This is a genomic window from Streptomyces sp. NPDC048671 (genome assembly GCF_055587045.1).
Genome location: NZ_JBVJHB010000012.1, coordinates 1 through 56,843, shown reverse-complemented (window position 1 = coordinate 56,843; position 56,843 = coordinate 1). Strand labels below are relative to the sequence as shown.

Annotated in this window: 49 protein-coding genes, 1 pseudogene and 1 riboswitch (1 of these 51 running past the window's edge); of the genes and pseudogenes, 19 read left to right on the top strand and 31 right to left on the bottom strand. The window is 71.7% G+C overall.

Features of this window, described 5'->3' with window-relative positions:
* The 3 genes in view from ACZ6S6_RS24510 to ACZ6S6_RS24500 are tightly spaced (at most 56 nt apart) and all read right to left on the bottom strand, a layout consistent with a single transcriptional unit that may run on beyond the window.
* On the bottom strand, positions 1–257 hold the 5' end (the start) of the coding sequence (locus ACZ6S6_RS24510) for an SDR family oxidoreductase (RefSeq protein WP_469706940.1). 5,890 nt of this gene lie to the left of the window's left edge; 257 of the gene's 6,147 nt are visible here — the first part of the coding sequence; its start codon is at positions 255–257; its stop codon lies beyond the left edge, outside the window.
* 56 nt (positions 258–313) lie between these two features.
* Positions 314–1,897, bottom strand: coding sequence for a PfaD family polyunsaturated fatty acid/polyketide biosynthesis protein (locus ACZ6S6_RS24505; protein WP_469706939.1), 1,584 nt, complete (start codon positions 1,895–1,897; stop codon positions 314–316).
* A gap of 33 nt (positions 1,898–1,930) precedes the next feature.
* Positions 1,931–3,079 carry an SDR family oxidoreductase gene (locus ACZ6S6_RS24500; RefSeq protein ID WP_469706938.1) on the bottom strand — a complete coding sequence of 383 codons (1,149 nt, stop codon included), beginning with the start codon at positions 3,077–3,079 and terminating at the stop codon, positions 1,931–1,933.
* 834 nt (positions 3,080–3,913) lie between these two features.
* Here ACZ6S6_RS24500 and ACZ6S6_RS24495 point away from each other — a divergent pair.
* Complete coding sequence (locus ACZ6S6_RS24495) at positions 3,914–5,269, top strand: condensation domain-containing protein (protein ID WP_469706937.1); 1,356 nt, start codon at positions 3,914–3,916, stop codon at positions 5,267–5,269.
* Between the two features lie 18 nt (positions 5,270–5,287).
* On the opposite strand, the gene ACZ6S6_RS24490 is transcribed toward ACZ6S6_RS24495, so the two are convergent.
* Entirely contained in the window at positions 5,288–6,655 is a 1,368-nt protein-coding gene (locus tag ACZ6S6_RS24490; protein WP_469706936.1) for a flavin-containing monooxygenase, read from the bottom strand.
* Between the two features lie 341 nt (positions 6,656–6,996).
* Here ACZ6S6_RS24490 and ACZ6S6_RS24485 point away from each other — a divergent pair, with 341 nt between their 5' ends.
* The 3 genes from ACZ6S6_RS24485 (at position 6,997) to ACZ6S6_RS24475 (ending at position 9,190) form a co-directional block, all read left to right on the top strand.
* Complete coding sequence (locus ACZ6S6_RS24485; protein WP_362960323.1) at positions 6,997–7,611, top strand: ABC transporter ATP-binding protein; 615 nt, start codon at positions 6,997–6,999, stop codon at positions 7,609–7,611.
* A complete protein-coding gene (locus ACZ6S6_RS24480; RefSeq protein ID WP_469706935.1) occupies positions 7,608–8,483 on the top strand; it encodes an ABC transporter permease in 876 nt (291 codons plus the stop codon). The genes ACZ6S6_RS24485 and ACZ6S6_RS24480 overlap by 4 nt, the downstream gene beginning before the upstream one ends.
* 185 nt (positions 8,484–8,668) lie before the next feature.
* Positions 8,669–9,190, top strand: coding sequence for a hypothetical protein (locus ACZ6S6_RS24475; RefSeq protein WP_362960328.1), 522 nt, complete (start codon positions 8,669–8,671; stop codon positions 9,188–9,190).
* Positions 9,191–9,576: 386 nt separating this feature from the next.
* Here the strand turns inward: ACZ6S6_RS24475 and tsaD are convergent, their stop codons facing one another.
* Positions 9,577–10,665, bottom strand: coding sequence for a tRNA (adenosine(37)-N6)-threonylcarbamoyltransferase complex transferase subunit TsaD (gene tsaD / locus ACZ6S6_RS24470; RefSeq protein WP_469706934.1), 1,089 nt, complete (start codon positions 10,663–10,665; stop codon positions 9,577–9,579).
* Positions 10,666–10,819: 154 nt separating this feature from the next.
* Between tsaD and cbiE the strand changes: the two genes are divergently transcribed.
* Together cbiE and cobM are read left to right on the top strand one after the other, a co-directional pair.
* Positions 10,820–12,082: a precorrin-6y C5,15-methyltransferase (decarboxylating) subunit CbiE gene (cbiE, locus tag ACZ6S6_RS24465; RefSeq protein ID WP_469706933.1), complete on the top strand. Its 1,263-nt coding sequence runs from the start codon at positions 10,820–10,822 to the stop codon at positions 12,080–12,082.
* Entirely contained in the window at positions 12,079–12,828 is a 750-nt protein-coding gene (gene cobM / locus ACZ6S6_RS24460) for a precorrin-4 C(11)-methyltransferase (RefSeq protein WP_469706932.1), read from the top strand. Before cbiE ends, cobM begins: the two co-directional genes overlap by 4 nt.
* Before the next feature lie 31 nt (positions 12,829–12,859).
* Here the strand turns inward: cobM and ACZ6S6_RS24455 are convergent, their stop codons facing one another.
* The gene (locus ACZ6S6_RS24455; RefSeq protein WP_469706931.1) at positions 12,860–13,975 is read right to left on the bottom strand and encodes a cobalt-precorrin-5B (C(1))-methyltransferase; all 1,116 of its coding nucleotides are present in this window, start codon (positions 13,973–13,975) and stop codon (positions 12,860–12,862) included.
* Positions 13,976–13,986: 11 nt separating this feature from the next.
* On the opposite strand from ACZ6S6_RS24455, the gene ACZ6S6_RS24450 reads away from it, so the two are divergent.
* Positions 13,987–14,748 (top strand): cobalt-precorrin-6A reductase, encoded by a 762-nt coding sequence (locus ACZ6S6_RS24450; protein ID WP_469706930.1) that lies wholly within the window; start codon positions 13,987–13,989, stop codon positions 14,746–14,748.
* On the opposite strand, the gene ACZ6S6_RS24445 is transcribed toward ACZ6S6_RS24450, so the two are convergent.
* The 3 genes from ACZ6S6_RS24445 to cobG form a co-directional block, all read right to left on the bottom strand.
* A complete protein-coding gene (locus ACZ6S6_RS24445) occupies positions 14,733–16,238 on the bottom strand; it encodes a precorrin-2 C(20)-methyltransferase (protein ID WP_362960349.1) in 1,506 nt (501 codons plus the stop codon). The genes ACZ6S6_RS24450 and ACZ6S6_RS24445 overlap by 16 nt on opposite strands.
* Before the next feature lie 2 nt (positions 16,239–16,240).
* On the bottom strand, positions 16,241–16,867 hold the full coding sequence (locus ACZ6S6_RS24440; protein WP_362960446.1) for a precorrin-8X methylmutase: 627 nt from the start codon (positions 16,865–16,867) through the stop codon (positions 16,241–16,243).
* A 109-nt stretch (positions 16,868–16,976) separates the two neighbouring features.
* Entirely contained in the window at positions 16,977–18,296 is a 1,320-nt protein-coding gene (gene cobG / locus ACZ6S6_RS24435) for a precorrin-3B synthase (protein WP_362960449.1), read from the bottom strand.
* An 83-nt stretch (positions 18,297–18,379) separates the two neighbouring features.
* Positions 18,380–18,476, top strand: a riboswitch (cobalamin riboswitch).
* Positions 18,477–18,567: 91 nt separating this feature from the next.
* Here cobG and cobN point away from each other — a divergent pair.
* The 4 genes from cobN (at position 18,568) to ACZ6S6_RS24415 (ending at position 25,679) form a co-directional block, all read left to right on the top strand.
* Entirely contained in the window at positions 18,568–22,164 is a 3,597-nt protein-coding gene (cobN, locus tag ACZ6S6_RS24430; RefSeq protein ID WP_362960352.1) for a cobaltochelatase subunit CobN, read from the top strand.
* A gap of 168 nt (positions 22,165–22,332) precedes the next feature.
* A complete protein-coding gene (locus ACZ6S6_RS24425) occupies positions 22,333–23,391 on the top strand; it encodes a vWA domain-containing protein (protein WP_469706929.1) in 1,059 nt (352 codons plus the stop codon).
* Positions 23,392–23,544: 153 nt separating this feature from the next.
* Positions 23,545–24,933, top strand: a complete 1,389-nt coding sequence (locus ACZ6S6_RS24420) for a rhodanese-like domain-containing protein (protein ID WP_469706928.1) — start codon at positions 23,545–23,547, stop codon at positions 24,931–24,933.
* Complete coding sequence (locus ACZ6S6_RS24415; RefSeq protein WP_469706927.1) at positions 24,930–25,679, top strand: sulfite exporter TauE/SafE family protein; 750 nt, start codon at positions 24,930–24,932, stop codon at positions 25,677–25,679. The genes ACZ6S6_RS24420 and ACZ6S6_RS24415 overlap by 4 nt, the downstream gene beginning before the upstream one ends.
* A gap of 86 nt (positions 25,680–25,765) precedes the next feature.
* On the opposite strand, the gene ACZ6S6_RS24410 is transcribed toward ACZ6S6_RS24415, so the two are convergent.
* The 8 genes from ACZ6S6_RS24410 to ACZ6S6_RS24375 all read right to left on the bottom strand — a co-directional run bounded on the left by ACZ6S6_RS24410 (position 25,766) and on the right by ACZ6S6_RS24375 (position 31,615).
* Positions 25,766–26,044: a metal-sensitive transcriptional regulator gene (locus ACZ6S6_RS24410; protein ID WP_362960364.1), complete on the bottom strand. Its 279-nt coding sequence runs from the start codon at positions 26,042–26,044 to the stop codon at positions 25,766–25,768.
* Positions 26,045–26,227: 183 nt separating this feature from the next.
* A complete protein-coding gene (locus ACZ6S6_RS24405) occupies positions 26,228–27,460 on the bottom strand; it encodes a cytochrome P450 family protein (RefSeq protein WP_469706926.1) in 1,233 nt (410 codons plus the stop codon).
* 9 nt (positions 27,461–27,469) lie between these two features.
* Positions 27,470–28,684, bottom strand: coding sequence for a cytochrome P450 (locus ACZ6S6_RS24400; protein WP_469706925.1), 1,215 nt, complete (start codon positions 28,682–28,684; stop codon positions 27,470–27,472).
* Positions 28,681–29,322, bottom strand: coding sequence for a GTP-binding protein (locus ACZ6S6_RS24395; protein WP_469706924.1), 642 nt, complete (start codon positions 29,320–29,322; stop codon positions 28,681–28,683). Before ACZ6S6_RS24395 ends, ACZ6S6_RS24400 begins: the two co-directional genes overlap by 4 nt.
* The gene (locus ACZ6S6_RS24390) at positions 29,300–29,653 is read right to left on the bottom strand and encodes a DUF742 domain-containing protein (protein WP_362960375.1); all 354 of its coding nucleotides are present in this window, start codon (positions 29,651–29,653) and stop codon (positions 29,300–29,302) included. The genes ACZ6S6_RS24395 and ACZ6S6_RS24390 overlap by 23 nt, the downstream gene beginning before the upstream one ends.
* Complete coding sequence (locus ACZ6S6_RS24385) at positions 29,650–30,072, bottom strand: roadblock/LC7 domain-containing protein (RefSeq protein ID WP_362960378.1); 423 nt, start codon at positions 30,070–30,072, stop codon at positions 29,650–29,652. Before ACZ6S6_RS24385 ends, ACZ6S6_RS24390 begins: the two co-directional genes overlap by 4 nt.
* Before the next feature lie 2 nt (positions 30,073–30,074).
* Complete coding sequence (locus ACZ6S6_RS24380) at positions 30,075–31,472, bottom strand: ATP-binding protein (protein WP_469706923.1); 1,398 nt, start codon at positions 31,470–31,472, stop codon at positions 30,075–30,077.
* Complete coding sequence (locus ACZ6S6_RS24375) at positions 31,472–31,615, bottom strand: hypothetical protein (protein WP_362960384.1); 144 nt, start codon at positions 31,613–31,615, stop codon at positions 31,472–31,474. The genes ACZ6S6_RS24380 and ACZ6S6_RS24375 overlap by 1 nt, the downstream gene beginning before the upstream one ends.
* 637 nt (positions 31,616–32,252) lie before the next feature.
* On the opposite strand from ACZ6S6_RS24375, the gene ACZ6S6_RS24370 reads away from it, so the two are divergent.
* The 4 genes from ACZ6S6_RS24370 (at position 32,253) to ACZ6S6_RS24355 (ending at position 36,221) form a co-directional block, all read left to right on the top strand.
* Positions 32,253–33,110, top strand: a complete 858-nt coding sequence (locus ACZ6S6_RS24370; RefSeq protein WP_469706922.1) for a helix-turn-helix domain-containing protein — start codon at positions 32,253–32,255, stop codon at positions 33,108–33,110.
* 12 nt (positions 33,111–33,122) lie between these two features.
* Complete coding sequence (locus tag ACZ6S6_RS24365) at positions 33,123–33,326, top strand: DUF397 domain-containing protein (RefSeq protein WP_469706921.1); 204 nt, start codon at positions 33,123–33,125, stop codon at positions 33,324–33,326.
* A gap of 192 nt (positions 33,327–33,518) precedes the next feature.
* A complete protein-coding gene (locus ACZ6S6_RS24360; RefSeq protein ID WP_469706920.1) occupies positions 33,519–34,823 on the top strand; it encodes a helix-turn-helix domain-containing protein in 1,305 nt (434 codons plus the stop codon).
* Between the two features lie 180 nt (positions 34,824–35,003).
* Positions 35,004–36,221: an FAD-dependent monooxygenase gene (locus ACZ6S6_RS24355; protein ID WP_469706919.1), complete on the top strand. Its 1,218-nt coding sequence runs from the start codon at positions 35,004–35,006 to the stop codon at positions 36,219–36,221.
* A 67-nt stretch (positions 36,222–36,288) separates the two neighbouring features.
* Here ACZ6S6_RS24355 and ACZ6S6_RS24350 read toward each other — a convergent pair whose 3' ends face one another.
* From ACZ6S6_RS24350 to ACZ6S6_RS24305, 10 genes are all read right to left on the bottom strand, one after another.
* Positions 36,289–37,017, bottom strand: coding sequence for an ABC transporter ATP-binding protein (locus tag ACZ6S6_RS24350; RefSeq protein ID WP_362960452.1), 729 nt, complete (start codon positions 37,015–37,017; stop codon positions 36,289–36,291).
* An 11-nt stretch (positions 37,018–37,028) separates the two neighbouring features.
* Complete coding sequence (locus ACZ6S6_RS24345; protein ID WP_469706918.1) at positions 37,029–37,895, bottom strand: ABC transporter ATP-binding protein; 867 nt, start codon at positions 37,893–37,895, stop codon at positions 37,029–37,031.
* Positions 37,892–39,991: a branched-chain amino acid ABC transporter permease gene (locus ACZ6S6_RS24340; RefSeq protein ID WP_469706917.1), complete on the bottom strand. Its 2,100-nt coding sequence runs from the start codon at positions 39,989–39,991 to the stop codon at positions 37,892–37,894. The genes ACZ6S6_RS24345 and ACZ6S6_RS24340 overlap by 4 nt, the downstream gene beginning before the upstream one ends.
* 1 nt (position 39,992) lies before the next feature.
* The gene (locus ACZ6S6_RS24335; protein WP_469706916.1) at positions 39,993–41,195 is read right to left on the bottom strand and encodes an ABC transporter substrate-binding protein; all 1,203 of its coding nucleotides are present in this window, start codon (positions 41,193–41,195) and stop codon (positions 39,993–39,995) included.
* 98 nt (positions 41,196–41,293) lie between these two features.
* Positions 41,294–41,698 (bottom strand): roadblock/LC7 domain-containing protein, encoded by a 405-nt coding sequence (locus ACZ6S6_RS24330; RefSeq protein WP_362960408.1) that lies wholly within the window; start codon positions 41,696–41,698, stop codon positions 41,294–41,296.
* Entirely contained in the window at positions 41,695–44,199 is a 2,505-nt protein-coding gene (locus ACZ6S6_RS24325) for a sensor histidine kinase (protein ID WP_469706915.1), read from the bottom strand. The genes ACZ6S6_RS24330 and ACZ6S6_RS24325 overlap by 4 nt, the downstream gene beginning before the upstream one ends.
* 730 nt (positions 44,200–44,929) lie before the next feature.
* A complete protein-coding gene (locus tag ACZ6S6_RS24320; protein WP_362960414.1) occupies positions 44,930–45,745 on the bottom strand; it encodes an SAM-dependent methyltransferase in 816 nt (271 codons plus the stop codon).
* A 106-nt stretch (positions 45,746–45,851) separates the two neighbouring features.
* The gene (locus ACZ6S6_RS24315; RefSeq protein WP_469706914.1) at positions 45,852–47,909 is read right to left on the bottom strand and encodes an SPFH domain-containing protein; all 2,058 of its coding nucleotides are present in this window, start codon (positions 47,907–47,909) and stop codon (positions 45,852–45,854) included.
* A complete protein-coding gene (locus ACZ6S6_RS24310; protein ID WP_469707027.1) occupies positions 47,906–49,330 on the bottom strand; it encodes a TIR domain-containing protein in 1,425 nt (474 codons plus the stop codon). Before ACZ6S6_RS24310 ends, ACZ6S6_RS24315 begins: the two co-directional genes overlap by 4 nt.
* 11 nt (positions 49,331–49,341) lie before the next feature.
* Entirely contained in the window at positions 49,342–49,899 is a 558-nt protein-coding gene (locus ACZ6S6_RS24305) for a toll/interleukin-1 receptor domain-containing protein (RefSeq protein WP_469706913.1), read from the bottom strand.
* Between the two features lie 362 nt (positions 49,900–50,261).
* Between ACZ6S6_RS24305 and ACZ6S6_RS24300 the strand changes: the two genes are divergently transcribed.
* Complete coding sequence (locus tag ACZ6S6_RS24300) at positions 50,262–51,668, top strand: lipase family protein (protein WP_469706912.1); 1,407 nt, start codon at positions 50,262–50,264, stop codon at positions 51,666–51,668.
* Between the two features lie 165 nt (positions 51,669–51,833).
* Here the strand turns inward: ACZ6S6_RS24300 and ACZ6S6_RS24295 are convergent, their stop codons facing one another.
* Both ACZ6S6_RS24295 and ACZ6S6_RS24290 read right to left on the bottom strand, forming a co-directional pair.
* Positions 51,834–52,205 carry an ArsR/SmtB family transcription factor gene (locus tag ACZ6S6_RS24295; protein WP_469706911.1) on the bottom strand — a complete coding sequence of 124 codons (372 nt, stop codon included), beginning with the start codon at positions 52,203–52,205 and terminating at the stop codon, positions 51,834–51,836.
* Positions 52,202–52,648, bottom strand: a complete 447-nt coding sequence (locus ACZ6S6_RS24290; RefSeq protein ID WP_362960425.1) for an SRPBCC domain-containing protein — start codon at positions 52,646–52,648, stop codon at positions 52,202–52,204. Before ACZ6S6_RS24290 ends, ACZ6S6_RS24295 begins: the two co-directional genes overlap by 4 nt.
* Positions 52,649–52,959: 311 nt before the next feature.
* Here ACZ6S6_RS24290 and ACZ6S6_RS24285 point away from each other — a divergent pair, with 311 nt between their 5' ends.
* Both ACZ6S6_RS24285 and ACZ6S6_RS24280 read left to right on the top strand, forming a co-directional pair.
* Positions 52,960–53,601 (top strand): CatB-related O-acetyltransferase, encoded by a 642-nt coding sequence (locus ACZ6S6_RS24285; RefSeq protein ID WP_469706910.1) that lies wholly within the window; start codon positions 52,960–52,962, stop codon positions 53,599–53,601.
* 238 nt (positions 53,602–53,839) lie between these two features.
* Positions 53,840–55,015 (top strand): macrolide family glycosyltransferase, encoded by a 1,176-nt coding sequence (locus tag ACZ6S6_RS24280; protein ID WP_469706909.1) that lies wholly within the window; start codon positions 53,840–53,842, stop codon positions 55,013–55,015.
* Positions 55,016–55,077: 62 nt separating this feature from the next.
* Here the strand turns inward: ACZ6S6_RS24280 and ACZ6S6_RS24275 are convergent, their stop codons facing one another.
* The gene (locus ACZ6S6_RS24275; RefSeq protein ID WP_469706908.1) at positions 55,078–55,899 is read right to left on the bottom strand and encodes an SDR family NAD(P)-dependent oxidoreductase; all 822 of its coding nucleotides are present in this window, start codon (positions 55,897–55,899) and stop codon (positions 55,078–55,080) included.
* Between the two features lie 113 nt (positions 55,900–56,012).
* Between ACZ6S6_RS24275 and ACZ6S6_RS24270 the strand changes: the two genes are divergently transcribed.
* Positions 56,013–56,612, top strand: a complete 600-nt coding sequence (locus tag ACZ6S6_RS24270; protein WP_362960437.1) for a TetR/AcrR family transcriptional regulator — start codon at positions 56,013–56,015, stop codon at positions 56,610–56,612.
* 128 nt (positions 56,613–56,740) lie between these two features.
* Here ACZ6S6_RS24270 and ACZ6S6_RS24265 read toward each other — a convergent pair.
* Positions 56,741–56,843: pseudogene (locus ACZ6S6_RS24265) on the bottom strand (electron transfer flavoprotein subunit alpha/FixB family protein); the annotation flags it as partial.

Genomic DNA, 56,843 nt, shown 5'->3' with positions numbered 1-56,843 from the left:
GGGGGCACCCCGTAGGCCATCGGGTCGAAGTCCACCTCGGAGAGGAAGGCGCCCCGACGCGCATACGTCTTGTCCGGGGCGGCCGGGTCCGGGTCGTAGTGGTCCTCCACCCGCCAGCGGGAGGCGGGCACCTCGGTGATCAGGTCGCGGCCGCCGGTCACGATCCGCCAGTAGCCGGCCGCGTCCGTCGCGCCGGGCACCTGGGCGCCCACTCCGACCACGGCGATGGGGACCTGGCGGGGGGTGGAGCCGGGCACGGACTCTCCTGGGGGTCGGGCTGTCGCTGCTGACGCCTCGGCGGCGCCGGTGCCGCTCACGCCAGCTCGCACGGCACGTAGGTGAACGCTTCGGACGGCAACGGAACGCCGTATGTGCGCAGTTGATGGGCGCGGGTGAGCACGGCGGCCCCTTCGAGCAGGTTGAGCGCGATCTGCACCACGGACCGGTGCGCCGGCTCGGCCAGGTACGTGCCCGCCGCCCACCGGTTGAACGCGCCCATCGCCGGCCCGCACCAGATCTGGTAGTCGGCCCGCCGCGACCCCTCCCCGGTGATCGCCCACCTGCTGGAACTGCCCAGGTACCAGCGGAAGACCAGGGCCATGCGGTGCTTCGGGTCGGCCTCGGCACGGGTGATCTCCGCGGGATCGCGCTGCTCCCAGAACGCGCGCGTACGCTCCCAGATCTCGTCGAACGGGGCGCGCAGCACGTCGCGCTCGATCGAGGCGCGCAGCACGGACGGGATCTCCTCCAGCGAACCGTGGGCCCGGTACGCCGCGTGGAGCCGGCCGGCCCGCTGGGCGAACATCGTTCCCCGGGAGAGCACTTGCAGCTTCACGCCCAGCTCGAACATGTCGGCCGCCGGAGCCATGGCCACATCGGAGATGTCGGCGTCGCAGAGCATCGCCTTCGCCTCGTCGGACAGGCCCGCCTCGGTGGCCGTCTGGTTCACCGACCCGACGACCACGTAGGACGCGCCGAGGGCGAAGGCCCCGGCCACCGCCTCCGGTGTGCCGAGGCCGCCGGCCGCGCCGAGCCGGACCGGCCGGCCGTAGCCGAACCGCCGGCACAGCGCGTCGCGCAGGGCGGCGATCCTCGGCAGCAGGACCGACAACGGCCGGTTGTCGGTGTGCCCACCGCTGTCCGCCTCCACGGTGATGTCCTCGGCCACCGGCACCAGGGCCGCCAGTTCCGCCTCCTGCCGGGTCAGCTTCCCCTGAGCGACGAGGGGGCCCAGCAGTGCGGGTGGGGCGGGGGAGAGGAACCTCTCGGCCACCTCGGGCCGGGAGACCTTGGCGAGCAGGCCGGTACGCCGGACGACGCTGCCGTCCGCGCCCCGGCGCAGCCCGTGGGCCGAGCACAGCACGACCGCCGGGGTCAGCTCCATGAACGCCGACGCGGAGATCCGGGGGACACCGCAGCGCAGCAGCAGCTCGGCGACGCGCGACTCCAGCGCCGGCTCGGCCGGTGAGTGGATGAGGTTGACGCCCCAGTTCCGGCGGGATTCCAGCTCGTGCGCCAGCGTGTGCACGGCCCGCTCCACATCGGGGTAGGCCAGACCGCCGGCGCCGAAGAAGCCGGTCATCTCCGCCCTGGCCATCGCCGAGACCATCCGGGTGGTCGCGATGCCGTTCGCCATCTCACCGGCGACATAGGGAAAGCGGACGCCGTGCGCCTCGCAGAAGGTGCGACCGCCGAGCCACTCGGGGTACAGCGGCGGCAGCGTACCGAGCACCGGACCGCCGGGTACGGGGCCGGTGGCGAGCCCCAGTTCACGGCCGTCCGGCCCGCTGACGACGTGGACGGGTTCCCGGATTCGCCGGGCACGGGCCGTGATCCCCTCGGGCGAGAAGACCGGCGGGGACGCGGCGGGGGAGCCGGGAACTGCGAGGACGGACACGGAAGGGCTCCAACGGGAGAGGACGTCTGCTGGTCAGGCGTACGAGGCGGACGGGAGGACGGCCGGGGCGATGTCCGGCGATCCGGGGAGGGCCCTGCCCCGCGGGGCCAGACCGGACCAGAGGTAGTCGAGGCCCACCGGGGCGGAGGCCGCCGACGGCCCCAGCCGTGTCCTGACCCGGGTGTCGTCGAACCGCCGCCGATGGGCGAGGTAGACCGTCATGCCCGGGTAGAAATCCAGCAGCGCCTCCAGCGCCGACGGGGCGTCCGGCTTGGTGGCGACCAGGTCGATCGAGAGCGGGACCAGCCGTTCCAGGAGGGTCACGACCGTCGGTACGGGCACGTCGCGGTCATGGACGACGTGATACGTGTCGACCCCGCCCGAGGGCGCCAGGCCGGCCAACCGCACCATGACCTCGGCCGCGTGGTCCACCTGCAACAGGTTCAGCCGGCCGTGCGGATGCCCCACCGTCCGGATGCGGGGCCGGCCGGCCGGGCCGGGGCTCGCGGGGCCGGCGGCACTTCGCGCGTCACGCAGGATCCGCTCGATGACCAGCAGCGGATGCGAGGGCAGTTCGGGGTGCGGCGGCAGGTCCGTGACCAGGATGCTCGGCCGCAGGACCAGGACCGGGCGGCTGTGCTCCCGGGACCACGCGTGTACCAGCAGCTCCGCCTCGTACTTGGACCGTTCGTAGGCGTTCTCGAAGCCGCGGGCATCGTCCAGCTCGTCCTCGTACGCCACTCCGTCCCGCCGCGCCCCGGCCACGAACGCGGTGCTCACGTGATGGACCACGGGCCTCTGACGGCCCGCGGCCGCCAGCTCCAGGACGTGCCGGGTCCCTTCGACGTTGGTCCGGCGCAGCTCGGGAAGGTCCCCTTCCAGATTGATGCTGCCCGCGCTGTGCCAGATCGCGCCGAGGCCGTCGGCCAGTTTCTGGAACGTCCGTCCGGACAGCCCCAGCCGCGGCAGTGTCAGATCGGTCTCCACCACCCGTAACCGGTCGGGGAGCTGGGCGGTGAACTCCTCGGGCGAGCCCGTCAGTTCGAAGAACCGGCTGATGCGGTGCAGGGCGTTCCCCGAACCGGTGTGGGCCAGGACCGTCACCGATCGGTGCGTGTCGAGCAGACGACGTAACAGGCGCAGTCCGAGAAATCCGGTGGCGCCGGTGAGGGCGACGTGCACGAGTGCGGCTCCAAGGGCAGGGTGAGGGGCGGGCCGCGACCGCGCGCGGAGAGGCTGGGGTGCCGCCGTTGCGGCGACCGGGAGCGGGGGAACGGGACGCCACCGGTCGTCCTGCGACGCGGGGTGTCACTGGCGGTCGCACCGCGCACGGTCCGGCTCGTCCGGCCGGTCCGGCTGGTGCTCGCCGGTTCTCCGACGCCCCCTGTCTCGCCGGGGTTCCTCAGGCCCTCCCTGGACCCGGTGACCTCCGGCGCACGGCACACAATGTCAGACGGCGGGCGGGGCGAGAGCCCCGATTCCCTCCGCTCACCCGAACGAAGTACACGGCACCGTGGCCCGTGCGCGCCCGCACGGTTCGGCGGATCCCGCCCCCGGCGGCGTACGGGGCAGCACGACACGGCCGGGGCCGTACGGCGGCGATCTGAGCCCCGTCCTCCTTTCGAGGGAACTTGCCGGCGGGGGCCCTGGGCCGGCCCCCAGGGTTCGCCGTGTCGGCGTCGGCGGCGGGCAGCCGGGGCCGCAGGCCGGTCATGGCATGGAAACCAGCAGCCGAGGGGCCTGAGGGCGGATACGGCCGGCCCCCGACGCCCCGACAGGAATCTGGCCGCCGAGGCCGGAGCGGGGGTGCGGATACCGGACGGATCGGCTCCGGTCGGGGGTCATCCTGATGGTCGGCCGGTCCGGGCAGCCGGTGCGCTGCGGTCGGCCGGGGCGGGTGGGCTGCGGACGGCGCCGGTGGCCTCTCGCCGTCCGTCCGTCCGCTCGCGTTCCCCCGTCCCTCTCGCTCGCCTTCAGCGCGCTCGCCCTCGGCCCGAATCGGAGCCCCGAAGCCCCATGTCTGATCTAGAGCAGTCCACCAGGTCCGGCCCGTCCGCCCCGTCCGTCCGGCTTGATCAGTCTGTTCCTTCTCCCCGCCACCCCACCCACTCGGTCGACCGCGCGTTCCTCAGCCTGGAGCGCCGTCGTCCCGACGTCCGCTGGGACGCCGGTGGCGTCGCGTACCTCAGCGGTCCGCCCCCGACCCTGGCGGACCTTCGCGCGTACGTGGGCTTCCGCCTCGGCGAGCTGCCTCTGCTCACGAGCCGGGTCGAGGGCGGTCGGCGGTCCCGGTGGCAGCCGGACGCGGATTTCGCCGTCGACCGGCAGGTGCACGAGGTGGTCGCCGACGGACCCGCCGGGTGGGACTCCGCCCTGCACACCGCGCTCAACGCCCCGTTCGCGCCCGGCGCCTACTGGGGGGTCTGGCTGGTCCACGGCCACGAACCCGACGCGTACGCCGTGTGCTACCGCTTCCATCACGCCTGCCAGGACGGTTCGGCCGCCGCCATGACCTTCCGGGCCATGCTGGGCGAGGGGGAGCCATCGGCGCGCCCGGTGCCGGGCCGGAGCCGGCGGGCCGGGGTGCCGCGACGGGTGGGTGCGGCTGTCGGGCTGGCCACGAGGTTCGTGGCCGGCTCCCTCGCCGCTCGCGGTCACCGCCCGGACGCCGCCTTCACTCCCTCCGGGGAGCGGCGGCTGTCGCGGGGCCGCGTACCGGCGGACACCCTCCGCCGCATCGGTACCGCGCGCGGCGGCTCGGCCCACGACGTGCATCTGGCCGCACTCGCCGGGGCGTTGTCGGTCTGGTCGGCCCGCTCCGGCGTACCGCTGCCTCGGGTGACGGCTGTATTGCCCGTCGACGCCCGCCGCCCCGACGAGGACCAGACGTGGGGAAACCGCTGCTTCGCCCTGCCGCTGGAGCTGCCGGTGGGGACCGCCTCGGAACGCCCGGACGGCTCCCGGAACGGTGACGCGTCCCTGCGGCGACTGGACCATGTCATGGCCGCGACCCGGAAGTTGCGGGGCGAGGCATGGCGGCAGGCCATTCAGGACCTGGTCCGCTTCATGCCGGGCCGCCCCACCGAGTGGTACCTGCGAAGGATGCTCTCCCCACGCGTCACCAACGTCATGGCCACCTCCATGCCGCTCGCCGACAAGGGGAGCCTGGGGGAGACGCAGGTGACGGGCACCGCCCTGTTGCCCCTGCTCGTGCCCGGACACCTCTGCGGGGTGGGGCTGTCGTTCTTCGGCGACTGGGCCGAGGTGTCCTTCGTCGCCGACCGCGCCCTTCCGCTGGGGGAACTGCTGCCGGAACTGTGGGAGCGGGCCGTGGGCGAGCTGGAGGAGAGCTCGGCGCCGGTCATCGAGTGAGAGTCCCGACGGAGCGGATCACACGGCGTCGGACACCGGAGCGGGGCCGGCCACGCCGGACAGGGGTGGGACCGCACCGCGTGCTCGGCGTCTGCCCGCTCGGATTTCCCGACGGAGGGCCCTTCGGTAGGAGCGGACGTCGATCTCGATCCCGTGGCGGTAGGTGGACACATAGGTTCTGTCATGGAGTTGCCAGTCGCGGGCGATGGCCCGCGACATGTCCGCCGGGGACGGCAGCGCGACCGCTCCTTCGATCAGGTCGGCGATCCATTCCGCCTGCGGTTCGAGCAACGGGAAGGCCTCGCCGGCGGGTTGGGCGAGCCCCATGAAGTAGAGCCCGGGGAGCCGGGGCGGCGTCGTGCGCAGATACAGCTCCGTGCGGCCGTCCGGAGCGGCGAAGACGGAGGGGGCCAGGAAGGGGAAGGAGATGGAGTAACCGGTGGCGTACACCACGGCGTCCACGGGTTCGCGGCTGCCGTCCGTGAAGGCCACCGTGTCCCGGCCGAAGGAGCTGACGCCGGGCTTCGGGGTGACCGCGCCCCGAGCCAGCTGGACGAGGAGTTCGTCCGAGGTGGAGGGGTGAGCGGCGAGGGGGCCGCGGACCGGTTCGGGGAGCCCGTAGTGAGCCGGGGCACCACGGGTCAGCCGCAGGAGGAGCGCCATCGCCGGGCCCTTGAGGAACCGCGGAAGACGGGACAGCGGGCTCCACACCAGGTGATCCGCCGGCCGGCCGAGCAGCATCTTTGGAAATACATGCACCGCCTCGCGTGCGGAGAGGAACGTCCGCGCCGCCGTACGGGAGATCTCCGCCGCGATCTCGCACGCGGAGTTGCCCATACCGATCACCAGTACCCGCCGGCCGGCGTACGGCTCGGGGTAGCGGTAGTCGTGCGAGTGGACAGCGGGCCCCTCGAAGTGCTCGGCCCCAGGCACGGGAGGGTCCGGGAGACGGGGGTCCCAGTGGTGACCGTTGGCCACGACCACCTCGGTGTAGCGCTGCGCCTCCTCATCCGCGGCCGCGTCCCCGCGGCGTCGGCGGACGACCTCCCAGCCGCCGCCGTCCAGGGGCCGCACCGAGGTGACCTCCGTGCCGAGCGCGATGTGGCGGTGCAGACCGAACGACGCGGCGTAGTCCTCCAGGTAGGCGAGGACCTTGCTGTGGTGCGGAAAGACCGGGTAGGTCTCCGGCATGGCCAGCGAGGAGAAGGACATGCTCTCCTTCGAGATGTTCGCGTGCAGCGACGCGTACACCCCCGACATGCCGTTGTCGTTGCCGTACCGCCAGAGCCCGCCGATGCCCGAACCGGCCTCGAAGCAGTCGAAGGGAACGCCGCGCGAGGCAAGGACCTTGCTCGCGGCCAGGCCGGACGGGCCTGCTCCGATCACGCACGTTCTCCGCATGGCTGACTGACCTTCCCTATGGGCGCGACGCCGCCGGTGCGCGCGTGGAACGGGACCGCGGGCAGCGGCCCCGGTCACGCTAGCCAGCCCGCGGCCTCGGGGCCGCTGTTCGGGGACAGGCATGATCGCGCGGGTGACACGTCGTGCACAGGATTGACGCCGGGCAGCGGGCGCGCTCGCGGCGCCGTTTCCGCTGCTCGGCCTGCTCGTTGGGCAGCAGCGGACCGGTTACGCCGCCGAGCGGCCGACCGGAGGACCCCCGCCGACCGGAAGACGCGGACCGGTTCCGCGGCCATCAGGAAGACCTGGTACGACGGAGTAACACGATGGACGTCACAGATGTGCACCACTCCTACCGGCAGCACGCCGTTCTCCGGGGCGTCGACCTTCGGCTGCGGCCCGGCGCCCTCGCCGGGATCGTCGGGGAGAACGGCGCGGGCAAGTCGACTCTGCTGAAGATCCTCTCCGGTGAACTCGGGCCGGACCGCGGCTCGGTGCGGCACGACGGCAGGTTCGGCTACTGCCCGCAGTCCGTGGTGCTGAACGACTCCTTCACCGTCCGCCAGCACCTCGACTTCTTCAAGAAGGCGTACGGGCTCGCGGACCTGCGGCGGGCCGAGGAAGTGATGGAGGTCCTGGCCTTCACCGAGTACCTCGACCAGCGCGCGGGCCTGCTCAGCGGGGGCTCGCGACAGAAGCTGAACCTGACCCTGGCGCTCATGCACGATCCGGACGTACTCCTGCTGGACGAGCCCTACCAGGGCTTCGACTGGGAGACGTATCTGCGCTTCTGGGAGCTGGCGACGAAGCTGCGCGACGCCGGGCACTCGGTGCTGGTCGTCTCGCACCTGGCGTACGACATCGACCGGCTGGACCTGTTGTGGCGCCTGGAGGGCGGGCGCCTCCACCGGCAGGAACGGCGTGCGGGGACGGCGGCATGAGGCGGCACTGGTCCCTGTTCGCCACGGCGTCCCGGTACGCGCTGATCGGACATGCCCGCAACCACTTCGCGATGCTGCTGGTGGTCGTGTACATCCCCGTGTGGATCGGCCTGGCCTATGTGACCATTCCCGACCAGCCGGCACCCTTCCGGCTGCGGGCCACCGGCGAGGTCCTGTCCCCGCCCGGCAACCACCTCACCCAGATCACCGGCGCGCTGAACGCGGTCACCCTGATCGCCGGCTTCATGATGTTCGCCGCCACCTTCACGGGCGGCGCTTTCGACCGCCGCCTGGCCATGGCGGGATACCCGCGGTATCACCTCGTCCTCGCCAAGCTCTCCGCGCTCACGCTGGTCTGTGCCGCCGTCGCCGCGTACGCCACGGCCGCCGTCGGATGCGCCTGGCCGCCGCGGCAGCCCGTCATGCTCGCGGCCGCCCTGTTCTGCGCCGCCCTGACGTATGGCGCGCTCGGCGTGGTCTTCGGATCGGTACTCCGCCGAGAGGTGGAGGGCATGTTCGCCATCCTGATGATCAGCATTCTCGACGTCGCCCTGCAGAACCCCCTCTCCAGCTCGGGGTCGGACAGCGCCGTCGTGCGCTTCCTGCCGACGTACGGAGCTGTGCAGGCCAGCATGTCCGCGGCCTTCTCCGACGCATCAGCCGCCCAGGGCCTCGTGATCCAGTTCCTCTGGCTCATCGGCGCCGCGTCGGCCGGGTTCCTGGTCTTCCGCCGGCGCACCCGGAACGCGCTCACACCGGAACGGAAGCCATGGGGTCCGGCTGCCTCCGGGCGCGGGACGGCGGAGGGCACCGACGGAGCCCTGGCCTCGGCGGAGCCCGGCTCGTCCGCGGAGCGCGTACGGCCCACGTGATCGCCGGACCACCGGCCGCTCCGCGGGAGTTCGCTCGTCGCACGGACGGCCGACGACACTGTGTGCCATCGGCCGTCCCGACGACAGAAGCCGTGACCTGGGGAAGACGGTGATCGTTCTGTAGCCGTCGGGCGCTGACGCGGTGCCCGGACCGACACGCCCTTTCGTGCAAGGAGCACTGCCCCATGAGTCTTTCGCGTACCGTCCAGCGCACTGTCCTTACGGCGGCTCTCCTGTCCGTCTCAGCACTGGCCGTCCCCTCCACCGCACAGGCGGCCCCGCTGCCCCCCGCCTGTCAGACGGCGCTGCTCGGAACCCTCGACAAGTTCCCCGTCGCGAACTTCACGGTCCCCGACAAGGTCCAGAACACCATGCTGGTCGAGATCATGGGCCTGAGCGAGGCCGACCAGAAGGCCCTCACCGAGGTGGCGTGCGCGGCCTGGAACACCTGGGCGACCGAGAACGGGCAGGCGGTCGCCACGGACCTGGACACCCGCTACCGCAACGCCGCCGGCCCCGCGTGCAACAAGTTCGCCAAGTCCTCCATGGCGACGATCAAGCAGTACGCCCCGAGCATTCCCGCCGAGACGCGGGAGCTGGAGAAACTGGCCAAGAAGGTCTGGAAGAACTCCATGACGAAGCTGGCCGCGGAGGCCACCAACGCCGATTGCCGTGCGGCCTACGACGGGGTGAAGGCCGGCTGGTAGCGGAACGCCGGGCGGGTGGCCGCCTGACGAAACCCCAGGAGCCCCGAACTCCTCGGGAAGACGACCACGAATCACCCGCCCCCCTGCTCGGGCAGGCAGCAGACCGGCCCCTGGCCCTTACCTCCCCCCGTAAGGTGCCAGGGGTCTCCCCACGCCCTCCTCGCGCGGCAGATCACCGAGACGCGGGAGTTCCGCGGCGCGGGGTTCAGCGACGGCGACTGCCGGCTCGAACAGTGCGCGCGGGGGCGCCGGCACACAAGGGACCGGAGGTGCGGGAGCGTGGATCCGGGCCGGCCACAGCCAGCACATGACATACGTCTCCCGCCAGTTGACGGAGGCAGGGTGAGCGGCTTCCGCCAACAGGGGCCGCTGGAACAGGAATCCCCTCACGCCGCCCCGACAGCACGGGCGACGGGGTGAAGGGCGGCGTACTCCAGGGGGGCGGACGGGTCGATGGACATGTCCAGCGGGGCGGGTTCGGCTCCCGCCCGGACCAGGAGGTCGCCGACCGCCGCGATCATCGCGCCGTTGTCGGTGCACAGCTTCAGCGGCGGCACCCGCAGGGTGATCCCGGCGGCCCGGCAGCGTTCCTCGGACAGCGCCCGCACCCGGGAGTTGGCAGCCACCCCGCCCACCACGACCAGCGTTCCCACACCGTGCTCACGGCAGGCGGCGACCGCCTTGCGCGTCAGTACGTCGGCCACGGCCTCCTGAAGCGAGGCCGCCCCGTCCTCCAGCGGCAGTTCCTCACCGCGCAGCCGGTGCTGCTCGGCCCAGCGCGCGGCGGAGGTCTTCAGCCCCGAGAAGGAGAAGTCGTGGCGCGAATCCCGCGGCCCGGTCAGCGGCCGGGGAAACGCCACGGCGCGCGGATCGCCCTTCCTCGCGGCGCGGTCGATGGCCGGACCGCCCGGATACGGCAGCCCGAACGCCCTGGCCACCTTGTCGAAGCACTCGCCCGCCGCGTCGTCGATGGTGTCGCCCAGGTGCACGATCGGGTCCCGCGCCAGATCGCGTACGAGCAGCAGCGAGGTGTGGCCGCCCGAGACGATCAGCACCATGCAGGGATCGGGCAGCGGCCCGTGCTCCAGGGTGTCGGCGGCGACGTGACCGGCCAGGTGGTGCACCCCGTACAGCGGCACGTCCAGTGCGAACGCCAGGGTCTTCGCACCGGCCAGGCCCACCTGGAGCGCGCCGGAAAGGCCGGGCCCGGTCGTCACGGCCACTGCCCCGATGTCCGCCATCCGCAGCCCGGCCCGGTCCAGTGCCTCCCGTACGACGGGGGTGAAGGAGTGCACATGCGCCCGCGCGGCGATCTCCGGGACCACTCCGCCGAATCGCGCATGCTCGTCCATGCTCGACGCGACCGCGTGCCCGAGCAGCCGGCCGTCGCGTACGAGACCCGCGCCGGTTTCGTCGCACGAGGACTCAATGCCCAGCACCAGTGGGGATCCCACGCCTGTCCTCCTGCATTTCATTGTTAATTGCATGCTCTGTGCAATAAGGGTAGGTGAAGTCCACCTGGCCGGTGTCCGGCCGGCGCCGGACAGTAGAGTTCGGGTGCGCCAGCCCCCGAACACCGAGGTATCGTCCGTGACTCCCGAACCCGCCGCACACCCCGTTCCACCTGCAGTGAGCGTCGTGGGAATCGGAGCCGACGGATGGTCCGGCCTCCCTGACACCGCACGCTCGGCGCTCATCGCCGCGCAGATCCTGATCGGCGGTGAGCGCCAGCTGGGCCTGCTCCCGCCGGAGTGCGCGGGACGGCGCGTGGCCTGGCCCTCGCCGCTGCGGCCCGCGGTTCCCGGCCTGCTCGCCGAGCACGCGGGGAGCAGGATCGCCGTACTGGCCAGTGGCGACCCGATGTTCTACGGAATCGGCCGGGCCCTCACCGAAGTGCTCGGCGCCGATGAGCTGCGCGTCCTGCCGCACCCGTCGTCCGTGTCCTACGCCTGCGCCCGCGTCGGCTGGCCCCTTGAGGACACCGAGGTCGTCACCCTGGTCGGCCGGCCCGCGGCGCGGCTGGCCGCGGCCCTGTACGACGGCCGCCGGCTGCTGGTACTCAGCGCGGACGCCGGCACCCCCGCCGTGGTCGCCGCGCTGCTGCGTGAACACGGTTTCGGACCGAGCCCGCTCCGCGTCCTGGAACAGCTCGGTGGCGAGGACGAAGCAAGTGCCGAGGGAACCGCGGACACCTGGGCGCACCCGCCCGGCGATCCGCTCAACGTCATCGCGGTCGAATGCCGGAGCGCCCCCGGCACCCCGCGCCTCGGCGCCGTCCCCGGCCTGCCCGACGAGGCGTACGAACACGACGGCCAGCTCACCAAGCGCCACATCCGGGCCGCCACCCTCGGCGTGCTCGCACCCGCCCCGGGCGAGCTGCTGTGGGACATCGGCGGCGGCTCGGGGTCCATCGCGGTCGAGTGGATGCGCGCCCACCCCTCGTGCCGGGCGATCAGCGTGGAGCGCGACGCCGTACGGGCCGAGCGCATCACCCGCAACGCCGCACACCTCGGTGTGCCCGGCCTGCGCGTGGTCACCGGCCGGGCCCCCGGCAGCCTGGCCGGACTGCCCGTGCCCGACGCCGTGTTCATCGGTGGCGGGCTGACCGTGCCCGGACTCCTCGACGCGTGCTGGGAAGCGCTGCCGGCCGGCGGCCGCCTGGTCGCCAACACCGTCACGCTGGAGTCCGAGGCGCTGCTCACCGAGCAGTACCGCCGACGCGGCGGTGATCTGGTCCGTCTCGCCGTCGCGCACGCCGTGCCCGTCGGCGGCTTCACCGGCTGGCGGCAGGCGATGCCGGTCACCCAGTGGTCGGTACGCAAACCCTCGATCAGCCCGATCGCGGGGCTCCCAGTGGAAGCCCGCGCAGAACAAGCAGGAGACAACAGATGACCGTGTACTTCATCGGCGCGGGTCCGGGCGCGGCCGACCTGATCACCGTGCGGGGCGCACGCCTGCTCGCCGCCTGCGGGGTGTGCCTGTACGCGGGCAGCCTGGTGCCCCCCGAACTCCTCGCCGAATGCCTCCCGGAAGCCAGGCTGATCGATACCGCGCAGCTCGACATCGACCAGATCACGGCCGAGCTGACGGACGCGCACCGGGCGGGCCACGACGTGGCGCGGCTGCACTCGGGCGACCCCTCGGTGTTCAGCGCGGTCAACGAACAGATGCGGCGCCTCGACGAGGCCGACGTGCCCTATGAAGTGGTCCCCGGCGTGCCCGCGTTCGCGGCCGCCGCGGCGGCACTCAAGCGGGAGCTGACCGTGCCCACGGTCGGCCAGACCGTCATCCTCACCCGGGTGGCCAACCGCGCCACGGCGATGCCCGAGGGCGAGGACCTGGCGACACTGGGCCGCAGCGGGGCCCTGATCGTCCTGCACCTCGCCGCCAAGTACGTGGACCGGGTCGTCGAGGAGCTGTTGCCGCACTACGGGGCCGACTGCCCGGCCGCCGTCGTCGCTCTCGCCTCCCGTCCCGACGAGCTCATCCTGCGCGGACCGCTCGACGGCATCGCGGAGCAGGTGAAGGCGGCGGGCGTGATCCGTACCGCCGTCATCATGGTCGGCCGCACGCTCGGCGCCGATCAGTTCCGCGACAGCCACCTCTACTCGCCCGGACGCGACCGGCACGTCTGCTGACGGCGCCTCACCCCGGCGGCCGGCCGGCCGGTCAGCGGACGCTGCTGCGCCCGACGACCGTGCCCGCCCGGTCGATGCAGATGACGTCGACGGCGACCGGCGCCCCGCGCAGCACGGTCAGCGCCTCGTCCCGCGCGGCCATGGCCACCAGGTCCCCGAGGGGGACACCGCGTGCCTGGCACGCCTGGAGCGCCGCGAGTCCCGTGTTCGCGCCGGCCACCTCGGCGGCCAGGGCCTCGTCCGCGCCGCCCCGCCGGGCCAGCCCGGCCAGGAACGGCTTGTCGACCTGGGAACGGGCCGAGTGCAGGTCGAGGTGGCCGGCGGCGAGCTTCGACAGCTTGGCGAACCCGCCGCAGACGGTCAGCCGTGCCACCGGATGACGGCGTACGTACTTCAGCACGGCGCCCGCGAAGTCGCCCATGTCCAGCAGGGCGATCTCCGGCAGCCCGTACTCGGCCACGACGGTCTTCTCCGAGGTGGAACCCGTGCAGCCCGCCACGTGGGTGTGGCCGGCCGCACGGGCCACGTCCACGCCGCGCCGGATCGAGTCGATCCACGCCGAGCAGGAGTACGGCACCACGATGCCGGTCGTGCCCAGGATCGACAGGCCGCCCAGGATGCCCAGCCGCGGATTCCACGTCGAGCGGGCGATCTCCTCGCCGTGGTCGACGCAGACGGTGACCTCGACGTCCCCCGAACCGCGATGTGCCTCGGCGACCCTCGCGAGGTGGTCGCGGATCATCTGGCGGGGCACGGGGTTGATGGCGGGCTCGCCCACGTCGAGCGGCAGGCCGGGCAGGGTGACCGTGCCCACGCCGGGCCCGGCCCTGAACACCACTCCCGAGCCCGCCGGCAGCCTTCGGACGGTGACCCGTACGAGAGCGCCGTGGGTGACGTCCGGGTCGTCACCGGCGTCCTTGACCACCCCCGCCATGGCCCGCCCCTCGGCCAGCTCCTCCACCGCCAGCGCGAACGCCGGGGTCTGGCCCCTGGGCAGGGTGATGGTGACCGGGTCGGGGAAGTCCCCGGTCAGCAGGGCGGTGTACGCGGCCGTGGCCGCCGCGGTCGCACAGGCACCGGTCGTCCAGCCGGGCCGCAGGCCGGTGTGTTTGAGTTGGGCGCTGCGCCCGCCCTTCGCCTCACCCACGGATGGATCCCATGCACGTACTCGTACTCGGCGGGACCACGGAGGCCCGCCGCCTCGCCGAACTCCTGGTGGCCGCCCTGCCCGAGGGAGACCGGGTGACCAGCTCGCTCGCGGGGCGGGTGGCCAGTCCGAGGCTGCCGCCCGGCGAGGTGCGCGTCGGCGGATTCGGCGGAGCCGACGGCCTTGCCGCGTGGCTGCGCACGCACCAGGTGGACGCGCTCATCGATGCCACCCATCCTTTCGCCGGGACGATCAGTTTCAACGCGGCGGCAGCCGCCGCGACTGCCCATGTTCCCCTGCTGGCCCTGCGCCGCCCCGGCTGGGTGCCCGGCAGCGGCGACGACTGGCACCCGGTCGGCTCGCTGGCCGAGGCGGCGCGGACGCTGCCCGCGCTGGGGCGGCGCGTGTTCCTCACCACGGGACGCATGGGGCTGGCCGCCTTCGCGGAGCTGGACGGGCTGTGGTTCCTGATGCGCTCGGTGGACGCCCCCGAACCCCCGCGTCCCGCCCGGATGGAGGTGCTGCTCGGACGGGGCCCGTTCAGCCTCGAAGGGGAGCGCGAGCTGATCCGCAGGCACCGTATCGACGTCCTCGTCACGAAGGACAGCGGCGGCGCCGCCACAGCGCCCAAGCTCGCCGCGGCCCGCGAAGCGGGGATCCCGGTGATCGTGGTGCGCCGCCCACCGGTTCCCGAGGGTGTCGCGGTGGCCGGCACCCCCGACCTGGCCCTCGCCTGGCTGCGCGGGGGCACCGGGGCTCAGCCCTCCGGGTAGCGGCGCGGCGTCCAGACGATCTGCCGCCCGTCACCACGGCGCACCCAGCGCGTCTGCGAGGACCCGACGATCAGGATCGTGCGCATGTCGACCTCGGCCGGGTCGAGATCTGCCAGCCGTACCGTGCGTACGCTCTCGGCCGGACCGCCGACGTCCCGGCCGAGGACCACGGGTGTGTCCGGCGACCGGTGCTCCAGGAGCAGGTCACGGGCCTTGCCGACCTGCCAGGTCCGGCTGCGGGAGCCGGGGTTGTACAGCGCGAGCACCAGGTCCGCCGAGGCCGCCGCGCGCAGCCGTTCCGCGATGACCTCCCACGGCTTGAGCCGGTCCGAGAGCGAGAGCGTGGCGTAGTCGTGGCCCAGCGGCGCTCCGGCGCGGGCGGCGGCCGCGTTGGCCGCCGTCACACCCGGCAGCACCCGCACCGGCACGTCCGCGTACTCCTCCTGGGACGCCGCCTCCAGGACGGCCGTCGCCATGGCGAAGACCCCGGGATCACCGCCGGACACCACGGCCACCCGCCGTCCGCGACGGGCCAGGTCCAGGGCGAACTCGGCGCGTTCGGACTCGACCTTGTTGTCCGAGCCGTGCCGGAGCTGTCCGGGGCGGACCGGCACCCGCTCCAGATACGTGGTGTAGCCGACCACGTCGTCGGCGGCGGCCAGCACCCCGCGGGTCTCGGGCGTGAGCCACAGCGGTCCGGCGGGGCCGGTGCCGACCACGGCGACCTCGCCGCTGCCCGGGGCGCGTTCGGGGCGGGGGCTGTCGATCCGGCTGGGCAGGACCGCGACCGCGAAGTACGGCACCGAGCCGGCGTCGATCCCGGCCAGGTCGCCCGTGCGCTCCCCGGCCATCGTGGCGCGTTCGACGTAGTGGGCCTCGGGCAGCCGCCCCGACGCCTCGAAGGCGCGGCGGACGGCCGGGAAGGTGCGCCCCAGCTTCATCACCACCGCGGCGTCGGTGGCGGCGAGCCGGGCGGTGAGCTCCTCCTCCGGCAGGGTGCCGGGCAGGATGGTCAGCACCTCCTCGCCCTCGGCGAGCGGGGTCCCGAGCCGGGCGGCCGCGGCACTGACCGAGGTGACTCCGGGGATCACCTCGGTGGGGTAGCGGTCGGCCAGGCGCTTGTGCATGTGCATGTACGAGCCGTAGAAGAGCGGGTCGCCCTCGGCGAGCACCGCGACCGTGCGCCCCGCGTCGAGGTGCACCGCCAGGCGGGCCGCCGCCTCGGTGTAGAAGTCCTCCATCGCACCCCGGTAGCCGCCCGGGTGGTCCGTGGTCTCCGTCGTGACGGGGTAGACCAGCGCCTCCTCGATGTGGTCGGCGCGGATGTGCGCGGCCGCGATCGACCGGGCGATGGACCGTCCGTGCCGGGCGCTGTGATAGGCGACGACATCCGCATCAGCGATGACGTCCACGGCTCGTACGGTCATCAGGGCCGGATCGCCGGGGCCGAGCCCGACCCCGTACAGCCGGCCGTTCCTCTGCTCGCTCACGCTTACTCCTCCTCGCTGGCGATGGCGTTGAGGGCGGCGGCCGCCATGGCGCTGCCGCCGCGCCGGCCGCGCACGATCAGGTGGTCGAGGCCGGACGGGTGCGCGGCCAGGGCGTCCTTGGACTCGGCGGCACCGACGAAACCGACCGGGACCCCGATGACGGCGGCGGGGCGCGGTGCGCCCTCCTCGATGAGTTCGAGCAGCCGGAACAGGGCGGTGGGCGCGTTGCCGACGGCGACGACCGCACCGTCCAGCCGGTCGCGCCACAGCTCCAGGGCGGCCGCGCTGCGGGTCGTGCCGAGTTCCGCCGCGAGTGCGGGCACCGACGGGTCGGACAGGGTGCACACCACCTCGTTGTCCGCGGGCAGCCGCTTGCGGGTGACACCGCTGGCGACCATGGCCACGTCGCACAGGATGGGCGCGCCCGCCCGCAGTGCCGCGCGGGCACGGGCCACCGCGTCCGGGGTGAAGGCGAGGTCGCGTACGAGGTCGACCATCCCGCAGGCGTGGATCATCCGGACCGCGACCTGGCTCACATCGGCGGGCAGGCCGGACAGGTCCGCCTCCGCGCGGATCGTGGCGAAGGACTGGCGATAGATGGCCGGTCCGTCCTTCTCGTACTGGTGCACAGTGCTGTCGCTCTCTTCATCGGGCGGGAAGGGGCCATGGGGCATGGGGCGGGGAAGGATCCGTCGGGCGTGGAACGTACAGGTGTCGCGGTGCCGGGCGGGGGCGGTGTCAGCCGACGGTGCCCCGGGCCGCCGCCACGGCGGCCGCGAGCGCCGGGGGGCCGGCGGGGACGGTCAGCGGGGAGCCCCGCTCCTCGCCGCGCACCGTGCGGACCTGGTAGCCGTCCGGGGTGGCGACGACGTCGACCCACTCGCCGCGCGGGTGGCCGCAGCGGCGTTCGCACCCCGACCAGTACACGGGCAGTGCGCCCGGGGGGCCCACGGCCGCCGTGGCCTCGGTCCGCACGTCGGCCAGGGACTTGGCGCAGCCGGGACGCCCGATGCAGGCTCCCACGCCGGTCCAGGGGGAGTGGGGCCTGATGATCAGTCCGGCGGCCCCCAGCCGGTCCAGCACGTCCGCGGCCCGCCCCGGCTCCAGTCCGGGTACGACGACGCCGCGCCACGGGGTCAGCCGCAGTTCGCCGTTCCCGTGGTGCCTGGCGGTGCTGGTCAGCGCCTGCCACTGGCCGGCGCCGACGCGCCCCAGGGGCACACCGGCGGACAGTGCGACGGTGCCGTGCGGGCCGGTCACGACGCCGGGATCCGGGGGCGCGGGTTTCCCCGGGCGGACGGGGACGGCGGTGCGTTCGCAGCTGATGCCGGCCTGCCGCAGCCGCCGTACGACCTCGTCGAGGAGCGGCTCGCCGTCCCCGGGCAGATCCGGCACACGCCAGGCACCGGAGCCGGCCGCCGCGTGGAGGAAGGCCTCGGCGGCGATCAGGGCGGCCTGCGGCGCCCGTGCGTCAGGTATCCGTACGGCGCTTTCCATGGAGCCGGCCCGCAGAGTCGCGTCGCCGTCGCTCCGCGCCAGCAGGGTCACATCGGCGCCGAGCGCGTCCACGTCGCCGCGTCCGTCGTCGAGCGCGAACAGGAACCGCCCCGACAGACCGGCCGCCGCGTCACTCGCGCACAGCAGTTCGTCCACCGCGGACAGCCACGGCCGGATGTCCCGCTCTCCCCGGCCGTCGAGCCCGGAGAGCGGGGACGCCACGACGTTGCGGGCGCGCTCGTGGCGCTCGGAGGGCAGCAGCCCCGACTCAGCCATCGCGGAGGCCAGTTCGCCGCCGCAGTCCTGGCCCAGGCCGCGCAGCTGCACATTGCCGCGCGAAGTGAGATGCAACTCACCGTCGCCCAGCCGCTGCGCCAACTCCCGCAGCACGTCGGCCTGCGCCGCGCTCAGCACGCCGCCGGGAATCCGGATGCGGGCCAGCGCCCCGTCGTCCGCCCGGTGCAGCCGCAGCGTCCCGGGGCAGGCGTCGCCACGGGCACGGGGAGAAGCGTCTCCTGTGCGCGCGGGAAGGATGGCGGGTGGGGGCATGGCGGCGAGCATACCGACCATCTCATCAGATCCGTATGAGCCCCAGTTGATAGGTGCCCCTTACTATGCCTAGCGACGGGCTGTCCGGCCCGTCGTCGCCACAGATGGCGACAGGGGAGGAAGCCCGGTGCGATTCCGGCGCGGTCCCGCCACTGTGAACCCGGTCGCACCGACCGGGTGAGTCAGGAACTCCCTTCCCCGTCCACCCGGCCACGGCCGGGCAGGGGAGTCCCATTCCGACACCGCCCGGGGCGTGGATACCCCGAGGAAGGCCAGACGCCGCATGATCCTGCTCCTGTCGACGTCCGACACCGACCTGCTCAGCGCCAGGGCAGCCAACGGCCCGGTCACCTACCGCTACGCGAACCCCTCACGGCTCCCGCTCCAGGACCTTCCGCAGCTCCTGGACGGCACCGACCTGGTCGTCGTGCGCCTCCTCGGCGGCGTCCGCGCCTGGCAGGACGGCCTCGACCACGTCCTCGCCACCGGGCGCCCGGTCGTGGTCCTCACCGGGGAACAGGCCCCCGACGCACAGCTGATGGCCGCCTCCACCGTCCCCATCGGCATCGCCGCCGAGGCCCACGCCTACCTGGCGCACGGCGGTCCCGCCAACCTGGAGCAGCTCGCCCGCTTCCTGTCCGACACCGTGCTGCTCACCGGCCACGGCTTCGAACCGCCCGCCCCCGCGCCCTCCTGGGGCCCGCTGGAGCGCACGCCCCGCGCGACGGACGGCCCCACCATCGCGGTGCTCTACTACCGCGCCCACCACATGAGCGGCAACACCGCGTTCATCGAGACGCTGTGCCGTGCCGTCGAGGACGCGGGCGCCCGCGCCCTGCCGCTGTTCGTCGCCTCACTGCGCACGCCCGAGACCGAGCTCATCGACGCGCTGCGGGGCGCCGACGCGATCGTGACCACGGTTCTCGCGGCGGGCGGCACCCGGCCCGCCGAGGCGTCGGCCGGCGGTGACGACGAGTCCTGGGACGCCGGGGCTCTCACCGGCCTCGACGTACCCATCCTCCAGGCGCTCTGCCTCACTAGTTCGCGGACCGACTGGGAGGGCAACGACGAGGGCGTCTCACCGCTGGACGCCGCGAGCCAGATCGCGGTCCCCGAGTTCGACGGCCGCCTGATCACCGTCCCGTTCTCGTTCAAGGAGATCGACGAGGACGGCCTCCCGGCGTACGTCGCCGACCCCGAGCGCGCCGCCCGCGTCGCCGGGATCGCCGTACGCCACGCACGGCTTCGCCACATCCCGAACGCCGAGAAGCGCCTCGCACTCGTGCTGTCCGCGTACCCGACCAAGCACTCCCGGATCGGTAACGCGGTCGGACTCGACACCCCCGCGAGCGCCGTCGCCCTGCTGCGCCGGCTCCGCACCGAGGGATACGACTTCGGTGACGAGGAGGTGCCGGGCCTCGCCTCGGGCGACGGCGACGAGCTGATTTACGCGCTGATCGAGGCGGGCGGCCACGACCAGGAGTGGCTCACGGAGGAGCAGCTGGCCCGCAATCCGGTCCGTATCCCGGCGGCCGACTACCGCCGCTGGTACGCGACGCTGCCGGCCGAACTCCGCGAGGCCGTCGAGGAGCACTGGGGCCCGGCTCCAGGTGAGATGTTCCTGGACCGCTCGCGCAACCCCGAGGGCGACATCGTCCTGGCCGCCCTGCGCCGGGGCAATCTGCTCATCCTCATCCAGCCGCCGCGCGGCTTCGGCGAGAACCCGATCGCCATCTACCACGACCCCGACCTGCCGCCCTCGCACCACTACCTGGCGGCCTACCGCTGGATCGCCGCCGCTGCCGATGACAACGGCTTCGGCGCCGACGCGATGATCCACCTCGGCAAGCACGGCAACCTGGAATGGCTGCCCGGAAAGAACGCCGGCCTGTCCGCCGCGTGCGGCCCCGACGCGGCTCTCGGCGATCTTCCCCTGGTCTACCCGTTCCTGGTCAACGACCCGGGCGAGGGAACCCAGGCCAAACGCCGTGTCCACGCCACCCTGGTGGACCACCTCGTACCGCCGATGGCCCGCGCGGAGAGCTACGGCGACGTCGCCCGGCTGGAGCAGCTCCTCGACGAGCACGCCCAGATCGCGGCGATGGACCCGGCGAAGCTCCCGGCGATCAGGGCCCAGATCTGGACCCTGATCCAGGCCGCGAAGCTCGACCACGACCTGGGGCTCGAAGACCGCCCCGAGGACGAGGGCTTCGACGAGTTCATCATGCATCTCGACGGCTGGCTCTGTGAGATCAAGGACGCGCAGATCCGCGACGGCCTGCACGTCCTGGGCGGCGCGCCCGGCGGCGCCGACCGCGTCAACCTCGTCCTGGCGATCCTGCGCGCCCGCCAGATCTGGGGTGGAACCACGTCCCTGCCCGGCCTGCGCGAGGCACTCGGCCTCGACGAGTCGGCGGCCACCCGCACCACCGCCGACAAGGTCGAGGAGCAGGCACGGGCCCTGGTCCAGGCGATGGAGGACGCGCACTGGGCGCCGGAGGCCGTTGCCGGGGTCGCCGCCGGGCATCCGCGGTCCGTCGCGGACATCCTCGAATTCGCCGCCGACGAGGTCGTGCCGCGGCTGGCGGCCACGACCGATGAACTCGACCACACCGTGCACGCGTTGAACGGTGGCTTCGTCCCCGCCGGCCCCTCGGGATCCCCGCTCCGGGGCCTGGTCAACGTCCTGCCGACCGGCCGCAACTTCTACTCCGTCGACCCCAAGGCAGTGCCTTCCCGCCTCGCCTGGGAGACCGGACAGGCACTGGCCGACTCCCTCCTGGACCGCTACCGCGCCGACAACGGTGACTGGCCCACCTCGGTCGGCCTGTCCCTGTGGGGCACGAGCGCGATGCGCACCGCCGGCGACGATGTCGCGGAAGCCTTCGCCCTGCTGGGCGTCCGCCCGGTCTGGGACGACGCCTCGCGCCGCGTCACGGGCCTGGAGGCGATCGGTGCGGCCGAACTCGGCCGCCCGCGCATCGACGTCACCCTCCGCATCAGCGGCTTCTTCCGCGACGCGTTCCCGCACACCATCGGGCTCCTGGACGACGCGGTCCGCCTCGCGGCCTCGCTGGAGGAACCCGACGAGCAGAACTACGTACGCGCCCACACCCAGGCGGACCTGGCCGCCCACGGCGACGAACGCCGCGCCACCACCCGTATCTTCGGCTCCCGGCCCGGTACGTACGGCGCCGGCCTGCTCCAGCTCATCGACTCCCGCGACTGGCGCACCGACGCCGACCTCGCGGAGGTCTACACCGTCTGGGGCGGCTACGCGTACGGCCGCGAACTCGACGGGCGCCCGGCCCGCGAGGAGATGGAGACGGCGTACAAGCGCATCGAGGTCGCGGCCAAGAACACCGACACCCGCGAACACGACATCGCCGACTCCGACGACTACTTCCAGTACCACGGCGGCATGGTCGCCACGGTGCGCGCGCTCAAGGGCACTGCCCCGGAGGCGTACATCGGTGACTCCACGCGGCCGGAGACCGTCAGGACCCGCACCCTGGTCGAGGAGACCTCGCGCGTCTTCCGCGCCCGGGTCGTCAACCCCAAGTGGATCGAGGCGATGCGCCGCCACGGCTACAAGGGCGCCTTCGAACTGGCCGCCACCGTCGACTACCTCTTCGGCTACGACGCAACGACGGGTGTGGTCGCGGACTGGATGTACGACAAGCTCACCGAGACGTACGTCCTGGACCCGGCCAACCGCGAGTTCCTCCAGCGGGCCAACCCCTGGGCCCTCCACGGCATCGCGGAACGCCTCTTGGAGGCCGAGTCCCGCGGCATGTGGGAGAAGCCCGATCCGGCGGTCCTCGCCGCCCTGCGGCAGGTCTACCTGGAGACGGAGGGCGACCTGGAGGGCGAGGACTGAACCACCGGCCGCCGGGCCGTCGAACGTCAGGAGGGCCCCACCGCGGCGCGGGTGGGGCCCTTCCCCATTGGGGGACGGGCCGGCTGATTCGGCGTCGAACTCCGTTGTCAGTGGCTCCCCATAGAGTTCAGACATCACTCGGGGAGCCTTCGGAGAAGGAGCAGAATCATGTCCGCCAACAAGATCCAGCACAAGGTGAATCACGTCGCGCTGGTAGTGGACTGTTCGGGTTCCATGCGCCCGCACCAGGAACAGCTCATTCGCGTTGTCGACGAGTTCGTGGCGGGTCTGAAGGCCGAGTCGGACAGCCTCGGTCATGAGACCCGGATCAGCCTCTATTCCTTTGACCACAGGGTGGAGAACCTGGTCTGGGACATGGATGTGAAGCATCTGCCGTCCATGCGGGGGCTGTACAGGGTCAACAATGGTGCGACGGCGCTCATAGAGGCTTCGCTGAAATCCCTGAACGACCTGGGCCATATCTGGGAGGAGTACGGCGAGCACAGCTTCCTTCAGATCGTGGTGACGGACGGCGAGGAGAACGCCTCCGGCGGCGACCGGCGGCACGATGGCGACATGTCGATCCTCGGCCCCTGGCTCGACAGGATCGCGGGGAAGATGGGCGGGCTTCCGGGCCACTGGACGTCCGCGATCCTCGTTCCGAACTCCCTGGCGAAGCGCACCGCCCAGAACTACGGTTTCCCGGCCGGAAACATCGCCATCTGGGACGCGGACTCCCAGGAGGGGGTCGAGGAGGCGATCGGCACCGTGCGCGCCGCCGCCACCAGCTTCCTGCGGGGGCGCGAGCAGGGCGTGCGCGGAACGAAGAATCTGTTCGCCGTCGGCCAGGACATATCGGTTGACGAGGTGCGGGCCAGTCTCGAACCCATTCCGGCCGACAAGTACCGGCTCCTGAAAGTCGATAAGGAGGTCGAGATCCGTCCCTTCGTCGATTCGCATCCGGGTGTGACGTACGAACGCGGTTCGTGTTACTACCAGCTGGGCACCCGGGCTCAGGTTCAGCCGAACAAGGAAGTCATCGTGGTCGAGAAGGACACCGATCGCGCGTATACGGGAGACGCGGCGCGCAGTCTTCTGTTCGGTACGGGTATTCGGGGAACCGTCTCGGTGAAGGCGGGGAACAATCCCAAGCTGGAGGTGTATGTGCAGAGCCGTTCGGTGAACAGGAAACTCAAGCCGCAGACACGTCTGCTCATCATGCTCTGATTCGCCGGACAGGGCCTGGTTCACGTGATGTCCCCGGGGTGGGTCGCTCCGTCGCCGGGGCGGCCCAGGCTCTGAGAAATACCCCGGGGGGTATCACTGTTACAGTGAAGTGAAGATACCCCCCGGGGTACATCACTATGGAGGGAGCCGGCCGTGTTCTTCGTGGACACCCTGGAGACCGAGAGCCTGGGCAACCGCAGCTATCTCGCCGGCGGCACCGCGACGGCGGTGGTCGTCGACCCGCCGCGCGATGTGGAGCGAGTCGTGGCGGCGGCGGCCGGGCGCGGGGTGCGGATCGGGTACGTGGTGGAGACGCACATACACAACGACTACGTCACCGGCGGCCTGGAGCTGTCCCGGCTGACCGGCGCGCGGTACCTGGTGCCCGCGTCGGCCAGGGTCTCCTTCGACCGGGTCCCGGTCGCCGACGGCGACAGCGTCGCCGTCGATACCGGTCTGAGCCTGCGGGCGCTGTCCACTCCGGGTCACACCCCGCACCACACGGCCTACGTGCTCGTCGAGGACGGGCGGGAGGTGGCCGCCTTCACCGGTGGGTCGCTGCTGACTGGCACGGTGGGGCGTCCCGACCTGGTCGAACCGAGGCTGACCGAGCAGCTGGCCCGCTCCCAGCACGCCTCCGTGCACCGGCTGGCCGGCGAACTCCATGACGACGTGCGGGTGCTGCCCACCCACGGCTTCGGGAGCTTCTGCTCCTCCTCCCCGGCCGAGGGCGATGCCACCACCATCGGCGAGGAGCGGGCCGGCAACGACGCCCTGACCCAGGACATCGACACCTTCGTGGCGCGGATGCTCGCCGGGCTGGAGGACGTGCCCGCCTACTACGCGCACATGGGTCCGATCAACGCGGACGGCCCCGCGCCGGTGGACCTCACCCCGCCCGGCGCCGCCGACGGCGAGGAGATCGCGCAGCGCCTGGCCGCCGGGGAATGGGTCGTCGACCTGCGCAGCCGTACCGCGTTCGCGCGGGGGCATGTGGCCGGGACGTTCAACTTCGAGGCCGGGGGCAGCCTCGCCACCTATCTGGCCTGGCTGATCCCATGGGGCAAGCCCGTGACCCTGCTCGCCGCATCCGCCGGACAGCTCGCCGAGGCCCAGCGGGAGCTGGTCCGGGTCGGCATCGAGCGGCCGGCCGCCGCCGCCACGGGGGAGCCGACCTCCTGGCTGCGGGCGGGCGAGGACGTGCGTTCCTTCCCCCGCGCCGGCTTCGCCGCCCTGAAGCAGTCGCTCGGCCGCGGCGACGACGTGGTGGTGCTGGATGTGCGCCGTGACTCCGAGCGCGCCGGCGGGTACGTGCGGGGATCGGTGCACATACCCGTCCACGAACTGCACGGGCGCACCGGCGAGGTTCCGCCCGGAGTGGTGTGGGTGCACTGCGCCGGCGGGATGCGCGCCGCGATCGCCGCGTCCCTGCTCGACGCCGAAGGCCGTGACGTGGTCGCCGTCGACGACGGCTTCGACGCGGCCCGGAGCGCCGGCCTGACCGTCACCTCCTCCGGCGGCAGGGTCGGTTCGGCGGCGTGAGCACGCTGATCCTGGCCCTGCTCGCCGGGGCCGTGGTCGGTCTGGCGCTCGGTGCGCTCGGGGGAGGCGGCAGCGTCCTGGCCGTCCCGGCACTGATCTATCTGCTCGGCTTCACTCCGGCCGCGGCCACCACCGCGAGCCTGTTCATCGTCACGGCCACCTCCGCGACCGCCCTGTACGCCCGAGCTCGCGCCGGACACGTCCGCTGGAAGGCGGGAGCGGCCTTCGCCGCCGCCGGTATCGTTCCCGCCGCGCTCGCCGGACTGGTGGCGGCCCGCATCCCGCAGTCGGTGCTCACCGCGGCCTTCGCGGCGGTCGCCGCCCTCGCGGCCCTGATGATGCTGCGCCCCACCCCGCCGGCCGACGGGCGCGCGCGGGCCGTGCGCTCGCTCAGGGCCGGGGGAGCCGGGGCGGGGCTGGGCGCGGTGACGGGACTGCTCGGAGTGGGCGGCGGGTTCCTCGCGGTTCCCGCACTGGTCACGGTCCTGGCCTTCGAGATGCAGGCCGCCGTGGGGACCAGCCTGCTGGTGATCACGGTCAACTCGCTGGCGTCCCTGGTCACCCGCTCCGGCGGTGCGGCGGGACTGGACTGGGCGGTGACAGCGCCGTTCACGGGCGCCGCGATCCTGGGTGCCTGGGACGGCAAGCGGCTGGCGGAGAAGGTGTCCGGGCGCGGGCTGCGGCGGCTGTTCGCCGCCGTGCTCCTCGCGGTCGCCGGGTTCATGCTCGCCGACGCGCTGACCTGACCACCGTCGTAGGCCAGGTCGTCAGGCCGGATCGTCGGGCCATGTCATCAGGTCGGATCGTCGGGCCATGTCGTCGGGCCGGATCGTCAGGCCAGGGAGAGGAACAGCTTCTCCAGGCGGGCCCGCATCTGGTCCCGGTCCCCGGCCGCCTGCCCGCCATCGGCCATGCAGTGCTGCAGGCCCGTCGCGATGATCGCGAACCCGGCCCGGTCAAGGGCGCGGGAGACCGCGGCCAGCTGCGTGATCACGTCCTCGCAGTCCCGGCCCTCCTCGATCATCTTGATGATCCCGGCGATCTGACCCTGGGCTCGCTTCAGCCGGTTGAGCACCGACTTCAGCTCATCGGCCGCCATCTCCAGCTCCACGCTTCCTCCTCCGCTTATACCCCTAGGGGTATCCTACCGTGTTCGGGGCCCCCGCCCGCTGGACCGGCGGTAGCCGCGGATCCGTCGCGGCCTCCCCGAGCCCGCGCCCCCGTCACGCGAGCACGAACCCGCTCGCGCGGCGGGGGCGTCGGGCCGGGGCGTTCGGCGCCGACGGGAGCGGCGTCAGGCGATCGACGGCCGCAGCCGCACGGGCAGAGACTGGTGTCCGTTGCTGATGAGCGAGGGCAGCGGCTTCAGATCGGCCACCGGCACGGCGAGTTCGAGGTCGGGGAAGCGCTCGAACAGCAGCCGCAGCGCCGAGGCGATCTCCAGCCGGGCGAGGGGCGCGCCGAGGCAGAAGTGCACGCCGTGCCCGAAGGCGAGGTGCTCCGAGGACGGCCGCGTGATATCGAACCGGTCAGCGGATTCGCCGTGCCAGTCGGGGTGACGGTTGGCCGCGGCGTAGGAGGCGAGGATCGCCTCGCCGGCCCGGATCGTCTGTCCGTCGGGCAGGGGCAGGTCCGTGAGCGCGTAGCGCAGCGGGAGGTGCTTGACGGCGGGTTCGTGCCGCAGCGTCTCCTCGACGACATCACTCCAGTCGGCGCGGCCGGCGCGGATGTGGGCGAGCTGCTCGGGGTCGGCGAGCAGGGCCGTGATGCCGTGATCGATCCCGTTGACCGTCGTCTCGTACCCGGCGCTGATCATCAGCAGGAGCGTGTCGCGCAGTTCGTCGTCGGACAGTGAGCTGCCGTCGCCCTCGGTGTCCCGGGCGGCGATGAGGAGGGAGGTCATGTCGTCGCCCGGCCCGGCGCGCTTGGTGTCGATCAGCTCGTCGAGCAGCTTGTACAGGGAGGCCGTGTTCGCGGCGGCCTCGTCGGCGTCGAGCGCGGTGGAGAAGACCCCGTCGACCAGGCTGCGGAAGGCCTCGCGCCGGTCGTCGGGAACGCCCATGAGCCGGCCGATCACGGCGATCGGCAGCGGATAGGCGAGCTCCTCGCGCAGATCGACGCTCTCCCCGGCCGGCCGGGAGCCGATAGTGTCGAGGAGGGCGGTGACGATCGCCTCTATGGAGGGTTCCATGGTCTGGACGCGGCGTGCGCTGAACGCCGGCGCGACCATGCGCCTGAGCCGCCGGTGGTCACCGCCGTAGGCGGTGAACATGTTGTGCACCGCGATCCACAGGGCCAGGGGCCAGGTGGAGACGGTGTCGGCGAAGGCCGGCCAGTGAGCGCGCGCGTCCTTGGAGACCTGCGCGCCCGTCAGGAGTTCCTTGAGGAGGACGGGGTCGGTGACGGACCACGCGGTGACCCCGAGGATGTCGACGCGGGCGGCCGGTCCGCGGGAGCGCAGGGCCTCGTGCTCGGCGTGGTGGTCCGCCGCGGCGGGGTCCAGGACGAGTATCGGGTGTTCGGGCACGGGGGCTCCTCAGCGAGTGGCGGGGAAAACGACAGGGAGGGATTCCAGGGCACGGTGGAAGGGGCCGGGCCGCCAGCGCACTTCGTCGGCGGGGACCGCGAGGTCCATCTCCGGGAAGGCGTCCGCGAGGTAGCTGATGGCGGTCTCGGCGATCAGGTAGGCGTGGGAGCGGGCCGGACAGGTGTGCGGGCCGGTGCTCCAGGACAGATGGGCCCGGTTGCCGACGAAGGCCTCCGGCGGGAGCCCGCTGGTGAGCGCGGGGTCGTTGTTGCAGGCGGCCATGGAGATGACGACCGGCTGGTGAGCCGGGAGCAGGGTGCCGTCGACGTCCGAGTCGTAACGCGGATAGCTGATGCAGTAGTTCGCCATCGGCGGGTCCGTGTACAGGACGGTGTCGAGGGCGTCGCGGATCGTGGACTCGGCGGAGTGCAGCGTGGCGGAGAACTCGTCGTCGGTGAGGATCTTCCACCAGGTGTTGACGATGAGGTTGGTCATCGGTTCGATGCCGGCGCCGTAGAGGGTGACGATCTGGTGGCCCATCTCCTCGTCGTCCAGCCCGGCGGGGTGGGCCATCAGACGGGAGGTCACGTCGTCCGCCGGGTGGCTCCTGCGCAGGCCCACGAGGTCGCCGATGGCCGCGGTGAGGATCTCGTTGCCGCGGGCGGCGTCGGTGGTCTCGAAGATGCGCGACATGCCGTCGGCGATCCGGGCGCCGATCTCGTCGGGGCATCCCAGCAGCGTGCTCAGGACACGGAAGGCGATCGGGAAGGCGTACTGCGTGGCGAGATCGGCACGGCCGGTGGAGCCGAAGCCGCTGACGGCGTCGGCGGCGACCTTCTCCACCAGGGCACGCAGCTCGTGCTGGTCGATCGCGTCGAGGCCGGCGGTGTTGGCGGAACGGTAGCGGGAGTGCTCGGTGCCACCGCTGCGCAGCGCGTTGGGCCGCCACTCCATCATCGGCCGCACCGGGCACGACGTCGGCACCTGCTCCTGCCACACCCGGGGGTCGGCGGGGAAGCGCAGCGGATCGTTGAGGATGCTGCGCGCCTGCAAGTAGCCGATCACCAGAGTGGCGGGGATACCGGGAGACAGGTCGACGGGCACGAAGGCGCCGAACGCGCGGCGCATCCGCTCGTACGCGGCGTGCGGGTCGTCGGCGAACTCCGGTCCGTACAGGGGGAACCGGGCCCGCCCGGACAGTGGCTCGGTGCTGGTGGGATTCATCGCAGGGGCTCCAGGGGCTCCATGGGTGCGGCCGGGGGTGCGGCTGGGCGGTGCTCCACGAGGTGGTCCATCAGCGCGACGAGGGCGCGGAGCGAAGAGCCGCGGTTGCGGGCGTCGCAGGTGATGAGCGGGGTGGCGGCGTCCAGGGCGAGCGCCTGGCGGACTTCGTCCAGGTCGTAGGCGGGGGCGCCGGGGAAGGTGTTGATCGCGACGGCGTACGGGATGCCCTGCGTCTCCAGCAGGCCCAGGGCGCCGTGGCAGGCGTCGAGGTCGCGGGTGTCGGCCAGGACCAGGCACCCGAGCGCCCCTTCGGCCAGGTCCTCCCAGAGCAGCTGGAAGCGATCCTGTCCAGGCAGCCCGAACAGGTAGAGGACCAGATGACCGCGGGCCAGATGGATGCGGCCGAAGTCCATGCCCACGGTCGTCGTGGTCTTCGCCGGCGTCCCGCGCAGGTCGTCGACCTCCGCGCTGTCGATGGTGATGGGCTCCTCCATGCGCAGCGGAGTCACCTCGGACACGCTGCCGATGAAGGTCGTCTTGCCGACGCCGAAACCTCCGGCGACCACGATCTTGGCGGACTCGGTCACCGTGGCCGGTACATAGGTGACGTTCGGGTCAGACCAGGTCTCGCAGGCCATCGCGCACCCTTCGCAGGAGGTCGGATTCGGGTCGGTCGGAGACTGCGGCGACCGGACTGGTCAGATGGCCGCTGTCCATCAGGGTGGAGACGAGGATGCGCACCGTGGAGGGCGGCATCTGAAGTGCGGCGGCGATGTCCGCGACGGCGAGACCGCCGTGCCCGCCGGCGAACAGGCCCATCAGCCCCCGGGCATCGGGGCCGAGCGCGCCCGTCGGGCCGGTCGCGGCGATGACCACGCTTTCCAGGCGTACGTCCTGGCGCGGACGGACCCGTCCGGCGGTGCGGACGTACGGCCTGACCAGATCCGCGTCACGCCGCGGCCCGCTCATGCCGGGAAGCCGCCGTCCGCCTGTGCCGGGATGCGTTCCGCGGTGCTCAGCTGCCGGCCCACCTTCACCGCGAGCTGCGCCATCTCACGGCTGATCAGACCCACGTCCGCGTGCGGGCCGGTGGTGCAGACGGACAGCATCGTGTTGTCCCCGGCGGCCGTCGTCAGACCGATGTTGGCGATGCATTCGATCATCTGCTGGCGGACACCGCCCCCGCCGGTGAAGTCGTCCCACGCCTTTCCCGCGGCACGCATGGCGGCGGTCAGCGCGGCGAACTTCTCGCCCTCCTCCTGGCTCATGGTTCTCGTGCGCGCCTTCAGCAGGCCGTCGCTGCTCATGAGCACGGCGAAGCGGACGCCCTCGATCTCACCGAGCTGCTCGTCCAGCAGCCAGCCCAGGGAGTTGCTGGTGGTCGACATGGTCAACGTCCTTCGGTCTCAGGGGGAGTGCCCGGCGTGTCGCGGACGCTGCGGGAACCGTTCAGCCAGGCGGTCGCCACCTCGGGCCGGCCGGGTTCCACAGGTTCCGCGGCGGCGGCATGGCGCCGGGCGGGCGGCGCGGACCGCCGGCGGACCGTGAGCCCGCTCACCGTGGTGCCGGAGTCCGCCGGCGCGGGTTCGGCAGCAGCGGCCGGCTCGGCAAGCGGGGCCGCTGAGGTGACGGCGGCCGGTGGGGCGGCGGGGGCGTGAGCCGGCCGGCGGCGGGCGGCGGGTGCGGTGGCCGGGACGGCCGGCTGCGGGGCGGGGGGCGTGGTGAGCAGCTTCTGCGGCAGGACGATGAAGGCGCGGGTCCCGCCGTAGACGTTGGGGGCCGTCACCTCGACGCGGTATCCGTAGGCGGCGGCGAGGACACCGGCCACGCGCAGGCCGGTCTGCGGGTAGGCACCCAGTTTCGTGATGTCGTCCCGCTCCGCACCGGACATCACCCGGCGGGCCCACTCCAGCCGTTCGTCCTCCATCCGCAGCCCCGCGTCGTCCACGATCAGGAAGACCGCGTCGTTGCCGTGCTCCAGGGAGACGTGCACCCGGGTGTTCGGCGCCGAATAACGCAGAGCGTTGTCCAGCAGAATCGCCAGTGTGTGGATCACCGCCTCCACCGCCCGGCTCTCCACCGCGAAGGTGTTCATATCCGCGTGCTGCACCCGCTGGTAGCCCTCGACCCGGCCCATCGCGGAGCGCACGATCTCACCGAGCGCGGTCACCGGATGGCGCCGCGAGAGCTTGTCGCCGGCCAGCACCGCGTACCCGCTGGCGGTCAGCAGCATCTGCTGCGCCAGGTGGTCGATCTCGACCAGGGTCTCGTACGCGTCGTCCGAGACGTGCTGACGTACTCCGGAACTGACCTTGGTGCCCAGCTTCGACGCCCGGTGGACGGTGCCGGCGGCGAACGACCTCACCGCCGCCCGTGCGACGTCCACGGCCTCCTTGCGCACATGGGCGACCTGCTCGCCGTTCTCGCGGCGGACCTGTTCCAGCCTCTCCTCGGCCGTTCTCCCGGCCACCGCGAGGGCGAGGGAGAACTGTCCGGCCAGCGCCCCGACGGCCTCGGCGACCGGAACGCCCGCCAGCTGCGGCGGAACCGCCACATCGACACCGCGCGCCTCAGCCGTCCCGGCCCCGCCGGCGGGGACCGGAACGGCGGTGGTCGCCAGGTGCCGCACGAAGTACTCGGTCATCTGCATCTGCCGGGTGAGGTGCTCGGCGTGCTCGTGCAGGTGGCCGGCCCGCTGTTCCGCCCGGCGTGCCGAGCTCCGGAAGCGGACCGCCAGCACCGAGCCGACCACCACCAGCACCGCGAGAACCAGCGTCAGCGCAAGCATCAGACCCCCGTGAACGTGAGGGAGACGGCTGCCCGTTCTGAGCGTGCGAGGCAGCCGGCCTGGACGTCGTCACTGGCGTGCACCCTGGGCTGGATGCCGCCGGCCGGGGCGTGCTGCTCGATACGCGGGAGATGGCGTTTCATGAGGTCCGTACTCCGTAGTGCAGGGATAATCCGGGTCTGTGGGCCGGGCCGCCGGGACGGCCCGCGGGTGGCATGGGTGGGCGCGCGGCTCGACCGTCCGCGCGGTGGGCGCGGGCGGCTGCCGGGGACCGGCGGGACCTGCGCGAGGGCAGCGGTCCCGGCTCTCACACCGGATGAACGGATCTGCTCCGCAGGGCGTGTTCGGCACCCGGAACGGTTGCGCCGAGGCCGCCCGCGGGCATCGGACCGGCCGGCGTACGGCAGGCGGCAGGGCGAGCGTTCGGGACCTCACAGCGACGATCCGCTGCGCGGTTGCTCGGAGTGTGGCCCATCGCGGAAGTCCTCGGTGTGGAGACAATTCGACACCAGGCATCTCGGAACGGGTTCGAAGTGCCCAGTGCTTCTACCGAGTTGGAGTATGGCCCTGGATCTCTCCCGGTGTAACGCTCGCAGCGCAAGTGTCCGCATGGGCGTTGCGCGGGCCGACGCGGCGGCAGCGCGATCCCGGCGCCGCACTGTAACTTCCTTGTGGCTGCTACGCGTCGGCGGGGAAACCGGGGCGGCACGCGTCCAAGGGGGTAGTGCCATGACGGAAGGGCTTACGGTGCCTGCCGGGGCTGCGGAGCCGCCCGGAGGGATGGGGCCGATCACACGACGGCGGCAGCTCGGGGTCCGGCTGTTCGCCCTGCGCGACACGTGTGGTCTGTCGGCCGAGGAGGCCGGTCAGCGCGCCGGGGTGTCGAAGGCGACCGTCAGCCGGTACGAGCGGGCCAAGGGGAACGTCCGGTGGAACCAGGTAGACCAGCTCTGCCGTGCGTACGGTGCCTCGGACGAGGAGCGCCGGGCCCTCGTCGAACTGGCGAAGAACAGCAGGGACACCGAGGTCTGGTGGATCCCGTTCGCCGGGAAGCTTCCCGGCCAGATGCGGACGCTGCTCGCCCTGGAGAACGAGGCGTCGCGCATCAGGCACCACACCGTGGGCGTCGTACCAGGGCTGCTCCAGACGCTGAGCTACGCCCAGGAGATCAAGGCCACCCCGGGAAACACCTTTCCGCCACAGGACTTGCAGGACTACCTGAGGGTGCGCATGCTGCGCCAGCGGATCCTGGACCGTGCGGCGCCGCCCGTCTACCACGTCGTCCTGGACGAGGCGGTGGTCCGGCGCAGGGTCGGGAGCGGTGAGGTCATGGCCGCCCAGCTCGACCATCTGCTCGCCCGGGGGCGGGAGCCGAGCATCAGCATCCAGGTGCTGCCGTTCTCGGCGGGGGCGTACAGCGCCGCCCTCAGTACCTTCATCGTCTTCGGCGGCCCCGACCCCTCTCTGGACGTCGTCTTTCTGGAGAATCAGGTCGGCTCGTCGTTCCTGGAGGAGCCCCCGGCCCTGAAGCAGTACACCGAGGCCATGGCCTTTCTGCGCCAGGAGGCACTGGACACGACCGCCTCGGCCGAACTGATCGCCGAGGCGAGCAGGACGCACCTGCGCAGCCGGAAGTAACGAGGGGTACCCGTGGCCCGACAGTTCCAGCCAGATTTCTTCAAGAGCAGCTACAGCGCCAACGCCAACGGCGAGTGCGTGGAGTGCGCCCGGCGGCAGCACACTCTGCTCGTGCGCGACTCGAAGACGGCCGGTGGAGCCGTCCTCGCCTTCACACACCTGGCATGGGGCCGGTTCACCGCATCCCTGCGCTGCGGCGGGACTTGGCCCCACTGACCCGCTCCGCCGTTCGGCGCCGCCCCGCCGGTGCGCGTGATCCTGCCAGAAACAGCCTGTCCCGACGCCTGGTTACGGTATTCAGTCCGAGGAGGACATGGCCGGGGCGGGGAATGCCGCATCGGCCGATGGTGATGCAGACAGTCCACAGCCGCGACGGCTGTCCGCATCAAGGCGTCGATGGAAGAGGAAATGCCGCAGAAGCCGAAGCCCCTGGATGACACCAAGTCCGCACGCGCCTGGTGGGGCAAGGAACTCCGCAACTGGCGGAACGTCAGAGGGCTCTCCTCGAAGGGGCTGGGGGCGAAAGTGCACCTCAGCGGCACGATGATCGAGCGCATCGAGAAGAGTGAGCGCCTGTGCGACGCCGGGCTGGCCGGCCGGCTCGACGACGCCCTGGAGGCCGGCGGAGCGCTGCGACGGCTACGGCGCCTGGTCGAGAAGGAAGCCGCCGGGCAGTGCGCCGATGCGGACAGTTCCGCTCCGGGAAGCCCGCAGGCCGGGAGTGTCGCGCGGGACGACGGGTTACTCGACGGCTTTCCGCCCCGCCTCGTCGGCCCGGAGCAGGCCGCACCGCCCACGGTCGTCCGCCCCGAGGACATCGCCCAGGTGCTCGCCGCCGCCGCGACCATCGCCGAGTGGGACAACCTCTACGGGGGCGGCGGCATCGTCCGCAGCTCCCTGTACGGCCAGCTGTCCTGGGCCCGGGGCCTCCTCGCCGCCGAGTACCCGCCCGGCCTGGAAACGGATCTCTTCGCCGCGGTCGGGCGCCTGTCCATCGTGATGGGGGCGAGTGCGTTCGACGCGTACGAACACCAGGACGCGACGCGGCTCCTGCGGTTCGGCCGGCTGTGCGCCGAACGGGCCGATGACTGGCACCTGAGGGCGGCCGCCCTCAACTGGCTCGCCCGGCAGTCCATTTGGTGCGGTACCCCGGACGACGGACTCACGCACGCGGAGAACGGGCTGGTGCGCGCGGACCGCCTCACACCCCGCGAACAGGCCATGCTCCACAACGCCCGTGCCAGGGCGTGGGCGAGGATGGGCCGTACCGGGGAGGCGCTGGCCGCCATCGGCCGGTCCGACGAGGTCTTCGGCCTGGCCGAGGAGGACGAGGACGCCGCCTGGATGAGCTATTACGACCATGCGCAGCATCACGGCGACACCGGGCACGCGGCATTTGACCTGGCGCTGCTGTCCGGGCAGTCACCCGCCGCGGCATCGGCCAGACTCGCGAAGGCGATGGACGGGTACACCGACGCCTACGTGCGCTCGCGCGCCCTCTCCGGCACGAAACTCGCCACGCTGATCATGGCGACCGGTGACCCCGAGGAGGCCCTGACGGTGGCTCACCGGGCCCTGGACGCGGTGGGCCGCCTGCGCTCGAACCGGGCCGTCGAGGACGTGATGACCCTGTCCAGGGAGTGCGGGCGGTACGCCGACGACGCGCAAGTCATCGCGCTGCGGGAACGGATCGTGTCCGCCGTCCGCTTATGACGGCCCGCGCCTCCGTGTGCGCCGATCACCGGCCGGAAGCCCGTAGATAGGATTCCGTCCGTGCCCTGACCCAGGTCAACGGCACAACGAGCCTCAGTGCCCGTGGACTTCCGACCGGTCAGGCCGACGCGGCAGCGCCCCGAACGGCGACCGGAACACCAAGTGAGTGGAGAACCAGTCATGCGTGGAGGCAGCATCGCCGTGGTCGGCGGCAGCATAGCGGGGTGTGCCGCGGCCCTGGCCGCGTCGCGCGGCGGAGCCGGCAGGATCACCGTCTTCGAGCGTGCCGACGCCGAACTCCGGGACAGGGGAGTGGGAATCGCCCTTCAGAGCGACCGCTACGACGAGCTCAAGGACGCCGGCTACGTGGCCCCCGAGATGCCCTGGGCGCCGCTGACCCGGCGGGTGTGGAGCGTGCGCGAGGGCGACGCGGAGCAGGGCCGGGCCGTCGGTGAGCAGCCGTTCCCCTTCCGCGCCTACAACTGGGGTTCCCTGTGGAGCGAGTTGCGCCGCCGGGTGCCCGAGGACGTCACCTACCGGTCCGGCGCCGTCGTCACCGCCGTGGAGCCGGACAGCGACGGGGTGACGCTGCGTCTGGCCGACGGCTACGAGGAGCACTTCGACATCGTTATCGGTGCCGACGGGTACCGCTCTGTCGTCCGCGAGGCCATGTTCCCCGGCATCGAGGCGCAGTACGCCGGATACATCGGCTGGCGCGGCACCTCGGCGGACGTCGAGGGCCTCCCCATGGACGGTCTCTCCGCGCACAACATCGTCTTTCCCGGCGGCCACTGCATGATCTACCGCATCCCGGACGGCTTTGGCGGGCACCGGCTCAACTGGGTGCTCTACACCGCGCCCCCGCAGACCGACGCCCTCCAGCCCGACCTGCGGACCCCGACCTCTCTGCCGCCGGGCCGCCTGAACGCCGAGCTGACGGCCCGTCTGCGTGCCCTGGTGGCCGACAACTTCCCGCCGTACTGGGCGGCCAGGGTGCTCCGCACACCCGCCGAGACCACCTTCATCCAGCCGATCTACGACCTTGAGGTGCCGCACTACACCTCCGGGCGGATGGTGCTCGTCGGCGACGCGGCGAGCGTCGCCCGGCCGCACATCGGCGGCGGCAGCGTGAAGGCGCTCCAGGACGCCACCGCCCTTGAGGCCGCCTGGGTGGCCGGGGACAGCTGGAAAGAGGTCCTGGAGCGGTACGACACCGGTCGTGGCGCAGTCGGGGCGGCCATGGTCGCGCTCGCCCGCAGGATGGGCAGTGCGCAGGTCGAGAACACACCGGACTGGTCCGCCATGGAGCAGCCGGGGTTCGACGCGTGGTGGCAGGACCAGAACAGCGGCTCCGACCGGCGCAGCGGCTTCGGCGGCCACAGCCTCAAGACCCGTTAGGCCGGAGCGTGCACGGGGGCGGTGACCGGATGCCGGTCACCGCCCCCGTGCACGTCCGGGTCCGCCCTCAGGGGGCCGACGGCGCGAGTTCGAGCGCGGCGTGCAGGGCGCCGGAACCGGCGCGGGCGTCCGCGCCGTCCAGCCGGAGCGTGGTCCGTCCCGAGGTGAGGACCGTGAGCGTATGGGCGCACTCGGCGGCCTGGGCCGGGCTGGGCGACACCAGAAGTACGGCGATGCCCTCGTCGGCCAGCGTGGTCACCAGCTCGTGGACCTGACGGACCAGGGCGGGGGCGAGGCCCTCGGTCGGCTCGTCGAGCAGCAGCACGCTCGGTGAGCCGAGCAGCGCGCGGGCCAGGGCCAGCATCTGCTGCTCGCCGCCGGACAGATCCGCTCCCCGGTTGCCCCTCCGCTCGCCCAGCCGGGGCAGCAGCTCCAGGACCCGCGCGGGCGTCCACACGCTCGGGCGCGCGGTGTCGCCCCGGCGCGGCGGACGGTAGGACAGCCGCAGGTGCTCGGCGACGGTGAGGCCGGCGAAGACCCGGCGGCCCTGCGGAACGAGGCCGATCCCGGCGCGGGCGATCCGGTGTGCGGGCCGGCCCGTCACGTCCCGGCCGTCGAGTCGGACGGTGCCCGCCCCGGGACGCATCAGTCCGGCGACGGTGTGGACGAGGGTGGTCTTGCCCGCGCCGTTGTGGCCGACGACGGCGTGGACCGTGCCGGCGGGCACCGACAGGTCGACACCGTGCAGGACGGTGCCGCCGTGATAGCCCGCGGTCAGACCGGTGAGTTCGAGCATCGTGGGCCGGGTCATCCTCTCGCGTCGGTGGTGGACGGGCCGGCGGCGTGCGTGGCGGGCTGCGCGGCCACGGCGTCCGCGTCGTCGTCCTGTGCCCGGTCCGCCGTCGTACCGCTGTTGTGGTAGGCGTCGCGGACCTCCGGGTGGGCGAGCGCCTCCCGCGTCGGTCCCGTGACCAGGACCCGTCCGGCCGCCAGCACGGTGACCGATGTGGCGAGTTGGGCGACGACCTCGACATGGTGCTCGACCAGGATGACCGCGACGCTGTCCGGCAGAGCGCCCAGGATGCCGAGCAGCCGGCCGATGTCACCGTCGGTCAGGCCCGCCGCCGGCTCGTCCAGGAGCAGCAGACGCGGGTCGCCCGCCAGCGCGGCGGCGAGGTCGAGCATGCGGCGCTGCCCGTGGGAGAGCGTGGAGGCCGGCCGGTGGGCGAGGTCCGCGAGGCCGACCGTCTCCAGATGACGGCCCGCGGACTCGGTGTGCAGCCGGTAGCGCGACGGGCTGCGCCAGGCTCCGCGCCGCTTCGGGTGGTGCGGCCAGCCGGCCAGCACGATGTTGTCCAGCACCGTCAGTTCGGAGATCACCGCCGGCTGCTGGAAGCTGCGGGCGATGCCGAGACGGCTGCGTCGGGCGGTGGCCGTCCGGGTGATGTCCGTGCCGTTCAGGGCGATGGTGCCGTGGTCGGCCCGGTCCGTACCCGCGATGAGGTTGAGCAGCGTGGTCTTGCCGGCGCCGTTGGGTCCGATGACGGCGTGCCGGGCGCCCGCGGGGAGCCGCAGGCTCACGTCGTCGACGGCGGTGAGGCTGCCGTAGCTGCGGGTGAGATGGGCGAGATCCAGCACCGGGGACGGTGGTGCGGCGGTCTTCGCGGGCGTCATGGGGAGACCTTCCCGGCGGTGGGCGGGGTGGACGGGGCGGATGCGGACGCGGTGCCGGCCGTGGGCCGTCCGTCCGGCGCGCGCCCGCTCCGGCCGGGCCCGCCGAGCAGTCCGGCCAGTCCGCGGGGCAGCAGGTACACGGCGGCGATGAACAGCGTCCCCAGCAGCAGTGGACCGTGGCCGGGCCATGAACCGGCGACCCAGTCCCGGGTGAAGACGATGAGTCCGGCACCCAGCAGAGCGCCGATCACGGACGTCGTGCCGCCGATGACGACCGCCAGCAGCGCGAACGCGGCGATCTCGAAGCCGACGTCGGCGGGGGAGAGGTACTGCTGGACGCTGACCATCAGCGACCCGCCGACGCCGGCCAGTGCACCGGCGCAGACGTGGGCCACCAGCAGATAGCGCCCCACGGGGTGCCCCGAGGCACGCATCCGTGCCTCGGCGCCCCGGGTACCGGTCAGCAACTTCCCGGCCGGGGAGCGCAGCACCAGCAGGGTGACGGCGACGGCGACGACGGCGACGACGAGCGCGTAGTTGTAGAGGTCGCTCTCCTCGGTCATCCCCTCACCGCCCCACAGCGCCTGCGTGGACGGGAAGCCGACGAGACCGTCGGCGCCACCGGTGACGGACTTGACCTGGTTGATGACCGCGCTGGTCAGCTCACCGACGGCGAGCGTGATCATCAGCACGGTGGTGCCGCGCGCCCGGATCACGGCGGGCCCCGTCACCGCCGAGAACACCGCCGCGGCGAGCGCCGACAGAACGATCTGGACCGGTCCCACCGTCCACCCGGCGTCCGCGAGATTCGCGGTGGCGTACGCGCCCACGGCGAACGGCGCGGTCTGCCCGAGTGTGGGCAGTCCGGCGTAGCCGGTGAGGATGGTGACGCTGACCGCGAGGAGCCCCAGAGCCAGGGCGGACCCGGCCAGCGAGATGCTGTACGAGTCGAGCATCCCCGGCAGCGCGATCAGCAGGACGAGCAGGACGAGCAGCGGAGCGGCCTGCCGCCACGCGGCCCCGCGCACGAACCCGCCGAGCCTGCCGGTCCCGCCGTACCCCCTGAGCCCGCCGGGAGCGGCCGGGGACTTCGCGTCGCCCGTACCGCCCGCCGTACCGCCTGCCGGCTCCACCGCGGGCCCGGTCGCCGCGGCGGCCCGGCGCGCCCCCAGCCGTGCGGCGAGGTGGCGGCGGAGCCTGGCCACCGGGTCCGGGTCCTGCGGGCCGTGCACCGTAGCCGGTTCCGCGAAGCGGGAGCGGAACACCAGCACCGCCGCCATCGCGGCGAAGAGCAGGTACGGCGCCAGTTCCGGCAGCACCGAGACGCCCAGGGTCTGGACCTCGCCCACGGCGATCGCCGCGAAGAATGTCGCCCACAGCGAGCGCAGCCCGCCGAGGACGACCACCACGAGGGACAGCATGAGCACGTTCTCGGACGTGCCGGGCCCGGGGCCGATGATCGGCGCCCCGAGCACCCCCGCGGCACCGGCCAGCGCCCCCGCCGCCGCGAGGACGCCGGTGTGCACCGCCCGGGGGCTGTGGCCGGTGGCCGCGAGCATCTGCGGATCGTCGGCGGAGGCCCGTACCGCCGCCCCCACGCGGGTCCGGGTCAGCACCCACGTACCGGACACCGCCAGCAGCACGGCCATCACGATGAAACAGAGCCGGTAGGCGGGATAGCGGTGGCCCAGCAGCCGCACGGAGGTGTCGAGCACCTCGGGGACGCGTACCGGGAGCTCGTCCGCCCCGAAGAACTGGATGAGCAGATCACCGCCGACCAGGGCGATGCCGAAGGTCAGCAGTGCCTGAGCGAGATGCCCACGCCGGGCGAGCGGAACCGTCGCGGCGGACAGCCCCGCCCCGGCGAGGGCCGCCGCCGCGGTTCCGGCGGCCAGCCCGAGGACGAGGCCGCCCCAGGTTCCGTCGCTCAGCTCGGCGCCCGTGTAGGCACCGATCGCGTACAGCGTGCCGTGCGAGAGGTTCAGCACGCCGGCGGTGCCGAACGCGAGGCTCAGGCCGGCGGCGACCACGAACAGCAGCAGCCCGTAGGCCACCCCGTCCACCGCCGGCATGAGGTGGGCATCAAGAAGCTCCATGTCAGCCGCCGAGTGTCGCCAGGTCCTGGACCATGACGTTGGCGAGCTGGTTGCCGTCCGGCCGCACCTGACGCAGGTACCAGGTCTGCACCGGCGAGTGCGCCTTCTCGCCGAACTCCCAGGCGCCGCGCGGACTGTCGATCTGACCCAGGCCGGCGATGGCCTTGTTGATGGTCTTCGACGTCACGTCACCGTCCTTCGCGGCGTCGGCGATCGCCTTGTCCAGTACGCCGGCCGCGTCGTAGGACGACATCGCGTACGTGGTCGGCTGCGTGTCGTACTCGGCCGTCCAGTCGGCGGCGAACTTGCGGTTGGCAGCGTTGTCAAGGTCGGGCGCGTAGTTCAGGACCGAGTAGATGTCCTTCGCCGCGTTGCCCTGGGCCTGCAGCACACTGCCCTCGGTGACGAAGGCCGTGTACAGCGGCAGATCGGCGACGTCGGACTGCGCGTACTGCTTGGCGAAGTCGATCGAGGCCTTGCCGGCGTAGAAGCAGTACACCGCCTTGGCGTCCGTCTTGGCGATGTCGGCGAAGTACGGCATGAAGTTGGTGGTCTGTGGGAACGGCGTCCAGGTCGTCTTGCCGTTCGGGTTGGCGAGCTTGCCCTTGATCCGCTTGAACTCGTCGGTGAAGCCGCGCAGTTCGTCGTACCCGCCCTGGTAGTCCGGGCCGATCGCGTAGACCGGTCCGTCCACCTTCTCCTTGACGTACGGGGCGATGGCCTTGCCCGGCTCGTCGGACATGAAGCTCGTCGTCCACACGTATTCGAGGTCCTTGACGGGCGGCCGGGCGTTCGATCCCAGGAACGGGATCTTGGCCTGGTTGATCAGCGGCATCACCGCGGCGACCGAGCCACCGCTGACGAGGCCAGTCAGCACGTCGACCTTGTCCTTCTTGACCAGCTTGGTGGCGGCGGGCACGGCGGTCGGGGGACCGTCGCCCTCGTCCGCCACGATGAGCTCGACCTTGCGCCCGCCCAGCTTGTTGCCGTGCGTCTTCAGATACAGCTCGAAGCCGGCTCGCAGGTCCGTGCCGACCGGCTTGTAGGTGCCGGACAGGGAGGCCACCAGGCCGACCTTCACGGTGTTGTCGCCGGCGCCGCTGTCGCTGCTGCACCCGCTGGCGGCTGCCAGACCGAGGGCGAGGGCGGCGGCCGTCAGCGGCCGGAATCTGCGGTGACGTGCGAGGGATATGTCGAAGAACATGAGGGCTCTTATCGGGAGGAGGGGGCAGAACGGGCTGACCCGGCCGCCGAGCGGGGCGACGGACGGGCCGGGTGCGGCGGTGGGGGAACCGCGGGCGGTCAGCGGGTGGGCGAGTGGCTCGGGGTGCGGACGTGAGGAGACAGCGAGTCACCGACCTGGTTGATCAGTTCGGACATCATGTAGCTGACCTCGCCGATGTCCGCGTCCCTGGTGGTGGTCACCAGGAGCGAGGCGCCGCTGGAGACGGCCATCGAGAACATATAGCCGCCCTCCATCGCGGTGAGGCTGTGCTCGACCGGGTCGGTGTTCGTCAACTGCGCTGCGGCGGAGAGCAGGTTGACGACGCCGGAGGCGATGGCCGCCAGCCGGTCGGCGTCGTCACGCTCCACACCGGTGTATGCCAGCGCGAGTCCGTCCACGGACACGGCTATCGCCTGGGTGACTTCCGGAATGCGTCCGGCGAAGTCGCTCAGGATCCAGCTCAGGTCGGTGGGTGAGGTCATTTCTTGGTCCGTTCGGTGTCGTCGTCGGTGGCGGAACGCCCGCGGGGGTTCGAGCTCCGGTTGATCCCCTGGGCGTAGGCCGCGAGGACGTCGGAGACCTGCCGGGAGTCCCGGCGGCGGGGCTGCGGCCGCGGCGCGGCGGCGCCGGACCGCTGATCGGTGCCGCCCCGTTTGCCCAGGGTGGGCCACTGCTGGGGCGTGTTGCGCTGCCGCAGGGGCAGACCGGAGGAGCTGACTCCGGCGATGCGCGAGACGGGTTCCTCGTGCACGGGATGCGGGGCCGCGGTGGTGGCGCGCTCGCGCGCTCCGGTGTCGGACCCCGTGCCGTACGTGCCGCCGCGCCCGTCGGTGCCGCCGCGCCCGTCGGTGCCGCCGGACGCGGCACCCCCGTTGCCCGGGTGGGAGGACTTCGCCGCGGCTGCGGGAGCACCGCCCGTCCGGGCGCCGATACCCGCGCCGACGGGGCGGGCCGGACGCCCGCCCACGTTGCCCGCCTGCCGGCGGCCGGGCTGTCCGACCGCGGTGATCGGACGAGGTGCCTCGTAGCGGACACCGTCGCCGCGGCTGTCGCCGCGGTCCTCGCCGGGCGTGCCCTGCGCCGGCAGGGCCTCCTGCGGGATCTCGGACAGCACGTTCGCGGGCAGGGTGACCTCGGCGATGGTGCCGGGCCCGGACGAGTCGCGCAGTTCGACAACGATGCCGTGACGCGCCGAGAGCCGTGCCACCACGTGCAGACCCATGGACCGTACGTCCCCGATGCCCGCCTGCGGCTCGCGCAGCGCGGCGTTGTGGATGGCACGGCGTTCGGCCGTGATCCCCACGCCCTCGTCGACGATCTGCACCACGGCCCGGTCCCACAGCCGCCATACGGCGACCCCGACCTGCATGTCGGGAGGGGAGAACCGGGTCGCGTTGTCGAGGAGTTCCGCCAGGATGTGCGCCACGTCGTGCACGGCACGGGCGGCGATGCCGATTCCCGACTCGATCACGCCGAGGGAGACGCGGTCGAACCGCTCGATCTGCTGGGCCGCCGCCACGATGACGGTGGAGCAGCCGATGTCGGCCGAACGCACTCGGGCGTTTCCGTAACCACCCAGCACCAGAAGGTTGTTGGTGTTGCGCTCCATGCGGATGGCGAGGTGGTCGAGGGCGAAGAGCGTCTGCATGCGCTCGGGGTCGGCCTCGTCGCGCTGCACGGTGTCGAGCTCCGACACCATGACGCTGGTCAACTGCGCGCCCCTGCGGGCGACACGGACCAGGGTCTCGGCGAACTGCTCGTGAACCCTGGCCTGTTGGGCGGCCAGCCGGACGGCTTCGTGATGGACGGCGTTGAACGCCTCGCCGACCTCGCCGATCTCGTCCCCGCCCGTGGTGCGGACCGGGTTGCCCGACCGCTCCGCGACCTGCTCGGGTGTCGAGCCGCTGAGCGCGCCCGGCCGGGACAGTTCGCTCATCACGGCGGGGAGTCCGGTGTGGGCGACCTCGTGCGCGGCGTTGCGCAGATCGCGCAGCCGCCGGATCATGACGCGTCCCAGGCGGACGGCGACGATGACGACGCCCACCAGGGTCAGCAGTACCAGGGTGACCTCGGCGCCGGCGGTCCACAGGAGCCTGGTGCGCTCCTTGGAGACCGTCGCGTAGACGGACGCGTCGATCCTCTTCTCCACCGAGCGCAGCAGCGTCTGGCGGTCACCGGACGCCTTCTGCCACGCCTTCGGGGTGACATCGATTCCCTTGCTGGTGCCCGTGCGCCCGATCTGGTCCTCAAGCCTTCGGGCCTCCAGCGCCTTCGGGCCGGAGAGGGTGCGCTCCAGCCAGGTCCGCCACTCGCCGGGGCCGAGGCCGAACATGGCACCGGTCGACTCCGTGTAGCCCAGCCGGCTGGCATCGAACGTTCGCTGCGAGGCGACCGTGAAACCACCGGCGGCCTGCGCCCTCATTACCGTGACCTGCTGCTGAGCGGTGTGCTCGGCGGCCTCGGAGAGGGCGGCGGCGGCGCGGATCCGGTCCGCGATGTCGGCGTCGACACCGTCGGCCTGCGCGATGCCGTCGCGGTAGCCGTTGAGGTCGGCGATGACGATCCGGTAGCCGAAGGCGAGCGCGGAGATGGTGCTGCTGCCCGAGCGCACCTGGGCGCGCAGGGCCGGAAGTTCGTCCATGAAGCGCTTGATGCGGTCCAGCGAGGCCTGTGCGCTGCCGGGGACTTCGGACAGTTGGCCGATCTTGCTGTTGAAGGTGGCGATGCTCTTGTCGGTCGCGCTGGAACTCGTCTGGAACGCGTCCGAGGATCCCTGTTTGGAGACCGATGCGGTGGCGGCTGCTCGCTCACGCTGTAGCTGGTGCGTCAAGTCACCGGCGGCTGCGGCGACATCGACCATCTCCGTCAGCCGGTCTGCCTGGAGCGCCTGATTGGTCGCGGGCGCGAGGGCCAGAACCGAGAAGGTGACCGCAACGGTGAGCGGTGCGGTGACGAGCAGGACGAGACGACGATTGATTTTCACTGCGCGGCTCCATCGCCGGAACCGGTGCTGAGTATCGGTGACACGCAGATACCTGTTAACGGGGTGTGGGGGTAACGGTAGGGACGCTGGTGCATCGTGTGCACAGTTGCAGATGGGACAAGCGGGGCGGGCGGGGCTCCAGTGACGCGGCCTGATCCTATGCCGTAGCACCTAACTACCGATGCGCGCATCGTTGAAAGTTTGCGCTCATCTAGTGGCGCGGAAGCGATCCTACGCGGTCAAAAATGTCCGGACGGTGAACTTCGCAAGAGTAAGCGGAATCGCTGGTACGCCGCGGCGGAATCCTCCTGAACGGCTGCTCACGCCCCTCCTGGCGAGCCGTCAGGCACCCATGTGGAAGGCCCGCATGCCCCGCTTTACCCCACGTTGACGAATCGTCGGTTCCCGGGCGGCCGTTGCGGAAAGGTTAGATCCGATTCGCGATGGCGACCGTTCCGGATGGGCTCCCGTCCGCCGGGAGACCGCATGGGTGCCGGTGAACGTCAAGTGTCGTGCCGTGAAGGAATGGTGACGATGCGACAGATGACCGCGCGAATCGCGCACAATGGCGCGCCACGCCTGAACTGAGCCTGATCGGCCGGTATATGCCCTGACGGGCAGCCGTCTTCCGCTGCCGGAGTCCGCGGGGACCGGACCGGCCGAAGCGCGTGCCGGGCCGCCGCCGCTCCCCGGTACGGCGGGGAGCGGCGGCCGGTGACGCCGGCGGGCCCTACGGCTTGCGGCCCACCGCCACGTACCCCGCGCTGATGATGTCCTCCTGGCCGGGGACCGGCTCGCCGAGCTCGGGGTGCCACGCCTCGGCGGCCACGATGCCGGGCTCGACGATCTCCAGTCCGTCGAAGAACGCCGCGAACTGGGCGCGGTTGCGCGGCGCCAACGTGAGCGTGTTGGCCTTGTACATCTCGTCGACCTTCTGGGCCTTCTCCGGATGGAAGTCGGCGGTGAGGTGTGAGATCACCACATGACTGCCCGGCGCCAGCACGTCGGTCAGCCTGCTCATCAGCTCGTAGGCGCCGTCCTCGTCGCTCACGAAATGCAGAAGCGCGATCATCGAGAGCGCGACCGGCTCACTGAAGTCCAGTGTCTTGCCCGCGTGTTCGAGGATGGCGTCCACATCGCGTGCGTCGGCCTGCACGTAGTCGATCGCGCCCTCCGGGCTGCCGTTCAGCAGAGCCTCGGCGTGGGCCAGCACGATCGGGTCGTTATCGCAGTAGACGACGCGCGTGGCGGGGACGGACTGCTGGGCCACCTGGTGGAGGTTGGGCTCGGTGGGTATCCCCGTCCCGATGTCGAGGAACTGCCGAACGCCCTGGCCCGACAGCCAGCGGGTGGCGCGGTGCATAAAGGCCCGGTTCACCTTCGCCATGACCGGAATACCGGGTTCGAGTGCGAGCATCTGCCGGCCCATCGCCTCGTCCACCGGGTAGTTGTCCTTGCCGCCGAGGAACCAGTCGTACATCCGCGCGGGATGCGGCTTGCTGGTGTCGATGTGCAGGGAGGTGGCGTCGTTCGCCGGTCGGGACATAGTGAACTCCAGGGTGCGTGAGGCATCGGGCGATCAGCTCGCCCCCAGAATAGGGAACGTGCGCGCCCCGGAGTCCACCTGACCGCCTCCGGTGCTCTGCTTCCCGCTACGCCTGCTCGGTTGTGACGTCCTGCTGTGCGGGAACGACCGTGGCGTCCTGCTGTGCCGGTACGGCTGTGGCGGCTGCCTCGGGCAGCGAAGGCGCCACCGCCTCTTCGATCGAGCTGTCCGCCTGCAGCTTCTTCATCCGGTCCAGCAGCTCACCCAGCCTCGCCATCGGCTGTGTTTCGAGGTAGGCGGAGAGATCGCCGCCACCGATGAACTGCGGAACGGGTGCCTTCGTGATCTGCTCGAGCATTTCGAGCACCACCACGTTGTTCAGCCCGAGCAGCTCGATACGGGCCTTGAGCTCCACGGCCGCGCGCCGGCTCTCGCCCCGTACGCGTACCGCGTCGATCGCGTCCTCCCGCTCCGCGTTCTCCAGCGCCACGTCGAGGAGTTCACCGCGCATCTGCTCATGGGCCGGCCTCTTCATGGCCTCGTTGAGTGACGGGTCCTGGGCCTCGAATTCGCCCAGGGTGGTGATCCGGGCCTCAACACCCCACCCCTGAAGCGCGCTGCGTACGCGCGAGGTGAGGTTGGTGCGGGTCTCGGCGTACGTTTCGAGGAATTCCTTGACCGTGGCCGCGGCGGCGATCTCGTTGAAGTACGAGACGACGATGGCACCCAGCACCCGCTCGACGAAGCGCTGGACCGGAAGCGGGTCCCGGTCCAGTCCGCCGACGCCCGATGTCCGGCCGCCGCCGTTCCTGCTGACCAGCCCGGGAGCGGACTGCTGCGGAATCTGCAGGGTCTGGCTCATGTCCACGAACAGCCGGTGACCCTGGACGGTGACCGCGATCCGATTCAGATGCGCGTCGTAGTTCCGTGATTTCTCCGGGGACTTGTCGTTCCATTCCAGGATGAGGAGACGGGTCGGGATCAGCACGACGCGAACGAAATAGGGATTGAGGGCGCTGACCGTGCCCTCTCCCAGGGTTTCCTCCTGCACGCCCCGGTGCCCGCCGTTCCGCAGGAACACCCACGGCAGCCGGAAACCCTGATGGCCGTCCACGCGCGGACCCAGTTGTTCGGGTGACTCCGGGGCCGCACCGTCGAGGGTGATCACCACGCCGGTATAGCCGACCGGAATGGAGATCTCCTGAAGATGCTCCACGGAGAGCTCACCCCCGCTCGTCTTCTCGACGGTCTCGACGGTGATTACATCGAACAAGGCCGGATTGATGCTGTAATACGCCCCGCCCTGGAGAATGGCCATTTGCCTGCCCTGCTCACCGCCACCGGCGAGAAAGCGGCCGCCGTTCTGGAAGTCCTCGCATTCCACATGGGGTCCGAAGATGCGCTCCGGCGGCCGGATCCGGCCCGCCTTGGCGTTCACCAGTCCGATCGTGCCGGGCGGAACGTAGACACGCTCGACCTGCTCGACCTCGAACAGCTCCGTATTGATGTAGTACGCCTGACCAGGGGCCAGCGTATCGGCCTGCCTGCCCTGTTCACCCCCGTTCAGCAGGAAGGCCCGGCCGTCCTGGAAGTTGTCGCACACGACGGACAGCCCCAGGGACCGGTCCGCCGGCCGGATCCTCCCCTCCTTGGCCGTGACCAGGCCGATCCTGCCCTCCGCCACTCGTGTGCGGGGCAGGAAGCGGACCTCGTTCAGGGCGGGGAACACCCAGCTGGAGCGGCCCGGCAAAAGGGTTTGTGCCCGCACTCCCCGGGTGCTGTACGGCGTGATGTTGCGGAACTCCGGATGGGTGCGCCCGTACCGTCGGCGCACGACACCGACCCGGTCCGACGGAATGCTCCGGTACCCGAGCCAGCCGATGAGAGCGGCCGCCACCAGAATGACGACCGCTCCGGTGACGGTCAACGCCCCTGCCGAAACAACGCTGATGGCCAGGTATGCCGTGGCGAGGGTCATCATCACTGGACTGTCTCTCCATTTCCGCGCGCCGCGTTCTTTGCGCTCACGCTTGCGTTTCGAAATATGTTGCACGAGTACGACGACGCCGACGAGGTTCACCAGCATGAAGGCCTCGTTCCGGTCGGTATAAATGCCGATCAGGATCGCGACCGAAGCAGCGATCAGATACACGATGAACTTCACCGGTTGATCCCCTTACTCAGGGCGTGTGTGTGCGTTGCCAGCACCGTGGTCACCCATTGGTCGTACCAGTCGAGAAAACGCTCGTTCTGCGGGTTGCGCAGGGTGGGATAGAACCCCCGGCGCGGACCGTGCCCCGCCGATCCGGTGAACTCGTGGTATCCCTGCGGAACGCTGCCCTCGACGGAATCCCGCCATCCGCAGGCCACCGACAGCGCGAGGAAGTCCGCGTGCCGTGCACGGCGTACCCGGGACAGTGCCGCCTGTGCGCGAAAGCCCTGCCTTCCGTGCGAATGATCCGACCAGACCGCGTCGATACCGGCCAGCACCTCGACGGGGATCCGGCGGGCGTCCCGCGCACCCGTCCACCCCTCGTCGAGCCGGTCCGCCGCCTCCAGCAGCACGGTGGTGGTCTGGAGATCAGCGTGCGCGAACTCCCCTTCGTTCAAGAAGGTGTTGATCTGGTCGATCGAGACCGTGGGCGGCACCCGCACCGTTCCCACCGGCGGATGTGCGAGCGGGGCCGGGAGTGCCGGGGGCGGCTCACCCGGGAGCGCGGCGCCCGCCGAGCCGTCCAGCGCTCGCAGCAGGCCGAGTTCGTCCGGGCGCAGCAGCCGGCCGTTCCGCGCATCTACGTACCAGGTGTGTGCCAGGTGGTAGTTGCGTTCCCCGTCCAGCAGGACAGGGAACAGGGGGCGCTGGTGCAGCATCGCTTCGAGGATCATGCGGGTGATGTCGTCGGAATCCTGGGCCTGTGGCGACATCAGTACGACGACGGCGCTCGCGTACACCAGTTGCTGCCGGATCTTCCAGAACTGGGCGTCTCCCGGGCGGAGATCGGCGACCGACCAGACGGTCATCCCGGCCGCTCTCACCTGGTCGACGAGCGCCCGGCCGTACGCCGCGTCGGCCGAGGCGTAGCAGACCACGAACGCGTGCTGGTCCGGCTCGGTGAGGGGGCGGGGCGCCGACGGCAGTGCCGCCGCGATGTTCTCCTCGCCGGCCGCTCCACCGGACCCGGCAGGGGCGGGCCGCGCCGCCTCGCTCCGGATGACAGCGGCGAGTTCCCCGACCTTCGCGTCGTACTCCCGCTCACCGAGGCTCCGGAAGTCCCGCCAGACCCGGTTGGCGGCGAAGGGCGGGAGGCGGACATCGCCGATCAGCACCGGGATGAACCGCAGGTCGCGCTCGGCTCCGGCGGTGGCCAGGGCGGCGTACTCCTCAAGTGCCCGTGGTGAGGCGGCTGAAGCCGGGCTGATGACGGCAATGGCGCACGCGGCGTCACGGACCGCCGTGTCGAGCCGGTGCACGATCACGTCACCGGGCAGCACGTCCCACTCGTCGAAGAAGACCCTGAGGCCGTTGCGGGACAGCCTGTCCGCGAGATCGCCCGCCCAAGCGCTGTCCTCCTGTGCGTGGGAGATGAAGACGTCGATCAGGAGGCATCACTCCGCGGCCGCACGGCCCGCACCAATGTGGCGAGGCGCTCGTCGAACTCGGGGGTGCCGGGGTTCCGAAGGTCCAATGGCCGGCGGATACGGGCGAAGGGCGGCAGCTCCACGTCCTCCACCAGCACGGGGATGAACCGCTGTCCGCCGGAGTGGGCACGCTGGAGCAGGGCGGCGTACTCGTCGCGGATCGCGGAGTCGTTCATGGTCGTCCCGCTGAAGAGCAGGACCCCGTTGGCAGAGGCGAGCAGGGCCCCCTCCTTCTCCAGACTCTCCACCAGCCCCGGACCGATCCAGGCGGCCAGAAACACTCGCAGCCCTTCGGTGCGCAGCCGCGACGCCAGCAGCTCCGCCGACTCGCTGTCCGCTTCGGTGTAGGAGACGAAGACGTCGTAGCGCCCGTCCGGCTCCGGCGAGGGAGGGTCGGGAGAGGGGGAGGGGGTGCGTCTGCGGCTCAACCGCTCACGCACTTCGAGGGCGGTCGCAATGACAGCGGCGACCGCGCTGATGATTGCTATCGCCAACTCCCACCATTCAAGAACCATGGGTGCAGATTAGCTGTAATGCCGTCCGCGCCAGGGGTTTTCGCGTGCGCATAGCCCGATTTGGACCAGCGGGGGACGGAGTCGGGTGGCCCGTGGGGCAGGCGGGGGCTGTGAGTGTTTGCGCAAGTGACCCTTCCGGGTGGAGATCCTGCGCGGAGTTGACGATGGCGGGCGAGTGCGGGCCGTTGGGGTGGTGTCGCCTCGTGGGGATCGCCTGTCGGGCTCGTCCGTGGGGCGAGTCCGGGCCCTGATCGGGATCCGGCGAATGGTTACCGCAGCGTAACTTACTGACGGGTTACCTTCGGTAAGTTCCGCTGCTAGCTTGCGCTCACCTGCATTCGGAGCAGAGCGAGGAGTGAGCTGTGAGCCGCAAGAGCACCCGTTCGCGTTCCACCTTCCATGCCGCGCGCCCGGCGGTTTCCCCCAGTCGCCCGCAACGCCCGCGCGCTGTACGCGTGTTGGCCGTCGCCGTGACAGCGGCGGTCTGTGCGGTCACCTGCGCCGTGCCCGCCACTGCCGCCGGCGGGACGGAGCCCGTGGTGTCCCGGGGCGTGACCATCCCGGACTTCTACAATCCGCCCGCCGAACTGCCCGCCGCCAATGGTGCGTTGATCCGTCAGGAGCCGCTCCCTCTGGGGCTGAGCATTCCGGGACTGGACGGCCGCCCGATGCCCGGCACTGCCACCCGGCTGATGTACAGGTCGACCGACTCCAACGGGCAGCCGGCCGCGGTGACCGGTGCCTACATCGAGCCGTCGGCCGCCTGGAAGGGCGGCGGGCCGCGTCCGCTGGTGGCGGTGGCCGCGGGCACGATGGGCCAGGGCGACCAGTGCGCGCCCTCGATGGCGCTTCAATACCCGCTGACCCTCAACGGCCAGACGGTGTCGGTCGGTTACGAGGCCCTGGCCATCTACCGCCTTCTCTCCGCGGGTACCGCGGTCGTCGTCACCGACTACATCGGACTCGGCGCGACCGACCGGCTCCACACCTACGTCAACCGTGTCGACGAGGGGCACGCCCTGCTGGACGCGGCCCGCGCCGCACATGCCGTGCCCGGCGCGTCCATCACCGCCGAGTCGCGCACGGGGCTGTACGGATACAGCCAGGGCGGCGGGGCCAGTGCCGCGGCCGCCGAACTGCAGCCCTCCTACGCACCCGACGTCGAACTGGCCGGCACGTACTCCGGTGCGCCGCCCGCCGATCTGACCGCGGTCATGAAGGGCATAGACGGCAGCGCCCTCGCCGGCGCGCTGGCCTGGTCGATCAACGGCTTCGCCCAGGCCGACCCCGACGTCCGGAGCGTCGTCGAGGCCAACATCAACGCCGCGGGCAAGGCCGCGCTGAATGATGCCTCGACCATGTGTGTCGGCGACGCGATCCTCGGCTACGGCTTCGCCAAGAGCGGTAAGTGGACCAACAGCGGCAAGTCCATCGGTGACGTCATCGCGGCCGAGCCCCGCGCGCAGGCCGCTCTCGACAGGCAGCGCATCGGCAACCTCAAGCCCGCGGGACCGGTGCGCCTGGCGACCGGCGTCCAGGACGACATCGTTCCCCACGCTCAGGCCCGCCGGCTGGCGGTGGACTGGTGCGGCAAGGGCGCGAACGTCACCTATGACGCCATCATCCTGCCGAACCTCGGCGACAAACTCCTCACCAACCACGTGGTCCCGCTCATCACCGACCAGGGCGACGCGATCTCGTGGCTGACCGACCGCCTCGCGGGCCGGGCGGCGACGTCCAACTGCTGGAGCATGCCGCTCCAGCCCTGACCGGGCCTGCGGCGTTGACCGGCTCTGCGCGTTGACCGGGCTTGCGTTCCCGCCGGTCTTGCGTTCCCGCCGGGCTTCCGCTTCCACCGGGCAGCCGTTCCCGCCGGGCAGCCGCTCCCGCCGGGCTCCGGCCCGGTGGGAGCGGTGCTGTTCCGGGGCGGGTCGTCAGTGCGATTCCCGCTCGGCCGCCTCCGCGACGCGCTTGATGTTCGCCAGCCGCCGGTCCCAGTCGGCCGCCAGTCCGGCCATCCACCGGGCCGTCGCGTTCAGTGCGGCGGGCCGCACCGAGTACCGCACCTCGCGTCCGACCCGGCCCCCGGAGACCAGCCCGGCGGCGTCCAGCACGGTGAGGTGTTTGACCACCGCCTGACGTGAGACGGGGAGCTGTCCGGCGAGCGACGTCGCGGTGGCTTCGCCCTGGGCCGCGAGCAGATCGAGCAGTCTGCGCCGCGTCGGGTCGGCCAGCGCGCCGAGGACGCTGTCGACGGCCGCGGTGGCGTCGGCGTCCTCGGCGGCGTCGGGGTGTTCCTCCGTCACGCGGAAGGCTGTTCGGCGCGCTTCTTCAGTGCGCCGAGCTCCATCGGCCAGCCCTCGGTGTGGTCCTTGAGGTTCTGGCCGCGCAGCTCCTCGGACCCGGCCAGCGCCGTGAACCCGCTCTCGACGACGCGCAGCCGCGTCTTTTGGCCCTCCGCGGTCAAGGTGAACTCCACCAGGGTGCTGTTGTCCTCGCGCAGTTCCTCGCCGGGGAACGCGCTGGTCCAGCGGTATGCCAGATACGTGGGCGGCTCCACCTTCTCCACCCGTACCGGGAAATCGCCGTGCTCGGAGTTCTTCGCCACCAGTGACTCGCCTTCCCTGGCCACGGTGCCGGGCAGGCTCGCCTTGTCGGCCACCCAGAACCCGGGTTGCGCCACCAGTGACCAGACCCGGTCAAGGGACGCCTCGATGAGGGTTTCGCGTTCGATCCGGTCCTCGCTCATGGGATGACTCCTTGAGTTCCGTCAGTGAATGCGGTCAGCGGCCCCTGCCAGCGGCCCCTGCCAGTGGACCTTGCCAGTGGTCCCAGCCAGTGGGTGCTGCCAGTGGGTGCTGCCATTTGGTGCAACTCCAGAGTTGCACGTTACTGACTCGGGAGCAACTGGAGGGTTGCGCGTCGCTCGATGCGGCGTGGACGCGGCATAGGCGTGGCGTGGGGGCGGCTCCCCGTCGCGCCGATAATCCGGTGTCGCGACGGGGGCGGCGGCACGATCATGGGACCGGTCCCTGCCCGTCCCCCCGTAAGGAATCGTGCATGTCAGTGCCGGCCGACCCGACCGTGCTCCACCCGATGCCCGGCCAGCCGCGGGTGGTGCAGCTCAGACCCCTGGTGAAGTCCCCGCTGATCGAGGTGGGGGAGTACTCGTACTACGACGACCCGGACGACCCCACCGCGTTCGAGACGCGCAACGTGCTTTACCACTACGGCCCGGAGAAGCTGGTCATCGGCAGGTTCTGCGCGCTGGGCACGGGGGTGCGGTTCATCATGAACGGCGCCAACCACCGTATGGACGGTCCCTCCACCTTCCCGTTCCCGACCATGGGCGGGTCGTGGGCGGACCACTTCGACCTGCTGACCGGCCTCCCGGCCCGAGGGGACACCGTCGTCGGCCACGACGTCTGGTTCGGCCACAGCGCCACGGTCCTGCCCGGGGTGCGGATCGGACACGGCGCGATCATCGGCAGCGGCTCCGTGGTCACCAAGGACGTGCCCGACTACGGGATCGTCGGCGGCAACCCGGCGCGTCTCCTGCGCACCCGCTACAGCGAGGGGGACATCGCCCGGCTGCTCGCGGTGGCCTGGTGGCACTGGCCCGCGGAGCACATCACCGAGCACGTGCGGACCCTCATGTCCGGCAGCGTCGACGAGCTCGAAGCCGCGGCCCCGCCCGTATGACACCGCTGCGGAGCGGCGTACGGCGGCACACCGAAATCCAGGTGCGCGAGGCCCGGACGCGGGCTACGGTCTCCGGCATGAACTTCCTCCAGATCTACGGCTGACGCGGACGGGGCAGCGCCCCGCCCTCGTCCGGCACGTCCGTGTGCGCGCCCACGACCCGGCACCTCCGCCGGAGTGGCCGACGCACCGGTCCGCCGTGTCCTTTCCGCCGTAGACCTGAAATGAGTGATCCTCCATGTCCCGTCGCCGCGCGCACATCGCGATGGTCGGCATTCCCGCCGTCAGCCACGTCCTGCCGAGCCTTGAGGTCATCCGTGAACTGGTGGCCCGCGGCCACCGGGTCACCTACGCCAACGATCCGATGGTGGCCGAGCGGATCGAGGCCACCGGTGCCGAGCTCGTCCCGTACGGCTCCGTGCTGCCGGTCGTCGACAACAACTGGCCCGACGACCCCATCGCCGCGATGAGCCTCTTCCTCGACGAGGGCGTCCAGGCTCTCCCGCAGTTGCGGGCCGTCTACGACGACGACCCCGCGGACCTCTACCTGTACGACATCGGCGCGTACGCCGCGCGGGTGCTGGCCGAGTCGCAGAACCGCCCTCTCATGCAGCTGTCCCCGACCATCGTGGGCTGGGAGAGCTACGGACAGGACGTGGCGGCGCAGCTCTGGACCCTGCCGGGCGCCGACGCGTACCGGGCGAGGTTCGGCCGGTGGCTCGCCGGGTGCGGTGCGTCCACCACCGACATGGACGTCTTCTGCGGCCGCCCCGCGAACACCCTCGCCCTGATCCCCCGGGCGATGCAGCCGCACGGAGAGGACGTCGACACGGACACGGTGACGTTCGTCGGCCCGTGCCTCGGCCGGCGTGACGGCGAGCCGGTCTGGACCCGTCCCGCTGACGCGGAGCGCGTCCTGCTGGTCTCACTGGGGTCGGCGTACACCGACCGCCCCGAGTTCTACCGACAGTGCCTGGCCGCGTACGGCGAGCTGCCCGGCTGGCACGTGGTGCTCCAGATCGGCAGGCACACGGATCCGCGGGAACTCGGCGACATCCCGTCCAACGTCGAAGTGCACTCCTGGGTCCCCCAGTTGGCGATCCTGGAGCAGGCCGACGCCTTCGTGACCCACGCGGGCATGGGCGGCAGCTCCGAGGGGCTGTTCACCGGGGTCCCGATGATCGCCGTCCCGCAGGGCGCGGAGCAGTTCATGAACGCCGACCGCCTCGTGGAGCTCGGCGTCGCCCGCCGCATCGACACCGAGGACGCCACGGCCGAGGCGCTGCGGAGCGCCCTGACCGAACTCGTCGCCGACCCGGAGGTCGCCCGTCGCTCGGCGCTGCTCCGCGCGGAGGCACGGGCCGAGGGCGGCACGGCGAGGGCCGCCGACCTCGTCGAGGAACTGCTGGGCTGACTCTCCGAGGGCCACACCTGAGGGGCGGTGACGCGGGGAGGGAGGCCCGCGTACCGCTCCGGTCAGCCGGGGGCCTTGCGGCTGAGTGCCTCCCATGCCTGGTAGAGCCCGGCCCTGGCCCGGTTCAGTTCCTGGACCTGGTCGTAGGACCGGCCGCCGACGACGAGGCGCCGGGGCGGTTCAGGCAGCGCGGCCAGTTCCATGATGACGGGGGCGGCCGTGCTCGGGGGCGGCCCGGCCTCCTCGCCCCACATCTCGGCGAGTTCGGCGCGCAGGGGACCGTAGTGCGGGAGGGCCTCGGTCGCCGTGGTGCCCTGGGTGAACAGGCCGGTGCCGTAGCCGCCCATCTCCACGACGGTGACCTTGATGCCGAACGGCTCGACCTCCATCGCCAGCGCCTCGCTGACCGAACTGAGCGCGGCCTTGCCCGCACCGTAGAAGCCGACGGACGCCATGCCGCCGCCGGCGCCCATCGAGGTGACCTGAAGGATGCGGCCGGAGCCCTGCGCGCGCAGGTGCGGCAGGACGGCCTGGGCCACCCAGACCGCGCCGAAGAGGTTGACGTCCAGATGCGCCCGGATCTGTTCCTCCGAGGCTTCCTCCACCATCCCGTAGAGCAGTCCTCCGGCGTTGTTGACCACGACGTCGAGCCGGCCGAAGGCGGCGGCCGCGCGGTCCACGCCCTCGAACACGGCCCGGCGGTCGGAGACGTCCAGCGGGAGCGGGACGAGTGCGTCCGGGTACGCGTCGGCCAGGGCCACGAGGGGTTCGGTGTTGCGGGCCGCGGCCACAACGCGGTCCCCGGCGGCCAGGGCCGCCTCGGTGAACGCTCTGCCCAGGCCTCGTGAAGCGCCGGTGATGAACCAGACTCTCGCGGTCGTCATGCGATCCCACCTTCCGAAGCGAGACGGTGCGTCTCGGTTCGCTTTACTCTGCACGGCGACGATGGTCTTGTCAATACGGACCGGTCCGTCTCGTGTGGTGCTAGCCTGAGTCCATGCCCCAGGTCAGAAAGCCGGATCGCTCCCGGCGCAGCGAACGTTCCCGGCAGGCGATCCTCGAGGCGACGCGTGCGCTGGTGTCCGAGGTCGGGTACGGCAAGGTGGCGATCGAGACCATCGCCGCACGGGCCGGCGTCGGCAAGCAGACGATCTATCGCTGGTGGCCCTCCAAGGGTGCGGTGATCTTCGATGCCTTTCTGGCACTCAGCGAGGGCACCGAGGGGCAGGGCGCGGCGCTGCCGGACACCGGCGACATCGAGGCCGATCTCAGGACGGTCATGCGCGCGACCGTCGCCGAGTTCGCCGACCCGGAGTTCGAGAAGCCGGTCCGGGCGCTCAACAGTGAGATCAGCAATGATCCCGATCTTGCCGCGCAGTACCGCGAGAAGCTGGCCCGGCCCGTGGACGAGGCCAAGAAGGAGCGACTGCGCAGCGCGCAACGGGCCGGCCAGCTGGCCGCCGACGCCGACCTCGATCTGCTCCTTGAAGTGCTCTACGCGCCGCTGTTCCAGCGCTGGTTGCACCGTTCGGGCCCGCTGACCGCCGAGTACGCCGATGCGCTCGTCGGCATCACGCTCAGGGCTTTCGGGCCCTGAGCCGGGTTCCTGGCCTGCGGCGCCGTCCGGGGGTGCGCCGGGAAAACGGGTGCGGGGCCGCGCGGTGTGGTCACCGTGCGGCCCCGGGCCGTTGGATCGTGCGGGTCGTGCCTGTGCCGGGTGACGGGTCAGCCCCTGCGGGTGGTGATCTCGTCGGTGAGCTGGGGCACGACGTTGAAGAGGTCACCGACGACGCCGTAGTCGACGAGGTCGAAGATCGGCGCCTCGGCG

Excerpts from the sequence above, each read along its gene's own strand:
- ACZ6S6_RS24280 (WP_469706909.1), top strand. The coding sequence starts at position 53,840 with ATGTCCCGTCGCCGCGCGCACATCGCGATGGTCGGCATTCCCGCCGTC.
- ACZ6S6_RS24395 (WP_469706924.1), bottom strand. The coding sequence starts at position 29,322 with ATGGCCTGCGAGACCTGGTCTGACCCGAACGTCACCTATGTACCGGCC.
- ACZ6S6_RS24290 (WP_362960425.1), bottom strand. The coding sequence starts at position 52,648 with ATGAGCGAGGACCGGATCGAACGCGAAACCCTCATCGAGGCGTCCCTT.
- cobN (WP_362960352.1), top strand. The coding sequence starts at position 18,568 with ATGATCCTGCTCCTGTCGACGTCCGACACCGACCTGCTCAGCGCCAGG.
- ACZ6S6_RS24275 (WP_469706908.1), bottom strand. The coding sequence starts at position 55,899 with ATGACGACCGCGAGAGTCTGGTTCATCACCGGCGCTTCACGAGGCCTG.
- ACZ6S6_RS24320 (WP_362960414.1), bottom strand. The coding sequence starts at position 45,745 with ATGTCCCGACCGGCGAACGACGCCACCTCCCTGCACATCGACACCAGC.
- tsaD (WP_469706934.1), bottom strand. The coding sequence starts at position 10,665 with ATGAAATGCAGGAGGACAGGCGTGGGATCCCCACTGGTGCTGGGCATT.
- ACZ6S6_RS24425 (WP_469706929.1), top strand. The coding sequence starts at position 22,333 with ATGTCCGCCAACAAGATCCAGCACAAGGTGAATCACGTCGCGCTGGTA.
- ACZ6S6_RS24345 (WP_469706918.1), bottom strand. The coding sequence starts at position 37,895 with ATGACGCCCGCGAAGACCGCCGCACCACCGTCCCCGGTGCTGGATCTC.
- ACZ6S6_RS24475 (WP_362960328.1), top strand. The coding sequence starts at position 8,669 with ATGAGTCTTTCGCGTACCGTCCAGCGCACTGTCCTTACGGCGGCTCTC.
- ACZ6S6_RS24350 (WP_362960452.1), bottom strand. The coding sequence starts at position 37,017 with ATGCTCGAACTCACCGGTCTGACCGCGGGCTATCACGGCGGCACCGTC.
- ACZ6S6_RS24335 (WP_469706916.1), bottom strand. The coding sequence starts at position 41,195 with ATGTTCTTCGACATATCCCTCGCACGTCACCGCAGATTCCGGCCGCTG.
- cobM (WP_469706932.1), top strand. The coding sequence starts at position 12,079 with ATGACCGTGTACTTCATCGGCGCGGGTCCGGGCGCGGCCGACCTGATC.
- ACZ6S6_RS24450 (WP_469706930.1), top strand. The coding sequence starts at position 13,987 with ATGCACGTACTCGTACTCGGCGGGACCACGGAGGCCCGCCGCCTCGCC.
- ACZ6S6_RS24305 (WP_469706913.1), bottom strand. The coding sequence starts at position 49,899 with ATGGTTCTTGAATGGTGGGAGTTGGCGATAGCAATCATCAGCGCGGTC.
- ACZ6S6_RS24390 (WP_362960375.1), bottom strand. The coding sequence starts at position 29,653 with ATGAGCGGGCCGCGGCGTGACGCGGATCTGGTCAGGCCGTACGTCCGC.
- ACZ6S6_RS24400 (WP_469706925.1), bottom strand. The coding sequence starts at position 28,684 with ATGAATCCCACCAGCACCGAGCCACTGTCCGGGCGGGCCCGGTTCCCC.
- cobG (WP_362960449.1), bottom strand. The coding sequence starts at position 18,296 with ATGCTCGCCGCCATGCCCCCACCCGCCATCCTTCCCGCGCGCACAGGA.
- ACZ6S6_RS24485 (WP_362960323.1), top strand. The coding sequence starts at position 6,997 with ATGGACGTCACAGATGTGCACCACTCCTACCGGCAGCACGCCGTTCTC.
- ACZ6S6_RS24480 (WP_469706935.1), top strand. The coding sequence starts at position 7,608 with ATGAGGCGGCACTGGTCCCTGTTCGCCACGGCGTCCCGGTACGCGCTG.
- ACZ6S6_RS24375 (WP_362960384.1), bottom strand. The coding sequence starts at position 31,615 with ATGAAACGCCATCTCCCGCGTATCGAGCAGCACGCCCCGGCCGGCGGC.
- ACZ6S6_RS24355 (WP_469706919.1), top strand. The coding sequence starts at position 35,004 with ATGCGTGGAGGCAGCATCGCCGTGGTCGGCGGCAGCATAGCGGGGTGT.
- ACZ6S6_RS24370 (WP_469706922.1), top strand. The coding sequence starts at position 32,253 with ATGGGGCCGATCACACGACGGCGGCAGCTCGGGGTCCGGCTGTTCGCC.
- ACZ6S6_RS24285 (WP_469706910.1), top strand. The coding sequence starts at position 52,960 with ATGTCAGTGCCGGCCGACCCGACCGTGCTCCACCCGATGCCCGGCCAG.
- ACZ6S6_RS24380 (WP_469706923.1), bottom strand. The coding sequence starts at position 31,472 with ATGCTTGCGCTGACGCTGGTTCTCGCGGTGCTGGTGGTGGTCGGCTCG.
- ACZ6S6_RS24270 (WP_362960437.1), top strand. The coding sequence starts at position 56,013 with ATGCCCCAGGTCAGAAAGCCGGATCGCTCCCGGCGCAGCGAACGTTCC.
- ACZ6S6_RS24360 (WP_469706920.1), top strand. The coding sequence starts at position 33,519 with ATGCCGCAGAAGCCGAAGCCCCTGGATGACACCAAGTCCGCACGCGCC.
- ACZ6S6_RS24340 (WP_469706917.1), bottom strand. The coding sequence starts at position 39,991 with ATGGAGCTTCTTGATGCCCACCTCATGCCGGCGGTGGACGGGGTGGCC.
- ACZ6S6_RS24495 (WP_469706937.1), top strand. The coding sequence starts at position 3,914 with ATGTCTGATCTAGAGCAGTCCACCAGGTCCGGCCCGTCCGCCCCGTCC.
- ACZ6S6_RS24385 (WP_362960378.1), bottom strand. The coding sequence starts at position 30,072 with ATGTCGACCACCAGCAACTCCCTGGGCTGGCTGCTGGACGAGCAGCTC.
- ACZ6S6_RS24330 (WP_362960408.1), bottom strand. The coding sequence starts at position 41,698 with ATGACCTCACCCACCGACCTGAGCTGGATCCTGAGCGACTTCGCCGGA.